Annotated in this window: 53 protein-coding genes and 4 pseudogenes (1 of these 57 cut by a window edge); 39 read left to right on the forward strand and 18 right to left on the reverse strand. The window is 59.3% G+C overall.

Annotation, left to right across the window (positions count from 1 at the left end; all coding sequences use genetic code 11):
• Window positions 1–319 precede the first annotated feature (319 nt).
• The gene (locus ACZ9BX_RS24665; RefSeq protein WP_027511051.1) at window positions 320–526 is read left to right on the forward strand and encodes a cold-shock protein; all 207 of its coding nucleotides are present in this window, start codon (window positions 320–322) and stop codon (window positions 524–526) included.
• A 115-nt stretch (window positions 527–641) separates the two neighbouring features.
• Window positions 642–891 (forward strand): annotated as a pseudogene (locus ACZ9BX_RS24670) (AbrB/MazE/SpoVT family DNA-binding domain-containing protein).
• Window positions 892–1,005: 114 nt separating this feature from the next.
• On the opposite strand, the gene ACZ9BX_RS24675 reads toward ACZ9BX_RS24670, so the two are convergent.
• Window positions 1,006–1,989 (reverse strand): MBL fold metallo-hydrolase, encoded by a 984-nt coding sequence (locus tag ACZ9BX_RS24675; protein ID WP_132558480.1) that lies wholly within the window; start codon window positions 1,987–1,989, stop codon window positions 1,006–1,008.
• A gap of 516 nt (window positions 1,990–2,505) precedes the next feature.
• On the opposite strand from ACZ9BX_RS24675, the gene ACZ9BX_RS24680 reads away from it, so the two are divergent.
• From ACZ9BX_RS24680 to ACZ9BX_RS24690, 3 genes are all read left to right on the forward strand, one after another.
• A complete protein-coding gene (locus ACZ9BX_RS24680; protein WP_132559013.1) occupies window positions 2,506–3,000 on the forward strand; it encodes a YciE/YciF ferroxidase family protein in 495 nt (164 codons plus the stop codon).
• Between the two features lie 87 nt (window positions 3,001–3,087).
• Entirely contained in the window at window positions 3,088–3,390 is a 303-nt protein-coding gene (locus tag ACZ9BX_RS24685) for a hypothetical protein (protein ID WP_476223028.1), read from the forward strand.
• A 174-nt stretch (window positions 3,391–3,564) separates the two neighbouring features.
• On the forward strand, window positions 3,565–3,732 hold the full coding sequence (locus ACZ9BX_RS24690) for a Thivi_2564 family membrane protein (RefSeq protein WP_022716243.1): 168 nt from the start codon (window positions 3,565–3,567) through the stop codon (window positions 3,730–3,732).
• Between the two features lie 107 nt (window positions 3,733–3,839).
• On the opposite strand, the gene ACZ9BX_RS24695 is transcribed toward ACZ9BX_RS24690, so the two are convergent.
• The 3 genes from ACZ9BX_RS24695 to ACZ9BX_RS24705 all read right to left on the reverse strand — a co-directional run bounded on the left by ACZ9BX_RS24695 (window position 3,840) and on the right by ACZ9BX_RS24705 (window position 4,826).
• Window positions 3,840–4,010, reverse strand: a complete 171-nt coding sequence (locus ACZ9BX_RS24695) for a hypothetical protein (RefSeq protein WP_165928078.1) — start codon at window positions 4,008–4,010, stop codon at window positions 3,840–3,842.
• Between the two features lie 109 nt (window positions 4,011–4,119).
• Window positions 4,120–4,329 (reverse strand): cold-shock protein, encoded by a 210-nt coding sequence (locus ACZ9BX_RS24700; protein WP_027513887.1) that lies wholly within the window; start codon window positions 4,327–4,329, stop codon window positions 4,120–4,122.
• Between the two features lie 257 nt (window positions 4,330–4,586).
• The gene (locus ACZ9BX_RS24705; RefSeq protein ID WP_476220707.1) at window positions 4,587–4,826 is read right to left on the reverse strand and encodes a hypothetical protein; all 240 of its coding nucleotides are present in this window, start codon (window positions 4,824–4,826) and stop codon (window positions 4,587–4,589) included.
• A 1,237-nt stretch (window positions 4,827–6,063) separates the two neighbouring features.
• On the opposite strand from ACZ9BX_RS24705, the gene ACZ9BX_RS24710 reads away from it, so the two are divergent.
• Both ACZ9BX_RS24710 and ACZ9BX_RS24715 read left to right on the forward strand, forming a co-directional pair.
• A complete protein-coding gene (locus ACZ9BX_RS24710) occupies window positions 6,064–6,960 on the forward strand; it encodes a hypothetical protein (protein ID WP_476220709.1) in 897 nt (298 codons plus the stop codon).
• A 51-nt stretch (window positions 6,961–7,011) separates the two neighbouring features.
• Window positions 7,012–7,512: a DUF4334 domain-containing protein gene (locus tag ACZ9BX_RS24715; RefSeq protein WP_476223029.1), complete on the forward strand. Its 501-nt coding sequence runs from the start codon at window positions 7,012–7,014 to the stop codon at window positions 7,510–7,512.
• Between the two features lie 591 nt (window positions 7,513–8,103).
• Here the strand turns inward: ACZ9BX_RS24715 and ACZ9BX_RS24720 are convergent.
• Window positions 8,104–8,757, reverse strand: a complete 654-nt coding sequence (locus ACZ9BX_RS24720; protein ID WP_476220711.1) for a TetR/AcrR family transcriptional regulator — start codon at window positions 8,755–8,757, stop codon at window positions 8,104–8,106.
• A gap of 285 nt (window positions 8,758–9,042) precedes the next feature.
• Between ACZ9BX_RS24720 and ACZ9BX_RS24725 the strand changes: the two genes are divergently transcribed.
• The 8 genes from ACZ9BX_RS24725 (at window position 9,043) to ACZ9BX_RS24760 (ending at window position 16,231) form a co-directional block, all read left to right on the forward strand.
• Window positions 9,043–9,606 carry a TRAP transporter small permease gene (locus tag ACZ9BX_RS24725; protein WP_087005112.1) on the forward strand — a complete coding sequence of 188 codons (564 nt, stop codon included), beginning with the start codon at window positions 9,043–9,045 and terminating at the stop codon, window positions 9,604–9,606.
• Window positions 9,607–9,616: 10 nt separating this feature from the next.
• Complete coding sequence (locus tag ACZ9BX_RS24730; RefSeq protein ID WP_476220713.1) at window positions 9,617–10,897, forward strand: TRAP transporter large permease subunit; 1,281 nt, start codon at window positions 9,617–9,619, stop codon at window positions 10,895–10,897.
• Between the two features lie 77 nt (window positions 10,898–10,974).
• The gene (locus ACZ9BX_RS24735) at window positions 10,975–11,991 is read left to right on the forward strand and encodes a TRAP transporter substrate-binding protein (protein WP_476220715.1); all 1,017 of its coding nucleotides are present in this window, start codon (window positions 10,975–10,977) and stop codon (window positions 11,989–11,991) included.
• Window positions 11,992–12,058: 67 nt separating this feature from the next.
• Window positions 12,059–12,919 carry a shikimate dehydrogenase gene (locus ACZ9BX_RS24740; RefSeq protein ID WP_476220716.1) on the forward strand — a complete coding sequence of 287 codons (861 nt, stop codon included), beginning with the start codon at window positions 12,059–12,061 and terminating at the stop codon, window positions 12,917–12,919.
• A gap of 31 nt (window positions 12,920–12,950) precedes the next feature.
• Complete coding sequence (locus tag ACZ9BX_RS24745; RefSeq protein ID WP_476220717.1) at window positions 12,951–14,840, forward strand: bifunctional sugar phosphate isomerase/epimerase/4-hydroxyphenylpyruvate dioxygenase family protein; 1,890 nt, start codon at window positions 12,951–12,953, stop codon at window positions 14,838–14,840.
• Window positions 14,841–14,958: 118 nt separating this feature from the next.
• Entirely contained in the window at window positions 14,959–15,204 is a 246-nt protein-coding gene (locus ACZ9BX_RS24750) for a type II toxin-antitoxin system VapB family antitoxin (protein ID WP_476220719.1), read from the forward strand.
• Window positions 15,201–15,632: a type II toxin-antitoxin system VapC family toxin gene (locus ACZ9BX_RS24755; protein WP_476220721.1), complete on the forward strand. Its 432-nt coding sequence runs from the start codon at window positions 15,201–15,203 to the stop codon at window positions 15,630–15,632. The genes ACZ9BX_RS24750 and ACZ9BX_RS24755 overlap by 4 nt, the downstream gene beginning before the upstream one ends.
• A 413-nt stretch (window positions 15,633–16,045) precedes the next feature.
• Complete coding sequence (locus tag ACZ9BX_RS24760; RefSeq protein WP_027513783.1) at window positions 16,046–16,231, forward strand: hypothetical protein; 186 nt, start codon at window positions 16,046–16,048, stop codon at window positions 16,229–16,231.
• An 80-nt stretch (window positions 16,232–16,311) separates the two neighbouring features.
• Here the strand turns inward: ACZ9BX_RS24760 and queE are convergent, their stop codons facing one another.
• The 3 genes from queE to queC are packed head-to-tail and all read right to left on the reverse strand — an operon-like array spanning window position 16,312 to window position 18,112.
• Entirely contained in the window at window positions 16,312–17,049 is a 738-nt protein-coding gene (queE, locus tag ACZ9BX_RS24765; protein ID WP_476220722.1) for a 7-carboxy-7-deazaguanine synthase QueE, read from the reverse strand.
• Window positions 17,046–17,402, reverse strand: a complete 357-nt coding sequence (gene queD, locus ACZ9BX_RS24770) for a 6-carboxytetrahydropterin synthase QueD (protein ID WP_087005130.1) — start codon at window positions 17,400–17,402, stop codon at window positions 17,046–17,048. The genes queE and queD overlap by 4 nt, the downstream gene beginning before the upstream one ends.
• A complete protein-coding gene (gene queC, locus ACZ9BX_RS24775; protein WP_476220724.1) occupies window positions 17,402–18,112 on the reverse strand; it encodes a 7-cyano-7-deazaguanine synthase QueC in 711 nt (236 codons plus the stop codon). Before queC ends, queD begins: the two co-directional genes overlap by 1 nt.
• Before the next feature lie 184 nt (window positions 18,113–18,296).
• On the opposite strand from queC, the gene ACZ9BX_RS24780 reads away from it, so the two are divergent.
• A complete protein-coding gene (locus tag ACZ9BX_RS24780) occupies window positions 18,297–19,739 on the forward strand; it encodes an FAD-binding oxidoreductase (RefSeq protein ID WP_476220726.1) in 1,443 nt (480 codons plus the stop codon).
• Window positions 19,740–20,017: 278 nt separating this feature from the next.
• Here the strand turns inward: ACZ9BX_RS24780 and ACZ9BX_RS24785 are convergent, their stop codons facing one another.
• Complete coding sequence (locus ACZ9BX_RS24785) at window positions 20,018–20,794, reverse strand: phosphodiester glycosidase family protein (protein WP_476223030.1); 777 nt, start codon at window positions 20,792–20,794, stop codon at window positions 20,018–20,020.
• A 671-nt stretch (window positions 20,795–21,465) separates the two neighbouring features.
• Between ACZ9BX_RS24785 and ACZ9BX_RS24790 the strand changes: the two genes are divergently transcribed.
• Entirely contained in the window at window positions 21,466–21,696 is a 231-nt protein-coding gene (locus ACZ9BX_RS24790) for a hypothetical protein (protein ID WP_027513777.1), read from the forward strand.
• Window positions 21,697–21,779: 83 nt separating this feature from the next.
• Here ACZ9BX_RS24790 and ACZ9BX_RS24795 read toward each other — a convergent pair whose 3' ends face one another.
• The 3 genes from ACZ9BX_RS24795 to ACZ9BX_RS24805 are packed head-to-tail and all read right to left on the reverse strand — an operon-like array spanning window position 21,780 to window position 25,776.
• Window positions 21,780–22,850, reverse strand: a complete 1,071-nt coding sequence (locus ACZ9BX_RS24795; RefSeq protein WP_476220728.1) for an alcohol dehydrogenase family protein — start codon at window positions 22,848–22,850, stop codon at window positions 21,780–21,782.
• 16 nt (window positions 22,851–22,866) lie between these two features.
• Window positions 22,867–24,246 carry an aminotransferase gene (locus ACZ9BX_RS24800; RefSeq protein WP_476220729.1) on the reverse strand — a complete coding sequence of 460 codons (1,380 nt, stop codon included), beginning with the start codon at window positions 24,244–24,246 and terminating at the stop codon, window positions 22,867–22,869.
• Window positions 24,247–24,279: 33 nt separating this feature from the next.
• Window positions 24,280–25,776, reverse strand: coding sequence for an NAD-dependent succinate-semialdehyde dehydrogenase (locus ACZ9BX_RS24805; protein ID WP_476220730.1), 1,497 nt, complete (start codon window positions 25,774–25,776; stop codon window positions 24,280–24,282).
• Between the two features lie 403 nt (window positions 25,777–26,179).
• Here ACZ9BX_RS24805 and ACZ9BX_RS24810 point away from each other — a divergent pair, with 403 nt between their 5' ends.
• Window positions 26,180–27,118 (forward strand): nucleotidyltransferase and HEPN domain-containing protein, encoded by a 939-nt coding sequence (locus ACZ9BX_RS24810; protein WP_476220731.1) that lies wholly within the window; start codon window positions 26,180–26,182, stop codon window positions 27,116–27,118.
• A gap of 569 nt (window positions 27,119–27,687) precedes the next feature.
• Here ACZ9BX_RS24810 and ACZ9BX_RS24815 read toward each other — a convergent pair.
• The 3 genes from ACZ9BX_RS24815 to ACZ9BX_RS24825 all read right to left on the reverse strand — a co-directional run bounded on the left by ACZ9BX_RS24815 (window position 27,688) and on the right by ACZ9BX_RS24825 (window position 30,131).
• Window positions 27,688–27,822 carry a hypothetical protein gene (locus ACZ9BX_RS24815; protein ID WP_260308537.1) on the reverse strand — a complete coding sequence of 45 codons (135 nt, stop codon included), beginning with the start codon at window positions 27,820–27,822 and terminating at the stop codon, window positions 27,688–27,690.
• Window positions 27,823–29,055: 1,233 nt separating this feature from the next.
• The gene (locus tag ACZ9BX_RS24820; protein ID WP_476220732.1) at window positions 29,056–29,283 is read right to left on the reverse strand and encodes a hypothetical protein; all 228 of its coding nucleotides are present in this window, start codon (window positions 29,281–29,283) and stop codon (window positions 29,056–29,058) included.
• A gap of 368 nt (window positions 29,284–29,651) precedes the next feature.
• On the reverse strand, window positions 29,652–30,131 hold the full coding sequence (locus tag ACZ9BX_RS24825) for an Lrp/AsnC family transcriptional regulator (protein WP_027513661.1): 480 nt from the start codon (window positions 30,129–30,131) through the stop codon (window positions 29,652–29,654).
• A 101-nt stretch (window positions 30,132–30,232) separates the two neighbouring features.
• Between ACZ9BX_RS24825 and ehuR the strand changes: the two genes are divergently transcribed.
• The 10 genes from ehuR to doeB all read left to right on the forward strand — a co-directional run bounded on the left by ehuR (window position 30,233) and on the right by doeB (window position 39,805).
• Window positions 30,233–31,618 carry a MocR-like ectoine utilization transcription factor EhuR gene (gene ehuR / locus ACZ9BX_RS24830; protein ID WP_476220734.1) on the forward strand — a complete coding sequence of 462 codons (1,386 nt, stop codon included), beginning with the start codon at window positions 30,233–30,235 and terminating at the stop codon, window positions 31,616–31,618.
• Between the two features lie 120 nt (window positions 31,619–31,738).
• A complete protein-coding gene (gene ehuA, locus ACZ9BX_RS24835; RefSeq protein ID WP_087000847.1) occupies window positions 31,739–32,524 on the forward strand; it encodes an ectoine/hydroxyectoine ABC transporter ATP-binding protein EhuA in 786 nt (261 codons plus the stop codon).
• 50 nt (window positions 32,525–32,574) lie between these two features.
• Window positions 32,575–33,414 (forward strand): ectoine/hydroxyectoine ABC transporter substrate-binding protein EhuB, encoded by an 840-nt coding sequence (ehuB, locus tag ACZ9BX_RS24840; protein ID WP_476220736.1) that lies wholly within the window; start codon window positions 32,575–32,577, stop codon window positions 33,412–33,414.
• A gap of 71 nt (window positions 33,415–33,485) precedes the next feature.
• Window positions 33,486–34,145, forward strand: a complete 660-nt coding sequence (gene ehuC / locus ACZ9BX_RS24845; protein ID WP_132558438.1) for an ectoine/hydroxyectoine ABC transporter permease subunit EhuC — start codon at window positions 33,486–33,488, stop codon at window positions 34,143–34,145.
• Window positions 34,146–34,149: 4 nt separating this feature from the next.
• The gene (ehuD, locus tag ACZ9BX_RS24850; protein WP_087000851.1) at window positions 34,150–34,809 is read left to right on the forward strand and encodes an ectoine/hydroxyectoine ABC transporter permease subunit EhuD; all 660 of its coding nucleotides are present in this window, start codon (window positions 34,150–34,152) and stop codon (window positions 34,807–34,809) included.
• 1 nt (window position 34,810) lies between these two features.
• A complete protein-coding gene (gene eutA, locus ACZ9BX_RS24855; RefSeq protein ID WP_476220737.1) occupies window positions 34,811–35,590 on the forward strand; it encodes an ectoine utilization protein EutA in 780 nt (259 codons plus the stop codon).
• Window positions 35,591–35,594: 4 nt separating this feature from the next.
• Entirely contained in the window at window positions 35,595–36,596 is a 1,002-nt protein-coding gene (gene eutB, locus ACZ9BX_RS24860) for a hydroxyectoine utilization dehydratase EutB (RefSeq protein ID WP_476220738.1), read from the forward strand.
• Window positions 36,593–37,585 (forward strand): ectoine utilization protein EutC, encoded by a 993-nt coding sequence (gene eutC, locus ACZ9BX_RS24865; protein ID WP_476220740.1) that lies wholly within the window; start codon window positions 36,593–36,595, stop codon window positions 37,583–37,585. Before eutB ends, eutC begins: the two co-directional genes overlap by 4 nt.
• Window positions 37,586–37,617: 32 nt before the next feature.
• A complete protein-coding gene (gene doeA, locus ACZ9BX_RS24870) occupies window positions 37,618–38,799 on the forward strand; it encodes an ectoine hydrolase DoeA (RefSeq protein ID WP_476220742.1) in 1,182 nt (393 codons plus the stop codon).
• Between the two features lie 4 nt (window positions 38,800–38,803).
• Window positions 38,804–39,805, forward strand: a complete 1,002-nt coding sequence (gene doeB, locus ACZ9BX_RS24875; RefSeq protein WP_476220744.1) for a N(2)-acetyl-L-2,4-diaminobutanoate deacetylase DoeB — start codon at window positions 38,804–38,806, stop codon at window positions 39,803–39,805.
• Window positions 39,806–39,928: 123 nt separating this feature from the next.
• Here doeB and ACZ9BX_RS24880 read toward each other — a convergent pair whose 3' ends face one another.
• Window positions 39,929–40,966, reverse strand: coding sequence for a class I SAM-dependent methyltransferase (locus tag ACZ9BX_RS24880; protein ID WP_476220745.1), 1,038 nt, complete (start codon window positions 40,964–40,966; stop codon window positions 39,929–39,931).
• Between the two features lie 266 nt (window positions 40,967–41,232).
• On the opposite strand from ACZ9BX_RS24880, the gene ACZ9BX_RS24885 reads away from it, so the two are divergent.
• Together ACZ9BX_RS24885 and ACZ9BX_RS24890 are read left to right on the forward strand one after the other, a co-directional pair.
• Window positions 41,233–43,239 carry a putative bifunctional diguanylate cyclase/phosphodiesterase gene (locus tag ACZ9BX_RS24885; protein WP_476220746.1) on the forward strand — a complete coding sequence of 669 codons (2,007 nt, stop codon included), beginning with the start codon at window positions 41,233–41,235 and terminating at the stop codon, window positions 43,237–43,239.
• Window positions 43,240–43,377: 138 nt separating this feature from the next.
• Window positions 43,378–43,662 carry a hypothetical protein gene (locus tag ACZ9BX_RS24890; RefSeq protein WP_037144090.1) on the forward strand — a complete coding sequence of 95 codons (285 nt, stop codon included), beginning with the start codon at window positions 43,378–43,380 and terminating at the stop codon, window positions 43,660–43,662.
• Between the two features lie 88 nt (window positions 43,663–43,750).
• On the opposite strand, the gene ACZ9BX_RS24895 is transcribed toward ACZ9BX_RS24890, so the two are convergent.
• Window positions 43,751–44,302 (reverse strand): NuoB/complex I 20 kDa subunit family protein, encoded by a 552-nt coding sequence (locus tag ACZ9BX_RS24895; protein WP_476223031.1) that lies wholly within the window; start codon window positions 44,300–44,302, stop codon window positions 43,751–43,753.
• A gap of 226 nt (window positions 44,303–44,528) precedes the next feature.
• On the opposite strand from ACZ9BX_RS24895, the gene ACZ9BX_RS24900 reads away from it, so the two are divergent.
• The 6 genes from ACZ9BX_RS24900 to ACZ9BX_RS24925 are packed head-to-tail and all read left to right on the forward strand — an operon-like array spanning window position 44,529 to window position 51,321.
• A complete protein-coding gene (locus tag ACZ9BX_RS24900; protein WP_027513603.1) occupies window positions 44,529–45,560 on the forward strand; it encodes a LacI family DNA-binding transcriptional regulator in 1,032 nt (343 codons plus the stop codon).
• Window positions 45,561–45,574: 14 nt separating this feature from the next.
• The gene (locus tag ACZ9BX_RS24905; RefSeq protein WP_476223032.1) at window positions 45,575–47,176 is read left to right on the forward strand and encodes an FAD-dependent oxidoreductase; all 1,602 of its coding nucleotides are present in this window, start codon (window positions 45,575–45,577) and stop codon (window positions 47,174–47,176) included.
• A 21-nt stretch (window positions 47,177–47,197) separates the two neighbouring features.
• On the forward strand, window positions 47,198–48,469 hold the full coding sequence (locus ACZ9BX_RS24910) for an ABC transporter substrate-binding protein (protein ID WP_476220749.1): 1,272 nt from the start codon (window positions 47,198–47,200) through the stop codon (window positions 48,467–48,469).
• A gap of 10 nt (window positions 48,470–48,479) precedes the next feature.
• Entirely contained in the window at window positions 48,480–49,418 is a 939-nt protein-coding gene (locus ACZ9BX_RS24915; RefSeq protein WP_132558412.1) for a carbohydrate ABC transporter permease, read from the forward strand.
• The gene (locus tag ACZ9BX_RS24920) at window positions 49,408–50,250 is read left to right on the forward strand and encodes a carbohydrate ABC transporter permease (RefSeq protein WP_100770409.1); all 843 of its coding nucleotides are present in this window, start codon (window positions 49,408–49,410) and stop codon (window positions 50,248–50,250) included. Before ACZ9BX_RS24915 ends, ACZ9BX_RS24920 begins: the two co-directional genes overlap by 11 nt.
• 18 nt (window positions 50,251–50,268) lie before the next feature.
• The gene (locus ACZ9BX_RS24925) at window positions 50,269–51,321 is read left to right on the forward strand and encodes an ABC transporter ATP-binding protein (protein WP_476220751.1); all 1,053 of its coding nucleotides are present in this window, start codon (window positions 50,269–50,271) and stop codon (window positions 51,319–51,321) included.
• A 51-nt stretch (window positions 51,322–51,372) separates the two neighbouring features.
• Here the strand turns inward: ACZ9BX_RS24925 and ACZ9BX_RS24930 are convergent.
• A pseudogene (locus ACZ9BX_RS24930) lies at window positions 51,373–51,551 on the reverse strand (IS3 family transposase); the annotation flags it as partial.
• Window positions 51,552–52,037: 486 nt separating this feature from the next.
• Between ACZ9BX_RS24930 and ACZ9BX_RS24935 the strand changes: the two are divergent.
• The 3 genes and pseudogenes from ACZ9BX_RS24935 to ACZ9BX_RS24945 form a co-directional block, all read left to right on the forward strand.
• Window positions 52,038–53,132 carry a branched-chain amino acid ABC transporter substrate-binding protein gene (locus tag ACZ9BX_RS24935; RefSeq protein ID WP_100770406.1) on the forward strand — a complete coding sequence of 365 codons (1,095 nt, stop codon included), beginning with the start codon at window positions 52,038–52,040 and terminating at the stop codon, window positions 53,130–53,132.
• An 87-nt stretch (window positions 53,133–53,219) separates the two neighbouring features.
• A pseudogene (locus ACZ9BX_RS24940) lies at window positions 53,220–55,088 on the forward strand (PAS-domain containing protein); the annotation flags it as partial.
• 162 nt (window positions 55,089–55,250) lie between these two features.
• A pseudogene (locus ACZ9BX_RS24945) lies at window positions 55,251–55,473 on the forward strand (response regulator) (its annotated part continues 965 nt past the right edge of the window); the annotation flags it as partial.

The following is a 55,473-nucleotide window of genomic DNA, read 5'->3' on the forward strand; positions in this document are numbered from 1 at the left end:
GCTCATTTTGGTTGCACGTGCTTTTTCGCTTAGGTTGCACATTCGTGAGACAATTCGGCTATAAACTCTGCCGGCGGCCATTTGGGGGATCGGACAGCCAAGGCGCGGCGTGGCGCGTTTTCACTCGGACGAATGCTGATGGCGCTGATGCGCCTGAAATGGGGGGAGGCTGGATAAAAAGGGCGTCGTGAGCATTGTCGCTACGCCGCCAGCCGGATTTTGCCTTTGCCTCATATTCAGAAACGTCTATTTATGTCGGCGCAAAACGCGATTTGCCGGACGAAAGTGCGGCAGGATTAAATGATCAAAGGAAGACGCTATGGCGACCGGTACGGTAAAATGGTTCAATGCAACGAAGGGCTTTGGTTTCATCCAGCCGGACGACGGAAGCGCTGACGTCTTCGTCCACATTTCCGCAGTCGAGCGGGCTGGCATGCGTGGCCTCAACGACGGCCAGAAGATTACCTATGAGCTGGTCAAGGATCGCAAGTCCGGCAAGATGTCGGCGGACAATCTGCAGGCCTGAGCCTGATTTCGATGCGACAGTCGGAAGGCCGGGTTCGCCCGGCCTTTTCCGTTGCCAATGTCTCGGGCACCGATGCCTTGTTGGTTTCGCTCTGGCAGAGTAACACCTCGCGAAAATCGGGCATTACCGAGGAACGCAATACGACCACAGTGACAACAAGCGGCAAGTTCCGAAACCTGTCCGCGATCTGCTGCGACTCATTCCCGGAAGTAAGGTTGATTTCCGCTCTGCCGCCGATGGCAGCATTGTCGTGGTGCGAGCGGACAAGAAGCAGCCTGTAGGCCGGTTTGCGCAGTTGCGCGGCCATGTGGGGTAAGGTGCCCGGCACCGACGCCATCATGGCCTTGACACGTGGCGACGCTTGACCCTCATCGATACCAATATCCTCTGAGACGTTGCCACCGATGGCCCGGAGTGGGTGGATTGGTCGATTGCACGACTTGAAGCGGTGAGAGAGACGGGGGAGCGTCCGGGCGCGTTCACTCGCCTCTGGCTGCTGTCTCGAACTCTGCTTGTAGCTCCGCTTCGCGCCCGAGATAGCGCGGAGAAAAATGCATCGGGATCCGGCGTGCCGCTTTTGCGGCAGCAGCGATCTGCCCAGCCTGGCGGGCTGTCAAATGCCGTTTGGACTCCGCGAGGAGCATGTCCTGTTCAAGAAAGACGCTTTCGATGAAGAGATAGTCCGCGTTTCTTGCAAGGCTTGCGATTTTATTCACATTCGCCGGTGTGAAGGCAAAGTCGGTGGCATAGACGACCCGCATTCCGGGCGCCGTGACAAGCGCTCCAGAGGCTAGCAAATCTGACAGGATAACTTGCCGTTCGCCGTCAATGGCGATGGCCGTTTGAGGATCAGCGCGCCCACGCACCAGCCGCTTGGCCTCCGTCAGCCATGGCCCGAGGGGCAGCCCGCACCTTTCCAGGTCTGCCTTATGAACATTGACACGGAGCCGTTCCTGAAACGCGAAGGCAAGGGATGGAATTCCGTGATCTAGACGCGCCGCTTCGACGTGAAAGTCAGGCTCGTCGTAAAGAATGTGCGAGGAGATTGGCAGATCGGAGGGAATGCCGGGCGCGAAACGCCAACGGGACTTGAAGCTTTGCTGTTTGACGGCATTGCCTGCGTTCCACTCGACAGCGCGGATCATGAAATCGGGCGAAGTTTCGTCGAGGAGGTTCCAAGTATAGGCCCGAAGCTTGGCTTGGACGGCATCGATGATGCCTAGTGGTCCGAAGATCGTCAAAGCGGCGTCGCGATGCAGAAACAGGCGTAGAAGATGGTCGAAGCCAATAAAATGATCCATGTGCATATGTGAGACGAAGACGTGCTGCACGCGCAAGATTTCTCGAGTTGACAGGCTGGTGAGATCACCGAGATCAAATAGAAGGGCACGCTTCCCGAAGCTGAAGTCGAGCAGCAGCCCGGGATCGCCGAACACGTCATTCACCAAACGCGGCTGCACCATCAGGACCAACTTCGTACCTTCATCTTGACCTCGTTACTCGCGTGCGTGTCTCCCGCACGCACCTTGCTTTGGCGTTTGCGAACTCGGTAGCCTCGGCGTCGTCTGATTTATGACTTTCGTCTGGACGCTGCCCATGGCTTTGAAACCGGCAACATCGACCCGAAAGGCTCCGAACCCGGCGGGACGGACCCAGCAATTCGGAGACGGTACCTGACTTGGTCCGTCCTCGCGGAGTCCGCTGTGGATTAGCGGGGCGACGAGGCGGCATTCTCTCGGTGATATCCGTAACCGCATCCATCAAGAAATGTTCCCTGATGAGATTGCAGGCATGCAGCGGAGCGTTCTCTGAAGCGGTTGACCCCGATCTCAATTTGGGGCCGGGCGAGCTTTCTCGGGGCGTCCGACTGGACGACCTTGGAGTGCGCACGTGCCTCGGAATTTTATCGGAACCTTCAGCCTTTGATGCGGTTTAAAGGGCTAAAACAATCCAGTCGGGCCGGCGAAAGGATCATCGCGATGCAGATCAGCAATTTCAAGGACATGTATCTTGCCGAACTTCAGGAACTTGTAAGCACCGAAGCGCAACTCGCCGAATCGTTGCTGCAGATGGCCGAGGTGGCGTCGCATCCGGCCTTGAAGGAGGCGCTCGTCCGCCACCGCGAACAAACAGAGGTCCAGAAAGAACGTCTCGTGTCGCTCCTGCAAAAACATGGAGCTGACCCGACGGCGCATACCGACCAGGCCATGCAGGCGCTGATCGGCGAAACCGGAAAAATGGTCACCATGCTGAAGGGCAACGACCTTCGTGACGCGGGTCTCATCGCCTCGGCTCAGAGGCTCGAACATTACGAGATCGCGGCATACGGTACGGCTGCGGCTCTCGCGGGGCAGTTGAACCTGCGCGACGATCAGCAAACGCTGCACACGAGCCTTGAAGAAGAGAAGCAGACGGACGTTCTCCTGACGCAATTGGCCAAACGCGAAATAAACCCGCACGCGGTGGCCGCCTGACCGAACCGCGCAGCAACCCGTCGACAAACGCCAAGGTCTGGGTCGTAGCCAACCTGCCTTGGAGCGATCCTGTTCATCTCTCCCTGGATTTTCGCCTTTGCGGCAGGCCCGCAATCGCTGAACGCTTTTGCCAGCGGCATCGTCATTGTCGTGTTTTCGATCGCTGCGCTTGCGGCATATGCCCGTCTGGGAGGAGTGGGTCAATCTCATCGTCGGACTGTAGGCTCTCGTCCTCCCTGGCTGCCCGGGTTTCAAGCGACCACAGCCATGACCGTGCATGTGATTATCGGTGTTCTCGTCGCCGTCTTGGCGGCAAATCGAACTCTGGTTGATGCATCAGAACCCGCCGACGCAGTCCGCGGCGTGAAGATCCCCAAGGTGTGCAACTGAGCGGGAGTGAGTTCCGCCTCCGGTCCGGATAAGAAATTGAAGTGTGCAGCCTGCTGTTGGTAGTCCTTCTTCGAAATGAGCCACACACATTTGCGGCCTCCAACTCTTTCCTTTGCGCCGCCGTCCCATAGTTAGACGCCGGTTGCCCAAAGGCTTTCAGAGGAGTGGGGATAGATGGGTGCTTCGGTCATAATCGGAATCTTGATCACATTTCTTGTAATCATTCTCGTCTTATACTTGGTTCAGCGGCTGCCGATCGATGCCCGCATGCGCCAGATCGTGCAGATAATTGTCATAATCATAGGCATTGTTTCGCTGCTGAAATATCTGGCTGTTTGGTAGCGCGGCTCCGCCCTAGCCGACAACCAAAGACATTGGCATTCGGCGTCCTGAAATGAAAAGGCCCACTGCGACAGCAGCGGGCCTTTGCGCATCCGGCGGATATCAACTTATCGCCCGTTGGTATTCCTGCGAACCTTATCGCTTTTCGCCTTCACCGAGGCCGTCTTCGCGTCATAGGCCTGTCCGAAATTAGTCCCGCCCAGATGCCCGCCGCCGCTCGTGTTGGCGACTTGGCGTTTGGCCCGCTGAAAAAGGTGATCTGCGTCCGTTTTCTTCATCTCATGGCTCCAAAACTGGAATATAAAAAGGCCGGGCAAACCCGGCCTCAACGTCGTGACGGACCAGTGCCGGTACATTCGCGGTCAACGGCCAATCTGACTGGATTGCTTACTCGGCGAGAAGGTTCTCGGCGGCATTCTTGCCGCTTTTGCTATCGCGCACGATGTCAAAGGTGACCTTCTGGCCTTCCCTTAGATCAGACATGCCGGAGCGCTCTACGGCAGAGATGTGGACGAAAACGTCCGTTGATCCATCGCTTGGCTGAATGAAGCCGAAGCCCTTGGCCGAATTAAAAAATTTAACGATTCCGCTTGTCATAACGATTTCCTTTCAATCGCATAGAACTAGTCGCTCGGCCACATTGCCGACGACGGATGATCGATTTTGAGAGGAAAGATCGCCTTGAGCGCAAAGGGCGCCAAAAACAAAGCTCAACAGGCAAGTTCGATATCGTCCACCTATGCGAGAACTGTGTTTGCATAAAGGCCATCATGGAAGCGCTATACCGGCCCCACCACGGCTGGGCGTGTTCATCTGAAACGAAGAGGTCCGCAGCTTGGGAAGCAACGTCACCTCTAAGCAGCATTTAGCTCGGCTATTTCGCCATACCTTGCAAGCAAGCGGGGCGACGTCATGTCGCCAGTCTCGTCATCGACCATCACGGCATAGGCAGCGACCCCGACGAAGCGAACAGCCATCGAGGCAGCAATCTTCTCAGCCGATTGACCGTTTGAAGCCTGGCGCATCTCCCCCGGCACGAGGTTCCCGCGTTTCTTCTTATAAGGCAGGATGATGAACTTCTCTGCAATTGACATGGTTGTGCCTCTCATTTTGTTCTTTAAATGTTCCCATTGGTGAATCGAGTCAAGCGATTCATTTACCGTTTGATCGGAGCGACCTAAATATCTCTGATGCTCTCTGCCTGCGGAGATGATATCCGGCCTCGCTTTCCTTGAGCACGCGCGTCGCCGGCATAGAGCGGCTTTGCCCGCTCGGCGAGATCGTCGATGCGACCGGACAAATCGATTACGCTGCGCCCGACGGCCGCGACGTCGATTTCCGACCGAAGCCGTTTTGGCGGTGCGAAGGTCTTGGGCGATCTGGCCGTGGAGCTTGGCGATGCACCGTTCAACGCGTTCCCGTTCTTCTTGCCTGCTCTAGGAAGTTGCCGGTCGCAAGCGTATTGGTGCTGAGATGCGCGATCAGCTCGGCCTTGTGGATCGTCACTCATTCTCGATCCGTTTTTTTCTCAATGTACGACTCGGAGCTGCCATTTTGGAGGCGTGCTTACGGCTGCTTTTGTGGAACCGCGTCCGGCGGGATTACCGGTGTGTCGCCGACCGGCGGCGCCGGCTTGACCAGATCTCTATCGCCGGTCAAAGGCGGCTTTAACACGCCGTTGCAATCAGACAATTTTCCCGCATCCGACCTATTCGCTGATCGCGAATTACCGTCGGTTGGCGCGCGGTCCTGGTTCTGCTGCTGATCCGGCGCTTGACACCGATCCGACTGATCAGGGGACGTTTGGGCAAAAGCCGGTCCACACAGAAGCGAAGCGGCACAAGCTATTGCGCCGATGCGTTTCGCACAATCGGCGACATTTGCTTGAATGGAGAGCATGTACCCTCCCTCGATTGCTTCTCATGAAAACACGTTGGAGTGGGGAATGTTCCAAATGCTTCGGCACCTGTCGGGCGTGATAGAAGCCCGGAAACGGCCCGAGCGCGCCGCGTCAGACAGCGCGGCAGTAGCTAGATTTCTTCCTTGGCGTCGTCAGGCAAAGAAGCGGTCCTTGGAGGAGACCTTATTTTCAACGAGGAGCTGACCAATAGAGCCTTTCTGGTCACGCTGGCCGACGACCTCATCACTTGGCCGTGTAGCGGCTCATTGATGGGGATGATATCGATGCCGCTGACCTGGACACAGGTGCGATGGCCCAGCGCCCGCTTGAACAGGCCATCAAAGCATCTCTGAGAATCAAGGCAGGGAGCGTGAATTCTCGGGGGGCGTGCGGCGAACGAACATGAGCTTGTATTCTTGCGTTATGAGACCATGGAAAAGGAACCGAACGATACCGCCCCCTCAAAACCGCCTGTCGGCGCCACGGCCGACCTGCCTCATGATCGCGTCACGGTGCAGCGTTTTCGCGAGTCTTTCCCACGCGCGCGCTGGAGCGACAGTCTGAAGGCTTGGTTCGTGCCCGGCCGCACTGCCGAAAGGCGCATCGGTCGTTGGCTGGCTGAGATGGAAGCAGAGGCCGACGCTTTTGCCGATGAAAAGGGCAGGGATGCTTTCGCATTCGATCCGATCGAAAGCCGCTATCTCGAAGCAGCGCCTTCGGCCTTTCAGGTCAGGACGCCATACTCGCGCACTGTCGTGAACGAAATTCGAGAGATCCCCTTTGCGCGCTGGGACGCGGATCGCCGACTTTGGACAGTGCCTTATCGAGCGTTCGACGAACTGCGCCGACGGTGGCCAGCGATCGAAGCGGCGGCTGAGCGTAACGAACCCGAGGTGAAGAAAGCGCGCCGTGAGGCAATGAAGGGCACCGATGAAGCGGAGGCATGGGAGGCGAAACTGAGGGAGCGCCGGCGAAAACGGTATCCTGTGCCTGCTGAAGATCTCCCGCCGTTCGAGCGCGCGATCGGCACGCATGCTGGTGTGGTTATCTTCACCGGCACGGACGGCGAGTTGGCAGATCCGGTGACTGTCAGCACGTTCTATTTTCCTGCAGCAGAGCGCGTACAGTATGTCTGGGTATCATCGCGACCGGGTTCGCTGGAAGAGCTGGTGACGACGTGGCCCGCACGAACGCCACCCGGAGATGAGGAGATCGCACGCGGCTGGTGGCTCCCGGACCTGGAGGAATTGCGGACCGCTCGGCGAAAGGCCAGATCAAAACGACGCACCAAGCAGCGCCGGGAAGAGGAGCGGAACGATACAGCGTAGATCGTGTCCAACGTCGCCGGGAGAGGAGCGTCCGGATTGAGTGAGCAGCAGATGCGGAGCGCGCTTGATGAGTTTCAACGCTTGCCGCCGATCGAGCCGCGCGAGATGATCGGGCTATGGACCGGTCGGAGCATTCCGTCCGACCACCCTTTCGACGGCGTGCTAGAAAATCTCGGCTGGTTCGGCAAGCGGTTCACGCCGGAATTGCGCGCGGATGCGCTTTTGTTTCGCTTCGGGGAGCGGAAGCTGATTCCTATTGATCCGGCAAGGATACCGCTCCGGCTGGCTCTGCGTATCCACAAAGTGGGGAAAACGCGCGCCGCGCGCAAACTGTTTTCGTATCTTCAGCGCAAACTTCGTGCAAAAGGCCCGGTGGCTTCCCTGAAAACAATGTCGTTCCAAGGCGTCGCGAGTGCCGCGATGATCTATGACGATCAGCCCATTGTCGACCACTTCCGTAGGATGGATGATCGAAACATGATAGGAGCGATGACGATCCAGGGAGACGATCGGATTTATTTCTTCAAACTCGAGCGGGTTGATGAGCCGTGAGCGCTGACTGGATGGGTAGGGCTTGAATTTCCGACAGGCAATTATCATCTGTTGCGCACTGCCCGTTTCGATGACCGCATTGTCGCAGCAGCTTGTCTGTCGTGCGCGGTTGTCCGGGTCTGATAGGGCGCTCCCCGCAAGGGTCGAGCGCCCTATTTTTGTCTAATGTGAAGCTCGCCCGCGCATACCAAAGACCGCGGCGTTATCCTGGACCTCACATAAGCCCTTATAGGATGCGCGATGCAAATTGCCGTCCTTGGTCCAGGAGAGCCGACAGTTTGAAGAGCGATACCACTGACCGTTGTCAACCTCGGCAGTATCGGCAAAATCCCGGTCGCGGTGCTCTCGGATAAGCGTTTCCTGATGTCGGTAGGCGCTCCCGACCCCATTTGCGAAGACGGCGCAGAAAGATCGCGCGGCAACGTTCATGAATAGCTCGCTATCCTTATCAGCCAAGCCTTTCGCACATGCTCAAATCCGGCAACTGACGGAAAGACACTGTTGCCGTGGCCTGATGGCGACGAGGTTAACTGTGCCGGTGCCAGCCAGCGCCGCCCAGGAACACCCGCGGTATGGCTGCTCTTTCAGAGCCTATAAAGGAGACGGGCAGGACTTGAGGTAGCTGACGACGGCATCCGCGATCATTCCGCGGTGTCGGTCGATCGTTTCGCTTTCGGAGAGATCACGCCTGAAAATCGTGCCGAAGGTATAGCGGTTCGAGACGCGGAAGAAGCAGAAGGCGCTGATCATCATGTGGACGTCGATCGGATCGGCCTTCCGGCGAAAAACGCCCTGTTCGAAACCGCGGTCTAGGATGCCGGCGATCGTCTCTATGACCGAGACGTTGAGGTCGCGGATGGCCTCCGAGCGCAGCATATGCGCCGCGTGGTGGATATTCTCGATACTCACCAGCCGGACGAAATCTGGGTTGGCCTCATCGTGGTCGAAGGTCGTTGCGATCAGAGTGCGTAGTGCTGCTTCCGGCTCAAGGTTCGAAAGCTGAAGATCGGCTTCCAGCGACCGGATCTTGCGGTAGGACTGCTCCAGCACGGCGAGATAGAGACCCTCCTTGCTGCCGAAATAATAATAGATCATCCGCTTCGAAGTGCGGGTCTTCTCCGCGATCGCGTCGACGCGCGCGCCGGCAAGGCCATGGGTCGCGAACTCCTTCGTCGCGACGACGAGAATATCCGCCTGCGTCCGCTGTGGATCGTTCTTCCGTCCGTTTTCGGCCCGCTCCGCCATCTCTTGCGACTATGCTCCCTAAACCGCTGTTTCAAATAGTCAAAGCGGCAGCTGTGAGCGCGGTTCTGCTATCGCATCCGTGCCCGAGAACCCAAGTCATATTCACCTTGCACGCCGGTTTCAATAGACTGCGGCTTGACATTCGAACTAGTTAGTACATTTTTGTAGCAAGACTACGGTCCTGGAGGAGGGACGTCGGAGAGATCTCGTCAGAACATGTTCCGCATGCCTGACGGACGACCAAAAGGGCCACTCGATCGGTGGCTTACGCTTTGGGAGGAGCGAATGACCCGCATCATCGATTTCTATTTTCTCGTGTTGAAGGTGACGATCGCGCTGCTGTTGGCAGGCATGGTCGTGCTCGTCTTCGGCAATGTCGTCCTTCGCTATGCCTTCAATCAGGGCATCACGTCCTCCGAAGAATTGTCGCGGATGTTCTTTGTCTGGCTGACCTTCCTCGGCGCTGTTGTCGCGATGCGCGAGCATGGCCATCTCGGCGTTGACTCAGTGCTTCGGCGTCTGCCTCCCGTCGGCGCCAAGATGGCGGCTCTTGCCGGCCACGCGCTGATGCTGCTGGCAACCTGGCTCTTGATCAGCGGCAGCTGGACGCAAACGCTGATCAATGTGCATGTGGCAGCGCCTGCGACCGGCATTTCCATGGCGTTCTTCTACGGCGCCGGGCTGGCGTTCGGCATTCCGGCATTTCTCATCCTCCTGTGGGATGCTTTCGCGATCGCTACCGGCCGTATCGATATCACGACGGTCGAGCTTGTCCGCGACAGCGAGGAGCAAGTCGCGCTCGAGGATCATGCCGATCCGCCACTTGCCAATCTCGTGACAAAGCATTGAGGGGCCGACAATGACTGTATCCATCTTCCTCGGCGCGCTTCTCGGACCCATGGCGCTTGGTGTGCCGATCGCCTTTGCCCTCATCATCAGCGGCGTCGCGCTGATGATGTATCTCGGCATGTTCGATCCGCAAATCGTGGCGCAGAATGTGCTCAACGGCGCCGACAGCTTTCCGCTGATGGCGGTGCCGTTCTTCATGCTGGCAGGCGAGGTGATGAATGCAGGCGGTCTCTCCCGGCGTATCATCAACCTGGCGATGGTGATGGTCGGCCATATTCGCGGCGGCCTCGGTTTCGTCGCGATCTTCGCCGCCTGCGTCATGGCAAGCCTCTCCGGCTCGGCGGTTGCCGATGCCGCGGCGCTCGGCGCACTGCTTCTGCCGATGATGTTGAAATCCGGCCATGACCCGGCGCGCGCCGGCGGCCTGCTCGCGTCGGCCTCGATCATCGGCCCGATCATTCCGCCGTCGATCGGCTTCATTCTTTACGGTGTCGTGGGCGGTGTCTCGATCACGAAACTCTTCCTCGCCGGCATCTTTCCTGGCCTTATGATCGGCGCAGCGCTCTGTATCACTTGGCTCATCGTTGCGCGCAAGGAACAGTTCCAGCTTCCTCCGAAAGCAAGCGGCGCGGTGCGGATGAAGGCATTCGTCGAGAGCATCTGGGCGCTTGCGCTGCCGCTCATCATCATCGTCGGTTTGAAGTTCGGCGTCTTCACACCGACTGAAGCGGGCGTTGTCGCCGCCGTCTATTCGCTCTTCGTGTCGATGGTCGTCTACCGCGAGCTGACGCCTGCAAAGGTCTTCCACGTCTTCGTGTCGGCGGCGAAGATCACCGCGATCGTCATGTTCCTGGTTGCTTGCGCTGCCGTTTCCGCCTGGCTGATCACGGTTGCGGACGTTCCCGGCGACCTTGCCGCCATGGTCGAGCCCTTGATGGACAATCAGACGCTGCTATTGCTCGCGATCATGGTCCTCGTCGTTGCCGTCGGCACGGCGATGGACATGACACCGACCATCCTCATCATGACGCCGGTGCTCATGCCGATCATCAAACAGGCGGGAATCGATCCTGTTTATTTTGGCGTGCTCTTCATCATCAACAATTCGATCGGCCTGATCACGCCGCCGGTCGGCACCGTGCTCAACGTCATCTGCGGCGTTTCTAAGCTTTCGATGGAGCAGCTGATGAAGGGTGTCATGCCCTTCCTCATCGCAGAACTGATCGTCCTGCTTCTGCTCGTCCTGTTTCCGCAACTGGTGACCGTCCCGGTTTCCTGGTTCGGGCACTGATCTTAGCTTCGCCGGCAACGGCGATGGAATTTCAACGCGGCCGGAGGGAGATGCCGGCCACAACCTGGGAGGAAAACATGCTGAATAAATTGACGAAGCTGGCGTTGGGATTGGCATTGCCGATCGCCCTGCTGGCAACCGGCCCCGCGATCGCCGAAATCCGCGAACACCAGCTGAAATTCGCCTCGGCGAACAACAAGGGCCATCCCCAGGTCATGGGCATGGAGAAGTTTGCCGAGCTCTTGAAGGAGAAGAGCGGCAGCAAGATCGAGGTCAAGCTCTTTCCGGGCGGCGTGCTTGGCGGCGATGTACAGACCGTTTCAGCGCTGCAGGGCGGCGTGATCGAAATGACCGTGCTCAATGCCGGCATTCTCGCAAGCAATGTCAAGCCGTTCGGCGCCGTCGACCTGCCCTTCCTCTTCAATAGCGGCGAGGAAGCAGACAAGGTGATGGACGGACCGTTCGGCTCCGGCCTGATGAAGCTTCTGCCGGATACCGGCCTCGTCGGACTTGCCTATTGGGAGCTCGGTTTCCGCAACCTTACGAACAACCGCCACGCAGTCACCAAGCTCGAGGATATCAAGGGCCTGAAGATCCGCACGATCCAGTCGCCGATCCCGATCGAGCTCTTCAACAGCCTCGGCGCCAATGCCGTGCCCTTGCCGTACACCGAACTCTATACGGCGCTTGAGACGGGCACTGTCGACGGCCAGGAAAATCCAGCCGCGAACATCATCAATGCCAAGTTCTTCGAAGTGCAGAAGTACATGACGGTGACCCGTCACCAGTACAATCCGCAGATCGTCCTCATCAGCAAGAAATTCTGGGACGGATTGAACGACGAGGAGAAGGCCCTCTTCCAATCCGCGGCAACGGAGGCCCGCGACTATCAGCGCAAGGTCTCGCGCGAGATGGACGCCAAGGCGATCGACGAGATCAAGAAGACCGGAATGGAAGTCAGCGAACTGAGCCCTGAGGAAACGCAGAAGCTGCGCGAAGCCGTCAAGCCGTTGATCGACAAATTCAGCGCCCAGATCGGCACAGACACCGTCGCCCAGCTCATGAAGGAGCTCCACACCGCGCGCGGACAATAAGCAAGGACCGGGCCCGCCCGAAACAGCGGGTCCGTTCTCCTGTCACTGGAAATCACGGAAAAGACGGATGCCCGAGACACTCATAAGACCACTGAGGGCCGGATTGATCGGTGCCGGGATCCAGGCTTCGCTGACGCCTGCCATGCATATGGAGGAGGGTGCTGCGCAGGGTCTGAACTATGAATACGAACTGATCGACCTCAATCAGATCGCCGCCGCACCAGCCGACCTGCCGAGGCTTCTAGCCGAAGCCGAAGCACAGGGTTTTGCAGGCCTCAACATCACCCATCCCTGCAAGCAGGTCATCATCCCCTATCTCGACGAGCTATCGGCCGAGGCGCGAGCGCTCGGGGCCGTCAATACGGTCGTCTTCAAAGACGGACGGCGATATGGCCACAATACCGATTGGTGGGGCTTTGCCGAAAGCTTTCGCCGCGGATTACCCGACGCCGATCTTTCTTCGGCCATTCAGCTTGGTGCTGGCGGCGCAGGCGTTGCGACCGCTTATGCGATGCTCTCGCTCGGCGTACAGAGATTGACAGTCTTCGATCGAGAACCGGAACGTGCCGTCACCCTGACCGAAGCGATGTCGCAGCGCTTTCCCGCTGCTTCGATCACGGTCGGAATGGACCTGGCATCGGCGATGCGGCAGGCATCCGGCCTCACACACGCAACGCCGACTGGAATGGCGAAATATCCGGGCATGCCTTTGGCGCCGGAACTGCTTGAGGAACGGCATTGGGTCGCCGAGATCGTCTACTTCCCCTTGGAGACTGAACTGCTGCGGCGAGCCAGGAAACGCGGCTGCCGGACGCTCGATGGCGGCGGCATGGCGGTCTTCCAGGCGGTTGGCGCCTTCCGTCTATTAACCGGGCGAACGCCGGATGCAGCCCGGATGCTTTCGCATTTCAAAGCCATGACCGAATGACCTTCCATTCGACACTGCAAGGAGCAGGCCGATGAAGACGTCTATAGCGACTGTATCGTTGAGCGGCGACCTCCGAGACAAGCTGGAAGCGATCGCGAAAGCCGGTTTCGATGGCGTCGAAATATTCGAAAACGACTTCCTCATCTTCGATGAGAGCCCGCGCCAGGTGGGCAAGATGGTGCGCGATCTCGGCATGGAGATCACGCTCTTCCAGCCCTTCCGGGATTTCGAAGGCATGCCGGAGCCGCTCCGTAGCCGCACATTCGACCGCGCCGAGCGCAAGTTCGACGTCATGCAGGAAATGGGGACGGATCTGGTGCTCGTCTGCTCCAACGTGTCGCCGGCATCGCTCGGCGGCCTCGACCGGGCAGCAGTCGACTTTCATGAGCTTGGCGAGCGCGCGGCAAAGCGCGGCCTGAAGGTGGGCTACGAGGCGCTGGCCTGGGGGAGGCACATTCACGATCACCGCGATGCCTGGGAGATCGTGCGCCGTGCGGACCACCCCAATATCGGCCTGATCCTCGACAGCTTCCATACGCTGTCGCGCAAGATCGACGTCAATTCGATCCGCTCGATCCCGAAGGAAAAGATCTTCATCATCCAGCTTGCCGACGCGCCTCTGATCGACATGGATCTGCTTTTCTGGAGTAGGCATTTCCGCAACATGCCGGGCGAGGGCGACCTCCCGGTCCTCGATTTCATGAAGGCGGTCGCGGCGACCGGATATGACGGATATCTGTCGCTGGAAATTTTCAACGATCAGTTCCGCGGCGGCTCGCCCGCTGCAATCGCAGTCGATGGCAGGCGCTCGTTGATCTATCTCGGCGATCAAGTGAAACGGCAGGACCCGGAGAGTTCCTTGCCCGTCCCTGCGATGCCGCCGCGTGCCTCCGTCGAAGGCGTCGCCTTCGTCGAGTTCACGGTCGACGAGGACGAAGCGCCGCAGCTCGAAACGCTGATTGCAAGCCTCGGTTTCCGGAAGGTTTCGAGGCACAAGACCAAGAGTGTTGCCGTCTTTCGCCAAGGGGGCATCAATCTCGTCGTCAATACCGAGCAGAAGGGCTTTGCCGGCGCATCCTATGCCGTCCATGGCACTTCGGCCTACGCCGCCGGCTTGATGGTCGCCGATGCGAAGGCCGCGGTCGAACGCGCTGTGGCTTTAGGCGCTGAGCGTTTCCGGCAGCCGATTGATCCCGGCGAGATCGAGATGCCGGCGGTGCGCGGTGTCGGCGGCGGTATCCTATACTTCCTCGACCGCAAGACGAAGCTTGGCCGCATATGGGAGATCGAGTTCGATCCGGTCGAAGACACGGCAGCCCCGCAGCCTGCAGGGCTGCAATCGATCGATCACATCGCCCAGACCGTGAAATATGAGGAATTGCTCACTTGGCTGCTGTTCTACACATCGATCCTCGATGCTCATAAGACGCCGATGGTCGACATCATCGATCCGTCGGGCATAGTGAGAAGCCAGGCCATAGAAAATGCCGACGGGTCGCTGCGCATCACCATGAACGGTGCCGAAAACCGCAACACGCTTGCCGGCCACTTCATCGCCGAAACCTTCGGCTCCGGCATCCAGCACCTTGCCTTCAAGACTGAGGATATCTTCGCCACCGCTACGGCCCTTGCCGCAAACGGCTTCGTATCCCTTGCGATCTCGCCGAACTATTATGACGATCTGGAAGCCCGCTTCGGTCTGGACGCGGAATTTGCGGAGCGATTGAAGGCGAACAACATCCTTTATGACCGGGACGAGCACGGCGAATATTTCCAGCTCTACAGTCCCACCTACGGCGAGGGTCTGTTCTTCGAGATTGTCGAAAGGCGCGCCTATCGTGGCTATGGCGCGGCAAATGCCATTTTCCGCATCGCTGCGCTCAGAAAACATCTGCGGCCGGTGGGCGTTCCGCGTGCCTGACTGCAGGCTAACTGATCATTATCGGAAATATTGGTCTGTCTCCACTCGGCAAGCGGGCTTTTTGCTGGCAGAATATCCATCTCTGTGATGTTTGGATATTCACAAAGGAGATATCCAAATGCCGCTCTACGTCCGCGATAATGATGTGCTCGCGCTCGCCGTCGAGCTGCAAATGCTCATGAAAGCACCCAGCAAGACCGAGGCCGTGAGGATCGCTCTCCGCCATGAGATCGAGCGCACACGCAAAAATATGCCTATGCGCGAGCGCCTGGCAACGGCGTGCGCTAAAGCGCGGGAAATCGGTACCGGCGATCCGGATTTCGACATGAAGAAGTATACCGATGAAATGTGGGGCGACATGTGATGTTCATCGATGCCTCCGCGATCGTCGCAATTCTCAAGCCGGAACCGGACGCCGACGAACTGATGGACCGGCTCGAAAAGGCCGGAGGGCCTTTCTTCGTCTCCCCGCTTGTGCGCTACGAAGCGACAATCTCGCTTGCCCGGGCCCAAGCACAGCAGATCAAGAAGAATACCGCCGCTACACCCGAAATGGTGGCGATCGCCCGTGAGGCGGTTGACTATTTCGTGCAGGACCTAGAGGCATGTGAGCTCTCGATTTCGAGCGACATCGGCAGGCTTGCGCTCGATGCGGCGATGACCTACGGAAAAGCCATCAGTCATCCAGCTGACCTGAATTTCGGCGACTGCTGTGCCTATGCCTGCGCTAAGGCGTATCGCCTTAAGCTCCTCTATAAGGGCGACGACTTCGCGCGAACCGATTTGGCATAGGCCGGAGAGGACCAGAAGACGTTGCGGTGATCGCCGTCGTCGGGACAATCCTTATCGTCTCGATGCAGTTGAACATGCACTGCGCCGGCACGTTCTGGCATTTGTTCCTGTCGATGGGCTTGGACTTGTAACCAGCTTGACTGGGGACCATACCTCGTGGCCGTGAACCGCTCCCCCCGGAAGAGAGGGCTGGCAACGAGCCCTGCGCGCCGGACCTACCCTTAATAGGGGACGCTGATGTGCCGAAAGGCTAGCTAACGGCAAGCACTAACTTCTGCAAAAATAGCCATCACTCAGGTGAAAGCAGATTCTCTGGGGTTGGTGGCAGGCGGCAATACAACGACCTAGCTTTAGAAATGTCTTGTGAACGATCTGCGATCATCAGGCGTTATCCTCGCAAGGAGGAAATGATCATGAAGAATATGAACAACCGGCAGGTCCATGTCCCCGGCCCTCACGAGCGCGACGTTGCCGATCACTGCAAGAAACTTGGGGTTGATCCGGCAGAGGAGCGTAAGCTCCTGCGGCTGCTTGGCAAGCATGCACCGCTTCATGAAATCCGGGCGAATGCGCCGCCGAAACAACCGCGTTTCCGTTGAACGATCTCGTATTTGCCGGGTAGCCAACGAAGCGCTGACCTTCACATTGCCTTCGTCCCAAATAGCGCCGAAGGAAATCGTCAGACGCCGCGTTTGTTGCCCCAAAGCAGCACGTGCAGTTGCGGCAGCACGCGCGCCTCGAACCACCGATCTTCGGTCACCTTGTCGATCAGCCAGAGCATCCGGTCCATGATGCCGTCGATATCGACCTTTGCATCGTCATCCGCAGGTGGGGGCGGCGTGTGGTTGCCGGGTTGGAGATAAACCGGAAGCCTGGGATAGCGCGCCGCCGCCGCTCGAGCATAGAGGTAGTCGCGGTCGTCGAAGATAACGATCTTCAGTGCAAGCTGCGGCTTTTTCCCAGCCATTCTCAGGCAGGCGCCGAATGCGCTCCAGTCCGTCTCCATGCCGCTCGACGGCGGCTTCGGGCTGAGCACGAGGACGTCGAGATCGGCAAACCAGTCCTTGGCGACGCTGCCTTGGGTCTCCAGCGCGAAACGATAGCCGTCCTCATGCCCGCGCTCAAGCAGCGGGCGAAGCGGCTGGATCGCCGGGTTGCCGCCCGACAGCGACACCGTCAGCGGTTTGTTGCCCGAAAGCCGCACGACCTCCTGCCAGATATCGTCGACCGACATCGGATGCCATTGATCGCGATAATCGCTGTCGACCGCATGCAGCGTATCGCACCACGAACAGCGATAGTCGCAGCCCCCCGTCCTGACGAAGACCGTCGGAAGTCCGATCAGGATGCCTTCTCCCTGGATAGTCGGCCCGAAGATTTCGCTGACACGGATGTGCGTTTCTCGCGCGGCGCTCATGGCCGGTATTCCGCCCAGGTTTTCGGCGTTTCACTGACGCGCACGGCCGAAGTTTCCGGCAGGCGCTCCTTGCACCAATCGTAAAAATGCTTCGCCAGACATTCCGCCGTCACCTGATCATGACCGAGGACCTCGTTCAGATGACGATGGTCGAAGCACTCATCGATGTAGCGCTTCAGCGGCGCGAGTTCGTGGTAATCGCGGACAAATCCGTGGCTGTTGAGTGCTACTGCCGCAAGTTCCACCTCGACGACGTAATTGTGTCCGTGGAGGCGGGCGCATTGATGATCGGTGGGCAGGCTTGTGAGCTGATGAGAGGCGGAGAAATGGAATTCCTTGGTGATGCGAAACATCATTTCACCTCTTCGGCCAAAAAGCCCGCGGTTGCAGCCGCCCAGAAGTCCGGGTCTTCGTAATCTGTCGGATCCTCTATACCGGCCAGATGAAACGCCTCGCGCCGTTCGACGCAGGTGCCGCAGCGGCCACAGTGGCGCGCGCCGCCCTTGTAGCACGACCAGGTCTCAGCGAACGGAGTGCCGTTCCTGGCACCATCGGTCACGATGTCTGCCTTTGAGACGGTGACGTAAGGTGCAAAGAGGGAAACGCTGGCATAGCCGTCGAGCGCCTGCTTCTGCATCTCCTGGAACGCCTGGATGAAGCCCGGCCGGCAGTCCGGATAGATGAAGTGGTCCCCGCCATGCACGGCGACTGCAACCGCGTCGGCCTTTTGTGCCGCGGCAAGCCCGAAGGCGATAGAAAGCATGATGGCGTTGCGATTCGGGACGACCGTCGCCTTCATCGTCTCTTCGGCATAGTGTCCGTCCGGAACATCGATGTCGTCGGTCAGGGCCGATCCGGTGAGATGACTGCCTATATTCCTTATGTCGATGATCTGGTGGGGCACGCCTAGTCTTTTGGCGCAGGCGGCGGCGAAGTCCAGTTCCTTGCGATGCCGCTGTCCGTAGTCGAAGGAAAGAAGGCCGGTGAGTTCGTGTTCCGCGGCAACCTTGTGCGCGAGCGAAACGGAGTCCAATCCGCCGGAGCAGATGACGATGGTTTTCATGATGGATCCCTTGTTTTGACCGGGTGGGCTGCGACCGGATTACGGGAGCGCTTCTAAAGCAATCGAACCGGCTTGTGAAGGGTGCTGGCCGGAATATCCATTAGCATTTCCTTGCATAAGAAGTGCACGAAGCGCAAAATGCCGCCACGGCGGAACGGGGCTCTGCCGCCTTGGGGAGGAAATCATGGACAACTTGAACCTTACGACCCTGCACAAGGGCCAAACCGCCGTGCCGAACGTCGCGATCGATGCCTTCGCCGCAGGTTTGCGCGGCAGATTGCTCACGGAGAAGGATGCCGACTACGACGAGGCACGGGCCATATGGAACGGCATGGTCGACCGGCGCCCGGGTCTCATCGTGCGCTGCGCTGGTGCCGCCGACGTCATGAGAGCAGTCCGGTTCGCGCGTGAAAACAATCTTCTGCTGGCAGTGCGTGGCGGCGGGCATAACATCGCCGGCAACGCAATCTGTGAAGGCGGCCTGGTCATTGATCTATCGCCGATGAAATCGGTAAGGGTCGACCCGGGGACAAGGCGCTTGCGGGTCGAGCCGGGTGCAACGCTTGCAGACGTCGATAACGAAACGCAGGCTTTCGGGCTGGCCTTGCCGACAGGGATCAATTCCACGACCGGCATTGCCGGGCTCACGCTCGGCGGCGGCTTCGGCTGGCTCACGCGCAAATTCGGTCTGACGATTGATAATCTCATTTCGATGGAGGTGGTGACTGCTGACGGCAAGCTGGTGCGCGCAAGCGAGAAGGAAGAGCCGGATCTGTTTTGGGCGCTGCGCGGCGGCGGTGGCAACTTCGGGGTGGTAACCTCCTTTGAATTCCGGCTCCACGACCTGCCGGGCGAGGTTCTGGCGGGTCTGGTCGTCCATCCTTTTGCCGACGCCGAAATGGTGCTCAGAGAATATAGACAGGTGCTCGAAACGGCGCCGGACGAACTCACATGCTGGGTGGTCATGCGTCAGGCACCGCCGCTGCCTTTCCTGCCTGCCGAGTGGCATGGCAAGGAAATCCTTGTGCTCGCCATGTGCCATTGCGGCGACATCGAAGCGGGCAAGGTGGCTGCCGCGGGGCTTCGTGCCATCGGCAATCCGATCGCCGACGTCGTCGGCCCGGCGCCCTTTGCCGCCTGGCAACAGGCATTCGATCCGCTGCTGACGCCGGGCGCCCGCAACTATTGGAAGAGCCAGGATTTCGCAGAACTTTCGAATGCGGCGATCGCGGTTCTCCTCGATGCCGTTCGCAAGCTTCCGGGGCCAGAATGCGAGATATTCATCGGCCATGTGGGCGGTGCGGCGGGCCGCATCGCAGTAGAGGCGACCGCTTTTCCGCAGCGCAACTCTCATTTCGTCATGAACGTACATGCGCGTTGGCGCGAGAAATCGATGGATGGCGCCTGCATGGCTTGGGCACGCGAGCTTTTCGAAGCAACGAAGGAGCACGCCATCGGCACGGCTTACATCAACTTCATGCCCGAGGACGAAACCGATCGTGTTGAGACGGCCTATGGTGGCAATTATCAGCGCCTGACCGAGATCAAACTGCGTTACGATCCGCAGAATCTTTTCCGCATGAACCAGAATGTGACGCCACAGGCGGAAATGCGGGCCGCCAGCTGACCGGTCAGCAACACAACGGATGACACGTCAAGTGCCGCCGCAACGCTTATCATCGGCGGCACGCGTGAATGAAACCAGACGCCGCGGTTCGAGTGCGGCGCGGATCGCGTTCTTCGGCGCTGATGGCTCCGGGCGGCTATCAGACGTGCGAGGCGGAAGGACCAGGCGGTTTTGTATGTGCCGGATCTCTTGTCGAAGGTGATCCTCCGCAGGTCGCAGTGACCAACCTCCAGCCGACTTTTAGGGTCACCAAAGGTGTTGCGTCGCCGTTCGTGGCGTTATTGTACAACTCCAAAGATCGGGCCAAACCCGCCATGCCAGGATCTGTCATTGCGGCCCATGGCAGGGTTGTAAATTCCCACACCTCGCCCACCGTCGAGAAACAGTGCATTGGGGCATTTGAAATGGTCGCGGAACAGGCGCGCGAATTCATGGAAATTCACCGTGTCGTCGCTTGCGGCAAAGCGAACCGTGCCACCGCCGCAGACTCCCACACCGCTCCGACGGGTTCGGTCTGTCGAGCCTAAAATAAAGGCCGGATGCAGCTTGTTCTGCATGACAAGCAATGGACCAGACTGGGTGGCGAACCGCACCTTGGGCCGAAGTTTCAAAAATTGATCCGTCGGGAGTATTCCAGCGCCTGCGTCGTCAAGAAAGAACACGCCGTTCGGCTTCTTATAGAAATTTGGTAGCAGACCGGCTGAGCCTTCACCTCCGGCCGTATTGGCGGGTCGTAATTCTCGGCCGTTCTCGACATAAAGTCCTATCGGCGAAAAATCGGCACGGTACATCCCTGCGTTCATCGCGAATGTCAGAGCTCGTCCCTCTTTTCCCACGGCTTCGGCCACGCGCGAGAAATAGCGGTAAGGCTCGCCATTAACGTCCTTCCAGAACAATCGCAGGTCAGCTTTCCCCGGTTCCAGCGTGCAAACGATGTATCTCGCCTCCTTAAACGTTTCTTGCCCACAATCCTGGGCAAGAGCCGGTGGCAAGAGCGATATCAATGCAACCAGCATCATGGCTGCGATTAGCACACCATTTTTCAGATATGTCATCGCTGCCGATACCCTTATTTCAAGTTCTAATGGACCGCTCTTGTCTGCAATCACATGACATGGTTTGCTTGCCTTTCGAATGTGACGGCTTGCGAAAGTGGTGGCCACTATGGATAATCCCAGCAGTTCGAGGGAGACAGGGGCCAAGTTAGGAATCTTCATATCCCCATGTTCGTCAAGGCAATCAAAATCTCAGGATAGACGCGCCAGTACCGAAGAGCAGTTCTACACCGTAGGCCTGCTTCGTCGCGAGGTGCCAATTCGTAGCCGAAGACGTGTACGATCCCGCGCGACGTCTTGCTGTCGACGGAGCGCTACCGAGCGAGACAGATTCGAAGCGCATGCCTTGAGGCGATTTTCGCGGAAGAGCTGAAGGGATCGAGGGTTCATCGAGCTTCAATATGTCTGTGTTGGGGGGGGTGTAACGATGGCATCCTTCGACCACGACATCCTCATCATTGACGGCGGTGGAGCGGTACGTCCTTGCTTCGTAGAGGCGCATCCGCGGCGGTTTATGCTATCTTGAACAAATGTCGCTTGCCGACGCCCCAAGGGTGTCCGCCAAATCCCGTCCGGGCGGTGGAAGGCTTCGTTCTGCGGGACGTATCGCAAAAGGCAGAACGGAACCAGGTTCATCCGGCCGCGGTTAAACGGAAAAGGAGGGTTCCATCATGGTGCCGAACGAAATGGATGTTGTACTCGCCACTCTTCCGCTGCGGGTCGGCACTTATGTGCCGGACGATCTGCTTGAGGACTGGTTTGCTCCTGATACAGGCATGAATCCGGTCAGCGACCAATGCCTGAAGGCTGCGAAAGCTTACGGACGGAAGTTTGAGTGCGAGTTCAAGTATTATACGGATCGCCAGGAAGGAGTCTTTTGGAAATTCGTCCCAGCTATGTGACACGCTGCGGCCAAACCATAATTGGAGACAGCCGGCGCCGGAAGATAGAGTTGCGGCGCCGAAGTCCATCCGCCGAATCTCACTTAGTCGGGCACGACGACGAGTTTTCCGATGAAGTTCTTGGCCATGAAATCCGTCTGAGCCCGATGAAAATCCGATAGCGGATAGACGCCGCCGACGAGTGGCTTGATCTTTTTTTCCTCGATATAGCGGACGAGCCGACGGAAGTCGGCCCGCGTACCTTGGCTCGATCCATGCAGCTCCAATTGCTTCAGATACATCGTTCGAAGATCGAGTTGGACGACCGGCCCGCCGATTGCGCCGGCTGTCGTATATCGCCCTTCGGGGCGAAGGATTTTCAGGAGATCATTGAACATCGGCCCGGCAACAAGATCGGCCACGACGTCAACCGGTTCCCCGCCCGCCGCCTGATGGACGGCTTCGAGGAGGTCGCCCGCACCGCGCGTGATGACTGCTTCCGCGCCGATATCGAGCACCGCGTGCTCCTTGCCGGGACCGGCGATCGCGATCGGGATCGCGCCGCGCGCTCTTGCGAGCTGAATGATGGCCGAACCGACGCCGCCCGATGCGCCCGTCACCAGCACGCGCTCGCCTGCGGCGAGCCGCGCCCGTTCAAGCATCCGTTCTCCAGTCAGATAGGCACAGCAGAAGGTTGCAAGTTCGATGTCTGTGAGGTCGGTGTCGACGACATGGGCGTTTTCGGCGGGCAGTGCCATATATTGGGCATAGCCGCCGTCCCGGCCGTGGCCCATGTAGTCGATGTCGGCGAGGCTGTCGTCTTCGCGATTGTAGATCGAGAAATCGACCATCACGCGTTCGCCGATCCGGTTGGCGTCGATGCCGGCGCCGACCGCGACGATGTGACCGACGGCATCCGTCCCCTGGATGCGGGGGAACGTCAGCGTATTGCCCTTTCTGCGCCACGTAGAAACCGCCGACGGGTCGTCTTCGGTGCCATAGGCGCCCTGACGAACCCAGACATCGGTGTTGTTCATGCCGCAGGCCGTGACCTTGATGAGCACTTCACCCGCTGCCGGCGCCGGGACAGGGGTAGACTCGTTATAGACCAGCTTGTCGAGCCCGCCATGACCAACGAGCTGGACAGCAGCCATCGTCTTCGGAATAACGGTCATGTCACACACTCCCCCTTCAGATGGACTTGAAGACGCTGTCGATCGCCTCGGCCGCAGCCTTGACGACGATGTCGGCCTCGCCGCGCGTCAAGCAAAGCGGCGGCGCAAAGCCAAGGATGTCACCCTGCGGCATGGCGCGGCCGATGACGCCGCGTTCGAGCAATGCTGCTGAAACCTGCGGGCCGATCTTTTGCGAGGCATCGAAGAATTTGCGATCGTCCCGATCTGCAACGAACTCGACTGCCGCCATCATCCCGTCGCCACGTACTTCGCCAACGTTCTTGTGCCCGCCGACGGTCTTTGCCAGTTCCGAGCGGAAATAGGCGCCCGTGTCGCCGGCGTTCTTTACGAGATCAAGCTCATCGATCAGTTCCAGGTTGGCAATTCCAGCAGCGGCGCAGATCGGGTGCGCAGAGTAGGTCCAGCCATGACCGATCGCCCCCATCTGGTCGGAGCCCTGGACGAGAACCTGCCAGACTTTATCGGAAACGATAGTCCCGGAAAGCGGCGCATAGGCCGAGGTGAGACCTTTGGCGATGGTAATCAGGTCCGGCTTCATGCCGTAATGGTCCGAGCCGAACGTCGTGCCCAGACGCCCAAATCCGGTCACCACTTCGTCCGCAATGAGCAGGATATCGTATTTCTGCAGCACGGCCTGGATCTTCTGCCAGTATCCCCTGGGCGGCGGAACGATGCCGCCTGTTCCAAGGATCGGCTCGCCGATGAAGGCGGCGACGGTTTCGGGACCTTCGGTAAGTATCATCTCCTCAAGCTTGTCGGCGCAATGTTGCGAGAACTGCTCTTCGTCCATCGAGCGGTCGGAGCGGCGGAAATAATAGGGAGCTTCCGTGTGGAGGATGGGCGCGCGCGGCAGGTCGAAAGCCTTATGGAAAAGTTCAAGCCCCGTCAGCGAACCCGTCATGACGCCCGAGCCGTGATAACCCCGCCAGCGCGAGATGATCTTCTTCTTGTCCGCACGGCCGAGGATGTTGTTGTAATACCAGATGAGCTTGATGTTCGTCTCGTTCGCATCCGAACCTGAAAGACCGAAGTAGACGCGGCTCATGCCTTCCGGCGCGCGGTCGATGATCATCTTCGACAGCGTTATCGATGCTTCCGTGCCATGGCCAACATAGGCGTGATAATAGGCTAGGTTCTTAGCCTGTTCGGCGATCGCATCGGCGATCTTTTGCCGGCCATAGCCGACATTGACGCAGTAAAGTCCAGCAAAGGCATCGAGGCTCGTGCGGCCGCCCGTATCCGTGATGTAGACACCCTCGCCGCTGCCGATCACCCGCGTCGGCGTCTCGCCGCGTGCATGCGAGCCCATATGGGTGGAGGGGTGGAAGAAATGATCCCGGTCCCAGGCGTTGAGTTCGTTGCTTCTTTCCAGCATGGCGTTGTCCTTGATGTTAAAGAGTAAGAGGCCTCATGCGGCCGTGTCGATGCAAAGGTATTTGAGCTCGGTGAAGGCTTCGATTCCATGCCTTGAGCCCTCGCGCCCAAGTCCGGACTGTTTCCAGCCGCCGAAAGGAATGGGGCCGCCGGTGATCTTCACCCGGTTGATCGCCACCATGCCGTATTCGAGCGCCCGTCCAAGACGCAGCTGCCGGGCGCCATTTTCCGTGACGACATAGGCGACGAGACCGTATTCGGTAGCGTTCGCCCTTGCGATCACTTCGTCTTCCGTGTCGAAGATGCTAACGCCCGCGACAGGGCCGAAAGTCTCCTCGCGCATGATGAGGGCATCGTCAGGAACGTCTGTGAGCAGCGTCGGTTCGAAGAACAGTCTGCCGGCGGTATGACGTTTGCCGCCGGTTACCAGTCTTGCTCCGCCCTTCAACGCATCGGCAACCTGTTCCTCGACTTTGACGACGGCACGTTCGTGCATCAGTGGGCCGATATCGGCGTCCGCCGAAAGACCGTCTGCAACCTTGAGCGCTTCGATGCGTCGTGCAATTGCCTCAGCGAAACGATCGGCAATGGAGCGGTGCACGAAGATGCGATTGGCTGCCAGGCAATCCTGGCCCGATGTGGCGAACTTGGCGTCGATGGCAATTTTGGCAGCACGCTCGACGTCGGCATCGTCGAATATGATAAGCGGCGCGTGTCCGCCAAGCTCCATCACCAGTCTTTTCATGGTCGGCGCGCATTGAGCGGCAATGAGCTTGCCGATGCCGGTCGAGCCGGTGAAGCTCATTGCCCGGACGCGCTCGTCCTCGCACATGCGGCCGACGATGGCTGCCGCATCACCGGTGACGACATTGAATACGCCCGCCGGAATGCCGGCGCGCTCGCCGAGCTCTGCAAGTGCGAGTGCAGAAAGCGGGGTCTCGGATGAAGGATGAGAAACGACGGTGCAGCCCGCAGCAAGTGCTGCCGCCGCTTTGCGTGTTATCATGGCGGATGGAAAATTCCACGGCGTGACGATGCCGACGACACCAAGCGCCTCGCGGCGGACGATCATCTCTGCATCCGGCAGATGGCTGGTGACGTTTTCGGCGTTCAGCCGCTTGCCTTCCTCAGCGTACCACTCGACGAACGAGGCGGCATATTCGATCTCGCCCAGGGATTCCGAAAGCGGCTTGCCCTGCTCGAGCGTCATGATCAAGGCGAGATCGTGCTTTGATGCGAGCATGAGGTCGTGCCAGTTGCGCAGGATTTTTGCCCGGTGCTGCGGCAGCATGGCCCGCCAGGCAGGCATCGCCAGCGCCGCCGCGTCGATCGCCGCTGCGGTCTCGTCCGCGCCGAGGCTTGCTACCCAGGCAACGGTTGTGCCTGAAGCAGGATCGGTGACCTCGAAGCTCTTGCCGGCGTTACCCGCCGACCAGCGTCCGCCGACATAGGCGAGATTGCGCAGGAGATGCCTGTCCTTCAGGCGCGAAAGCGCATTATGAAATTCGGGGCGCGCAAAAACCGCGGTCATGATTTGTCTCCTCATTGCCGACAGCGAAGTCTCTCACAGGAGGAGACGAGAAATTGTCTGTTGCCGGGGGTCTGACGAGAGAGATTGACTAAGGCCACGGCCAATCGTGGCTGATCTGTCTACGAGCCGGATTGCGTTTCGAGGCATCGCGATCAAACGTTCTTCAAAACTATACCTTCTATACGCCAGACTCCCAGCGGCTCGGCGACGTGTCGTCGTCATCGATATATCCTGGGATCAATGCAGTCGGGACAGGAAGCCTCAGGCTAAATCCGCTTCTGTGTCGAGCTTTGCAGATCATCGATTCATTGGCACCGGAAAATCAATCCGCTGTTTTTCATGCCGCAGTTCCTACAGTTTCCAGTAGTGGACGGCGAATCGTCTTTGGCCTATCGATGAACCCATGCGATCGTCCCTGGAACATCTGCCGGAAGAAAAGCAGCGCGAGCTTGCCCGCGTCGTTGCGATCATCCATGAGGAGTTCGCCGATGCGCTGTCAGGGACGTCGGCCGCCTTCAAGAAGCGCGGCCGGATCTTAAAGATTCTGCTCTTCGGCTCCTACGCCCGCGGCAGTTGGGTCGACGAGCCGCACACGATGAAGGGCTACCGCTCCGACTACGACATCCTGGTGCTGGTCAATTCCAAGCAGCTGGCGGAACCGCAGTACTGGGACAAAACGACCGACCGGCTGATGTGGGACAAAGGCGTGAAGACGCCGGTCGGGCTGATCGTCCATGGCGCCAGGGAGGTGAACAACTTTCTGGCCGACGGCCAGTATTTCTTCGTCGACATCCTGCGCGAGGGCATCGTGCTCTACGAGCTCGACGACCGGCCGTTGGCCGAACCTAAGCCACTCTCACCTGCCGATGCACTGAGAGTGGCCAAGGAGCATTTCGAGAGGCGCTACCCCGAAGCCCAGTTAACGCTTAGGACCGCGCAATGGCAGGCCAGCCAAATTGGTGAATCGACCGAATGGGCGCGTCTGGCAGCGTTTAGCCTGCACCAAGCAAACGAACATGCTTTTGCGACCGCGCTCTTGACGCTGACCAACTACAGCCCGCCGTCGCACAATCTGAAATTCCTGCGGGGGTTGGCCGAAGATCAGGACCGCAGGCTCATCGACGCCTGGCCGCGCGATCAGCACCGCTACACCGCCTGGTACAACATTCTCAACGAAGCCTATGTAAAGGCGCGATACTCGAAACACTTCGAGATCACCGAAGAAGGGCTTGCCTGGCTGCTTGAGCGAACGGAGCATCTACATCAGATTGTTGCAGCCATCTGCAAGGAGCGCTTGGCCGAACTGGAGCGGCAAGCGGCGACGACTGAAGACGGCGCCTAAAATGCGGCATGCCCGCAACGGCATGGGGGGTCCAAATCCCTACTCCGCTACATCAGAACGGTTGCTCGGGCCCGGAGGTATAGATTATTCGACACGGGTATGTCCGGTGACAATTCGACGTATTCCCTCAACACAGATCGGGAAACGACGAGAGCTAATAGCCGTTAATACCGCTGCCGCGAACTGGGCCTATCCCTTGCGGCTGTGCATAGGTTGTGTTGTCTGAGCCGGTGGTTGTACACCCTGAAAGGGTCAAAAGTGCTATTGCTGCGGCGGCCAAAAGATATTTCAGAGGCATGGGATTATCCTACCATGGAAGACTGCCCAGGCCCCAGGGGCCAGAGCCCGGATACTCCCTTAAATCATCTGCAATGGCAAGCGGACGGAGGTAACCGAGGAAGTGCCTCCACGGTATCGGGCGGCGGTGATCGTCAGTCGAGGCGGACAACCTTATTGTGGGAAGCATACATCACGCATCGCATGTCGCACGTGTTCGGTATTCCCCATTCCTAGAATCACACCTCGCCAAGCATCGATGGGCTGCACGCACGACGGAACAGGGCGGTTCCTCAAAGCAGATACAAAAGCTCGACGATCGCCGCAACTGTGTCGAGGATTGGCAATGCCAAACCAGCCAGGGCCAAAGAGATGATAGGCCAATTTGATTGGGCTTGGGCGGGTTTGTTGTTCCTGTCAACATCCATAATCGCGCCTCCATGTGAATTGATATAGGATACCCGCATTAAGATGGAAGCCACGCCACCGCCCTTTCATCTTGTGGTCCCTACCCGAGCCGCCGTCTTCTTAGCCGGGAAGGTGAGGGGCACCCCTGCGGCACTGGGATCATGCGCGTGCGCATGAGAAGGAAAAGTTCACGGTGAAAAAAGGAAACAGCCCCGCCCCATGGGAGTGGAGGGCGAGGCTGAACTGGGAGGAGTAAATCACCGCCGTAAACTGGCGGCTCACCAGAAACTAGGGCAAGCTCTCAGTTTCCCAGGCGGTCAAATCGTCGCAGGCCGCGATAGTTCGATGGCTGATACTTCCGGCAATACCAGCGAGTGATCGTTAGATGCGGGACTGGAAGAATTATTTCACGGCGCCATTTACTGAATTCTAAGGAACATGGCTCGGTGAGGTCCGCGTTTTATCAGCCCGATGGACGTCGACATCGAAGGCAACGGCGATATCCACGCGCTGATACAGTCGAGGACCTCGCCGGTCATGCGCCCAAGCAGCAAGTATCCGAGTGCCGAAGCTAGTTTGCGTGTCCAGCCAGACCAAGCCTGGTGATGACGCGCTGGGAAAAGAAGCCCCGCAAGGGGACGGGGCTCAAGAAATGATGAGCAGCGCCCTAGAGCGGGCGACGTCGGAAAGTACGCTTCATAGCTCGCATCTTCAAGATGCACGCACTAAGGTTTCAGGCCGCGCCCATGGCCAAGTCTCATCGTTCGAAGCCACTCTAGGCGACTGACGGACGATTGATCATCGTGCGAGAGAGGCTGGTGAGGCGAGCCGTCTGCTTGATGCTGAGAACGTGCCAAGGCTGTCAGCCTAGGGCGAGCGCCCCGCTGCAAGGGCTGCCTCGATATCTTTTCGCCGCCAGCCCACTTCGGGATCGGGCGGCTGAGCGAAGCGGACGTAGGCGAGGGCGGCTTGTCGACAATCGATTTGTTCATAGCCCACCACGGGCTTGTCACCGACGTTGCCGGCGGCACAAATGCCGAGAGCCTTTTGTTCGTGGTAATGGGCAGTCAAACGGTGATGAGCCGCAAACTCAGTTGTTTTAGAATGGCAACGGAGGTCAAGAGCAGAACGGCCACGTGATCTCGTGGCAGCGGCGTGACGTCAATCTGCCGCCCGACCCCATTCTCAAGTTAATGGCGGTCGCGTCCTGCCGCAGCGTCTACATCATCTGGTCGTTTACGCAAGGCGATCGATCAATCGCCCTTTTCTCTCGTCGCCCCCGCCAACAGCTTTAGCTGTTCTGGTTCACGCACGCCTTGCCGATACAATTCGATGATGATCGATGCCAGGTGATCGACTACTGATCTGTCGTTGGCCAGCTGAAATTCAGCGCACAGTTCGTCCAGAACCATGTCGCAGATCGCGAGGTCTTCAGACGTAAGCGGGACGTCGCGGAGGCGGGGCTGGTGCGTGTCGGTCATGGTTGTGGCTCCCCCATCTGCTCTTAGCGTTCTTGCGACGATCTTTCCACATTTCCAGATTTTCCTTCCAATCAGGCGCCGCAACCGAGAAGGCTGCGGCAATCCCGAAGTAGCTATCATAGAAGCGCTTAGCCGGCGGCGCTGGACGACCACTCAACTAGATACTCAGTTCCGAATTCAGCAGTCGGTATCCGCCACGTTGCCGAATCGAAGCTATCCGGGCAAGGAATATTGAGTTTTTCCGCCAATGCCCAGCAGCGATGCAACGCCTTTGGCAAGCGGAAACGAAAAGTCCGGCCTGGCAAGCAGCGGCATAATCCAACGGCTCGAACAGACTTGCACGACTCCGGTAGTGGGATCCAGATTGCTCACGGTGAACCAATCAAAGATGCGATGGGAAGGACCGTTTCGTCCTTGACCGTCTTCGTAACGATATAAGTGAAGTAGCGTTCGATGCCGAGTTCGCGGTCGAGCAGGTCGTCGATCAGCCGCTGATAGGCATCGATGTCGGGTGCTGCGATTTTCAGAAAATAGTCGATCCCGCCGCCGACCGACCAGCAGCCGACGATTTCGGGAATGGTCGCGATCACCCGTTCGAAGCGCTCGAAGTCGCTCTGGCGATGATTGGCAAGCGTCAGCTCCACCATGACGCTGGCGACCGGTGCGATCCGGCGGAGTGCGATGCGGGCATGGTAGCCAGTGACGATACCCGCTTTTTCCAGTTTTCTCAGCCGCATCCAGCAAGGTGTCGGCGAAAGCCCGGCCTTTTCGGCAAGCGCCAACTTGGTGATGCGCCCGTCACGCTGAATGGCGTCGAGGATACGCAGATCGATGGCGTCGAGTTTCATGGCATTTCCGGGTGCGCGAAATCATTCCAAAGATGAGGAAAAGACAATGGGAGCGCATTTTGCCATTGTCAATTGAACTGATTTTCACCAGTGTCTAAATCATGACAAATTGGCGCCCTGATCCTTCTCAGCTTCGCCGGCCGGCCTATCTTTCGCTTGCCGAACAGATTGCCCGTGCAATTACCGACGGGAAGCTTTCCGACGGTGTCCGGCTGCCGCCGCATCGAAAAATGGCCGATGACCTGCAGCTTTCCGTGCAGACAGTGAGCCGGGCCTATGACGAACTGATTCGGCGCGGCCTGATATCCGGCGAGATCGGCCGTGGCAGTTTCGTGCAGACCCAGCCGCGCGAGCCCGAACCCCCTTACCTGCCGGAGCGGCTTGGTGAGGTGATCGACCTTTCGATCTTAAAGCCCGTTTGCGAGCAGTTGCATCTTGAAAAAATGCGCCAGGCGTTTGGCTGGCTTTCGGAGAATCTTCCATCAAGTTCGGCCCTGTCTTTCAGGCCGAACATGGTCTTCCCGCGTCACCGCGCCATTGCGGCGGACTGGCTGTCCCGCTGTGGCCTGGACGTCTCTCCGTTGAATATCTGCCTTACGAATGGCGCAACGTCCGGCATGACCGTCGCGCTGATGAGCGTTGCGCCGCCTGGCTCCACCGTTGCGACCGAAGCGATCAGCCATCATACGCTCGTGCCGCTTTCCACCTATCTCGGCCTTCATCTCGAAGGTCTGGCGATCGACGAGGAGGGCATGATCCCCGAAGCGCTCGACGAGGCTTGCCGCAAGGGTCCGATCCGCGCGGTCTTTCTGCAGCCGTCCGTCATCAATCCGATGGCGGCGCTGATGAGCGCCAAGCGCCGGCAGCAGCTCGCCGATGTCGCGGCGCGCCACGACATCGCCATCATCGAAAACGACATCCTCGGGCCGCTGGTGGAAGATCGCGCGCCGCCGATTGCCGCTTTTGCGCCGGAGCGCACGCTCTACGTCACGAGCTTCACGAAGATCACTGTACCGGGCCTACGCATCGGCTATCTCGCAGCCCCCGACCGCTATGTCGCCGCTGTTGCGAACCGCCATCTCGTTTCGAGCTGGATGGCGACACCGGCGATTGCCGAAATCGCCACCCGATGGGTAAGCGACGGCACGGCTCTTGAACTTGTCAAATGGCAGCGCGAGGCGCTGAAGGGCCGGCATGCCATCGCGGCGGAGGCCCTGGCGGGGCTTGCCTATCGCGCCCATCCGCAGAGCCTTCACGTCTGGCTGCCGCTTTCGGGCGACCACCTGGAAGATTCCTTCGTATCGCAGGCCCGCCTGCGCGGCGTTGCGATTGCGCCCGGCACCTCTTTCAGAACTGCGGACCAAGGGTGGACGCCCGCTGTGCGCATTTCACTCGGCTCGACCACGGAAAACGAATTGCGCACCGGCCTTGGGGTTGTCGCATCTCTGGCGCAAGGAAATCCCGAGGCGCTGCTGCTTGCGATTTGACGCTGCTGCCCACGGAATGTGCAGTGCCAGAATAATTGTCATGATATTATTTTGCGAATTGACATGATTTCGATTGGCCGTCATCGTTAGCGCATTGCCTGTCTCAACAGGGGGACATGAATGACGGCGCCCATCATCCGCATCGACAACATCGTCAAGAAATACGGTCCGCTGACCGTGCTCGATGGTCTGTCGATGAATGTCATGCCGGGCGAGAAGCTGGCGCTGATCGGGCCGTCCGGATCGGGAAAAACGACGATCCTGCGCATCCTGATGACGCTTGAATCGATCAACGGTGGCCATATCGAGGTCGACGGCGAGCAGCTCTACCACATGCCCCGAGGCAAGGAGCTGGTCCCGGCAGACGAGCGCCATCTGCATCGCATGCGCGAGAAGATCGGCATGGTCTTCCAGCACTTCAATCTGTTTCCACACAAATGTGTTCTCGACAACGTGACGCTTGCGCCGATGCTGACGAAAGGCCTCAAGCGGGCCGATGCGGAAAAGCGCGCGATGGCGCTCCTGGATATGGTCGGCATGGCCGACAAGGCCAAGAGCGTTCCCGCCCAACTGTCTGGCGGTCAGAAGCAGCGCGTCGCAATCGCAAGAGCCCTCGCGCTGTCGCCGAAGATCATGCTCTTCGACGAGGTGACATCGGCGCTTGATCCGGAACTCGTCGAGGAGGTCTTGAGCGTCATGAAGCACCTCGCGTCGGAAACCGACATGACGATGCTTCTCGTCACGCACGAAATGGGCTTCGCTCACGATTTTGCCGATCGCGTGCTGTTTTTCGACCGCGGCAAGATCGTCGAGGAAGGCAAACCCAACGACATTTTCCGCAATCCGACGCAGGAGCGGACGCAAACCTTCCTGCGCAAGATCATCGCGGCGGGACATCGCATCTGACCGCTGTACATCCTCAAGTAATAATCCAAGGAAAACCAGGAGCAGGGAACATGAAAAAGACGATTCTTCTAAGTGCAGCCGCATTTTCCGCACTTCTTTCGGTGGCGATTGCGCCAGCGCAGGCGGTCGATCTCGATCAGCTGAAGGAGCAGGGCTTTGCCCGCATCGCCATCGCAAACGAGCCGCCGTTCACGTCGGTCGGCGCGGACGGAAAGGTATCGGGCGCCGCTCCCGACGTTGCACGGGTGATTTTCGAGCGCCTCGGCGTCAAGGAAGTGGTTGCCTCGATCTCCGAATACGGTGCGATGATCCCGGGCCTGCAGGCGGGCCGCCACGATGCGATCACCGCCGGTCTCTTCATGAAGCCCGAGCGTTGCGCTGCCGTCGCCTACTCGGAGCCGATGCTCTGCGACGCGGAGGCCTTCGCCGTCAAGAAGGGCAATCCGTTGAAGCTCAAGAGCTTTAAGGACATCGCCGACAATTCGGATGCGAGGATCGGTGCTCCCGGCGGCGGCACGGAAGAAAAGCTCGCGCTTGAGGCCGGCGTGCCGCGTGACCGGGTCATCGTCGTTCCGGACGGCCAGAGCGGCATCAAGATGCTGCAGGATGGCCGCATCGATGCCTATTCCCTGCCGGTTCTGTCGATCCACGACCTGATGGCCAAGGCGAATGATGCAAACCTCGAGACAGTCGCACCGGTCGTTGGCGCTCCCGTCTATTGCGATGGCGCCGCCTTCCGCAAGCAGGATGTTGCACTTCGTGACGCCTATGACGTCGAGCTCAAGAAGCTGAAGGAATCCGGCGAGTTCGCGAAGATCATCGAGCCCTACGGTTTCTCGGCGGCGGCCGCGATGTCGACCAGCCGCGACAAGCTCTGCGCGGCAAAATAGTCCAGCGGACTTCCGGCTCCGCCCTGAAATGCGGAGCCGGATCCTCAATCCTCTGAAAGGGACCCGTCCAGATGTCGGTATGGTCCGGCTACCTCACATTGATCCTTGAAGGCGCGCTTGTAACCATCAAGCTCACTCTCATGGGATCGGCACTGGCGCTCGTCATGGCATTCGCCGCCGGGCTCGCGCGGCTTTCGCGCTTGTTCGCCATCCGGGCGCTTGCGACGGCCTATATCGAATTCTTTCGCGGCACCTCGATTTTCGTCCAGCTGTTTTGGGTCTATTTCGTGCTGCCCTTTGCCGGGCTCACTCTGACGCCGCTCCAGGCGGGCGTTCTTGCGCTCGGGCTGAATGTCGGCGCCTACGCGGCCGAAGTCGTTCGCGGCGCTGTAAAGGCGATCGGGCGCGAACAGAGCGAAGCCTGCGTCGCGCTCAACCTGTCGCGCTACCAGCGCATGCGCTACATCATCCTGCCGCAGGCACTCCCTTTGATGCTGCCGACCTTCTGCAACAATGCGATTGAGCTGCTGAAGGGCACCGCCGTCGTCTCGCTGATTTCGCTGACGGATCTGACCTTCCAGGCACAGGTCGTGCGGGCGCAGACGGGCAATACGCTGATACCGTTTGCGACCATTCTCGTTCTCTACTTCCTGATGGCCTGGGCAATTTCGACTGCGATGCGCTGGCTTGAGCGGCGCATGACCCGCGGTCTCGACGGAATGAGGGTCTAGGGCGATGGAGTGGGATTGGGATTTCGTCTGGCAGATTATGCCGACGCTCATCGAAGGCTTCAAGATCACCATCCTTGCGACGGTGCTCGGCGCGGCAGTGGCGGCAGTCTTGGGCCTTGCTATCGCGCTGGTGCGCCGTTCGCCAATCAACGCTGTATCGCGCGGCGTGGGCTTCATTTCCGAGTTCATCCGTGGCACGCCGCTGCTCGTGCAGCTCTATTTCATATTCTACGTGCTGCCGGATATCGGCATCAGGCTTTCGCCGCTCGTCGCCGGCGTCATCGGCCTCGGCCTGCATTATGCAACCTACACCGCAGAGGTCTATCGCGCCGGCATCGAGAACGTGCCGCGTGGCCAGTGGGAAGCGGCAAAGGCGACGAATCTGACGACGCGCCAAGCATGGATCCATATCATCCTGCCGCAGGCGATCCCGCCGATGATCCCGGCGCTCGCCAACTACTTCATCGCGATGTTCAAGGAGACGCCGCTGCTCTCCGCCATCACCGTGCTAGAACTGATGAACCAGGCAAAGAGCATCGCCAACAGCAACTACCGCTATATCGAGCCGATGACGCTGGTCGGTATCTTCTTCCTGGCGATCAGCCTGATCTCGGTGATCGGACTGCGCTGGCTGGAAGAGCGTTATGCTCGGACGGAAGATTAAGATGACGGCAACGATCGATATCATGACGGCAAGCCGCCGTCCGCGGCTGGACGAGCGGCCCTTGGAAAAGCGCGTGGGCCTGGTGATCCTTGCAACCGATCATACGACGGAAGTCGACTTCCATCGGATGGTCGCCAGCGATTGCATCGGAGTTTACGTGAGCCGCATCCACTACGCTAATCCGACGACGCCGGAAAATCTCCTGAAGATGCAGCCTTCGTTGACGATGGGAGCAGGGCTAATCCTGCCGGGCGAACCGCTCGATGCGATCATGTATTCATGCACGTCGGCGTCGGTCGTCATCGGCGACGACAAGGTCGAGGCGGCGATCGCCGCGGCAAAGCCCGGCATGCCGGTCGTTACGCCGACGGCTGCTGCGGTGAAGGCGCTGCGCGCCTTCACCGCGAAAAGAATATCGATCCTGACGCCCTACACCGTCGAAACGAGCCGGCCGATGGCGAATTATTTCGCCGCGCTCGGTTTCGAAATAGATCGCTTCACCTGCCTCGGTTTCACGGACGACCGGGAGATGGCACGGATCGCGCCAGAGGAGATTGAGGCGCTTGCGCTCGATGCCACTGCGCCGGGCTCCGATGCGCTCTTCATCTCCTGCACGGCGCTGCGTGCCGCCCAGGTCGCGGGCAGGATCGAACGGAAGATCGGAAAGCCGGTGGTCACCAGCAATCTCGCGACAGCCTGGGCCTGCCTGAGGCATTGCGGCGACGACAGGCCGCGGCCGGAGATCGCCCGGCTCATGACAATGCCCTATCCGGGAGATTGATGTCATGACCAGATCCTTGCCAGTCAGTCTTCGGGACATCATCCTCGCGTCCGAGCGCATTTCGGGCCGGGTACGGCAAACGCCAATCGTGAGATCGGATGCGCTCAGCGAACGTGTTGGCGCAGCCGTCTACCTCAAGCTCGAGCACCAGCAGATTACCGGCAGTTTCAAGTTGCGTGGCGCAACCAATGCCGTGCTTTCGCTGTCGGCTGCACAGAAGGCGCGCGGCGTCGTGGCGGCCTCGACCGGTAATCACGGGCGCGCGCTTGCGTATGCGGCGAAGGCTGAGGGCTCCAGCGCGACGATCTGCATGTCCCGGCTGGTTCCGGAAAACAAGGTAGCGGAGATCCGCCGGCTCGGCGCAAATGTCCGGATCATCGGACGCTCGCAGGATGACGCCCAGTTGGAGGTCGACCGTCTTGTGCAAGACGATGGGATGATCGCGGTGCCGCCCTTCGACGATGCCAGGGTGATCGCGGGTCAAGGCTCGCTCGGGCTGGAGATCTTCAAGGATTGCCCGGAGGCCGCGACAGTTCTCGTGCCGCTCTCCGGCGGCGGCCTTGCGGCAGGTGTCGCTGCGGCGCTGAAGGCGATCAATCCGGGAATTCGCCTGATCGGCCTGACTATGGAGCGGGGTGCCGCCATGAAGGCAAGTCTCGACGCAGGGCATCCGGTTGCGGTCGAGGAGGAGGAAAGCCTCGCCGATTCCCTGGGTGGCGGGATCGGTCTCGATAACCGGCTTACTTTTTCGATGTGCCGCGACCTGCTTGATGACGTCGTCCTTCTGAGCGAGCCGGAGATCGCCGCGGGCATGCATCACGCCTATTGCATGGAACGCGAGGTGGTTGAGGGAGCGGGTGCTGTCGGCATCGCGGCGCTGCTTGCCGGCAAGATCGACATCACCGGACCGGTCGTTGCGATCCTGTCCGGCCGGAATGTCGACATGGAACAGCACCGAAGTGTGATCAACGGCGCAACGGCATCTACCGGCAAGGACACGGCATGAGCTCCATGATCATTCTGACGGAAGCAGACCTCCGGAAGATCGTCAGCCTTGATCTCGATGCGGTCGGCTGCGTCGAGGACGCCTTCAAAGCGCTGGCGACGAAATCAGTCTCCATGCCGCCGATCCTCAGGCTCGACGTTCCGGAACATCGTGGTGAAGTCGATGTGAAGACGGCCTATGTCCCAGGTATCGAAAGCTTCGCCATCAAGATCAGTCCCGGCTTTTTCGACAATCCCAAGATCGGACTTCCGAGCACCAACGGAATGATGGTGCTGCTCTCCAGCAGGACCGGCCTTGTTCAAGCGCTGCTCCTCGATAACGGCTATCTGACCGACGTCAGAACGGCAGCTGCGGGAGCCGTCGCAGCAAAGCATCTGTCCCGCGAGGACTCAAAAGTTGCTGCGGTCTTCGGGGCCGGCATGCAGGCGAAATTGCAGCTTGAGGCGCTGATGCTCGTCCGTCCGATCACCTCCGCCCGGATCTGGGCGCGGGATGGTTCCAAGGCAGAGGCTACTGCTGCGGAATTGTCTGCAAAGCTTGGAATAGATGTCCTTGCGAAAGCCGACCCGCGAGAGGCGATGAGGGGAGCGGATGTCATCGTGACGACGACGCCTGCCGAGACGCCGATCGTGAGCGCTGGCTGGCTGGAGCCTGGCCAGCATCTGACGGCCATGGGTTCCGATGCCGAGCACAAGAACGAAATCGATCCCGTCGCGATCACGCAAGCCGATCTCTATGTCGCCGACAGCCTGAAGCAGACACGCCGGCTGGGCGAGCTCCACCATGCGATCGCAGCCGGCACGATCGCCGCCACCGCTGAATTTCCGGAGCTCGGACAGATTGCCGCCGGTCAACGTCAAGGCCGTTTGGACGCGAAACAGATCACCATCGCGGACCTGACGGGCACCGGCATTCAGGACACCGCCATCGCCACGCTTGCCTTTGCGCGGGCCAAGGCCGCCAACGCCGGAACGACATTTGAAAGCTGACCGGTGCGGCACCGGTCAAGGAGGGAAGGAATATGACAAAGCCCAATCTCAAATTTTCGCGCGAGGAATACAGCGCGCGCCTCGTCAAGACCCGAAAGGCAATGGAAGCCAAGGGCATCGAGCTCTTGATCGTCAGCGATCCGTCCAACATGGCCTGGCTGACCGGCTATGACGGCTGGTCCTTCTATGTGCATCAGGCCGTGATCGTACCGCCGTCCGGCGAACCGATCTGGTTCGGCCGCGGGCAGGACGCCAACGGTGCGAAGCTGACCGCCTATCTGAAGCACGAAAACATCATCGGCTATCCGGACCATTACGTGCAGTCCACCGAGCGGCATCCGATGGATTTTCTCTCCGGCATCCTGACCGACCGCGGCTTCGATAAACTGTCGATCGGCGTCGAGATGGACAATTACTGGTTCTCGGCCGCCGCCTTTGCTTCACTGCAGAAGCACCTGCCGAACGCCCGCTTTGTCGATGCGACGGCGCTGGTCAACTGGCAGCGCGCCGTCAAGAGCGAGACGGAGATCAAATATATGCGCAATGCCGCCCGCATCGTCGAAGCCATGCATCAGCGCATCTTCGACAAGATCGAAGTCGGCATGCGCAAATGCGACCTCGTTGCGGAAATTTATGATGCCGGGACAAGAGGTGTCGACGGGATCGGTGGCGATTACCCGGCGATCGTGCCTCTGCTGCCGTCGGGCGTCGAGGCCTCTGCACCGCACCTTACCTGGGACGACCGGCCGATGAAGCGGGGCGAGGGCACCTTCTTCGAGATCGCCGGCTGCTACAATCGCTACCATCTTCCGCTGTCGCGAACCGTTTTCCTAGGCAAGCCGACGCAGGCTTTTCTTGATGCCGAAAAAGCAACGCTCGAAGGTATGGAAGCCGGCCTTGCCGTGGCAAAGCCCGGCAATACGTGCGAGGACATCGCCAACGCCTTCTTTGGGGTGCTGAAGAAGTACGGGATCGTGAAAGACAACCGCACCGGTTATCCGATCGGGCTCTCCTATCCGCCGGATTGGGGCGAGCGGACCATGAGCTTGCGTCCTGGCGACAAGACGGAACTGAAGCCCGGAATGACGTTCCATTTCATGACCGGGCTCTGGCTTGAAGACATGGGCTTCGAGACGACCGAAAGTATCCTGATCACGGAGACTGGCGTCGAGTGCCTCGCTAATGTGCCGCGCAAGCTGATGGTCAAGGACTGACAGAATGACGAGCAACACAATCCTGCGCCCATCGCCGATCAGCGCCACGGTCGATTTCGCTGCGGACGGCGTCCAGCACGGCTTTCTGCGGCTGCCGTACAGCCGCGACGATTCCGCATGGGGGTCGGTCATGATCCCGATCAGCGTCATACGGAACGGGTTCGGCCCGACTGCATTGTTGACCGGCGGCAATCACGGCGACGAATATGAAGGGCCGATCGCGCTCTTCGATCTTGCCCGGGCGCTTCAGGCAGAAGACGTCAAAGGTCGCGTCATCATCGTGCCCGCCATGAACTACCCGGCGTTCCTGTCGGGGGCCAGAACCTCGCCAATCGACAAGGGTAATATGAACCGCAGCTTTCCGGGCAGACCGGACGGCACGGTTACGCAGAAGATCGCGGATTATTTCCAGCGGACGCTCCTGCCGCTTGCCGATATCGTGCTCGACTTCCATTCTGGCGGCAGGACGCTCGATTTTCTGCCGTTTTGCGCCGCCCATATCCTGCCCGACAAGGATCAGGAGGCAAAGGGCTTTGAGTTCGTCGAGGCGTTCGGCGCGCCCTACTCGATGAAGATGCTGGAGATCGACACTGTCGGAATGTACGACACGGCCGCCGAGGAGATGGGCAAGATATTCATCACCACGGAACTCGGCGGCGGCGGAACGGCGACAGCGAAAAGCGCGACGATTGCCAAACGCGGCGTGATGAACGTCCTCAAGCATGCCGGTATCGTCGATGGTATCGTTGAGCCACAAGCGACCCGATGGCTCGATATGCCGGACGACGACTGCTTCCTGTTCAGCGAAGATGCCGGGCTCGCAGAATTTGTAGCCGACCTGGGCGAGACCGTGAATAAAGGGGAGGTTGTCGCGCGGATCCATCCGGTCGGGAGAACCGGCGGCGTTCCGGTCGAGCTTCGGTCAAAGATGACGGGCATCCTCACCGCGCGGCACTTTCCGGGGCTAATAAAGCCTGGCGATTGCGCCGCCGTCCTGGCGATTTGACCTATGGAGGCAATTGTCGCGCCGCGCCCAGGCGCGGCGTTACTGCCATTTCCGGCTTCCGACCAATCATTGCCTTTCCGGCAGAGGCCGGAAAGGCGGTTTATACGGTTCAGCCGGCCTGCATCAGGTCTGCAGGATCGCGTAGACGACGTTCCTGTTCTCGCCGAACTCCACCTTTGCCTCAAACCGATCCTGATTTGGCAAGTCTCTGATGATCGACCACATTTCCGATTCAGAGCGCCATAGAAGCTCCCAGTTCATGAACGTTTCCATATATCCCTCGACGCTGATGTCGCGCGCGAAGTTGGCGAAGAGAAATTGGCCGCCGGGCTTCAGCATCTGCAGGCAACGTTCAGTAAGTTTCACCGCCACATTGTGCGCAAGATAGTCGTAAAGACCGGCGGCGTAGATAAAGTCAAATCGTCCCAGTTGCTGGGCACGGGACAAAAGCGTGCGCACGGAGCCGTTGACGGCCTCGACGGCGCTTCCGGCAAAGTCACGCGCCACCAATCCGACACTGAGCGGGTCCTGGTCGAGCGCCACCCAGCGGCTGATCGCGCCGTCTTGCAATGCACGCGAGCGGTCCGCTTCCCTCAGATGTCCGGCGGCTATCGTCAGAATTTCGCTGTCGCCTGGCCGCTCGGATGCGATGGCGTCCACTTTTGTGGTCAGCAGATCCCGTCTTTCGCGGACAGCGACAGATGATGACGCTTGCTTCGTATATGCATAGAGATCCCGCCCCAGGACGGATGACTGCTCGATCGCGGGGCGCATGCTCGGGTGCTCGTAAATGAAGTCCAAGAGCTGAGCGTCACCCGAGTAGCCGCGGGGTTTTTCGAAAGACCAGCGGGTCAGGGGGTCTTCAAGGAGATAGGCGGCGACGGGATGTTCGCGCGCAATCGGAGCGAGGCGCTGCCAGACGGAGGAAGGCAGCTTCTGTCTCAGGACGCTCAGCCGCGCTGTAAGACCGTGGACGATATCTGCCGCCGGCAGGCGGTTCTGGAATTGCTGCTCGCTCAGGGCAAGCAAAATGGCCAGCTCCGCCCGCCCTTCGATGAATTGCTGTTGCAGATACCCGCTGTCGGGTGACTCTGAATTGGCCGCGATGAGATCGGGGGTGACGAGGCTAAAGCCATCGAGGGCTGTCTGAAATTGGTTCACTTTTTGAGTTTCCGTTAATACTAAGCTTACTATAGAAAAAGAATCTCCTTCGCGCTAGAGTTTAATAAATAGCGGAGTTGCTGGGAATTTGTGACGTATTGTCACGCGGTATCCTTGTGGCGATATAAGGCTTAACTAAAATTTCATCGGCAATATCTATGGTCGCGATGACGTTGGCTGCACCATCTGCGATGACAGCAAATAGTTTCGACGTCGCTGAAGCGGACGGAACCCTTCAACTTTCGATGAGCTCGGGTGAACCGTGCATGAGGCACACGCTGGCAGAAGTCGAGACAACGCTCTTTGCGCCGCAAGAGGCTCATCAGGCCTGCGAGATGCGAGCGCTCTATCTCAAACATGGGGATCAACGTCGCAGAACATCAGCGCGCGCGGGCCTGTGGTTGGCCGTCACGGTCTATCTGATGTTCTTCGTGACCGACCTGCTCCTTGTTCCCGACGTGGCGATCTTCACCATAATCGCGCGCGTGATCGTCGCGCTCGGCGTCTTGATGGTGCTTGAAGTTCAAGTTTGGCGAGGCGTGGGAACCAACGTCCTTGATTTGACGTGCGCGGCTGCTTTGGTCGTGGGGTATGCAGGCTGGCTCGTTCCGACGATGACCACGGCATACGTTGAAAATCTCTCCTACTATATGGTGTTCGGCGCGATCTTCATGATGGGCGCAAACCTCTTTTTCAGCTTTCGCTTTGCGTTGTCGATTATCGCATCCGGCCTGATATTGGCGATCTTCCTCTTATCGCTTGCCGTCTTCAGTCCCGGCCCTTCCTATTATCTTTCTTTCGTGACGTTCTACGTGTCGTGTTTCACATTCACGTCCTATGTGAATTGGAAGCTCAATAAGGAGCGGTTCAATGTCTTCCTCAACGCGCATGAGGCGGACCTCCAGCACCAGGAAGCTACAGAGCGGGGGAAAGCGCTTCATAGGCTGGCGAATACCGACCCATTGACCGGATTGGAAAATCGAAGGGCCGTTGACCAGCGCTTGCGTGACTGCTGGGAGGAATGGCAGACGCAGGGGCTCGAATTTGCGACATTTCTGATCGATGTCGATTTCTTCAAGAGATATAATGACTTCTACGGCCATCAGGAGGGTGACAGATGCCTCATCGCCGTGGCAACGGCTCTCGAGGACGCTGTGGCGGCTATCGGCGCGACAATCGGGCGTTACGGCGGCGAGGAATTTATCGTCATCTCGCGTCAAAAGGGCGATGAGGAGGCTGCGCATTTAGCTGAAAAACTCTGCCGAACGGTCGAGAATCTCAAAATCGCGCACGGGCAGCGCCGTGACGGAGTGCCGGTGGTGACAGTCAGCGTTGGCGCAGCAGTGACAAGACCAGGGGCGGGCTCGAAGCTTGAGAAAATTATCAACGAAGCAGATCGCGCTCTCTATTCGGCGAAAGCGAGCGGCCGGAATTGCGCGAAACTCTTCGATCCGAACGATCCTCAGAGCGGCGACGAGACGGAGCATATAGCTGCGCTTTTGAAGATTGCCGTGCCTCAGAAACTCGTTTCCCTCGTTTACCAGCCGATTCAAGACGTCAGCAGCGGCAGCGTTCATGCCGTTGAGGCTCTGATGCGGCTTAAGATGCTTGATGGCACGTCAGTGCCGCCGAGCCTCTTCATTCCCGTGGCCGAGCGAACCGGTGCTGTGATGGAACTGGGCTATTGGGCTCTCCGTACCGTGTGCCGTGAACTGCTGACCGCAGATCATGTGGAACTTGTGAGCGTGAATGTGTCCCCGATCCAGTTGAGAGCGCCCGGCTTTGCGTCGTCCGTTGCCGCCGTCCTTTTCGAGACTGGGGTGACGGGATCAAAACTCGCCTTCGAAATTACCGAGGGGCTTGAAATGGAAATGCATTCGGACCTTATCCGCTGCATCAGCGACCTGAAAGCGCTTGGCATCAAAATCTGGCTGGACGACTTTGGCACAGGCTTCGCGGGCCTATCCTGGCTTCGCCTGATCGACTTCGATACCGTGAAGATCGATCGGTCCTTTCTTCACGACAGTGATACCGCGCGCGGAAGATCCATGCTGCGCGATATCGTCCGGCTCATCCGCAATCGTGGGCATCGTATTCTTGTGGAAGGGGTCGAAACGGTAGAGCAGCTCGAGCTGATGCGAGAATTCCGAATTGACGATGTTCAGGGTTTCCATGTGGGGCGGCCCGCGCCGGCCTCGGAATTCACGCGCCAGCCCACGGACGTTGCGACCACGTCCGATGGCGACTTGGCCTACACCGCGAAAGCCTCATGATTTGAGATTCCGGCCTGCAGGTCTTCGGGACAGAGATCTGCCGCAGATAGATTGCTCGGCTTCAGTGAACTGCTTTGATCTCGGCGGCGTCGTCACTACATTAATTCCATCAGGAAATGCTAAAAATGCAGTGCATCCATGACACAGCAGGAATACCAGCCGAAATATCGATGGCGGAAGACTTGGCCGGGAAAACACGACCAGGATTACAGCGCCTGGGACGGCAACATCGAGTTTGGGAGAATTTTCTTTGAGCGTGCGGGAGCGATGAAAGGCCGTTGGTGCTGGGCAGGCGGTTACGATCCGCGCATCAAGATGATCGTCAAGCCACGTTCGGGTTGGAGCGAGACGGCAGGCAGAGCAACCCAGAAGGTGGAAGAACACTACGAGGCATGCCTTCGTCTGAATGGCCTGTTAGCATGAGCCATTGCTTTGCCACCACTTCGAACGCCGTAGCCGATGGCCACGCCAGGAGCGGAGCCCCGCCTTCGGCCATTTTCATTCTGACCTTCTATCGTTCGATCGTGCCGGTCCGGCGGATCTTCTTTTGCAGAAGCATGACGCCATAGAGCAGCGCCTCTGCAGTCGGGGGACACCCTGGGACGTAGATATCGACAGGTACGACCCTGTCGCAGCCGCGAACGACTGAATAGGAATAATGATAGTAGCCGCCGCCATTGGCGCAGGATCCCATCGATATGACGTAGCGCGGTTCCGGCATCTGGTCGTAGACCTTGCGAAGAGCAGGGGCCATTTTGTTGCAGAGCGTGCCGGCGACGATCATGAGGTCGGATTGCCTCGGGCTTGCGCGCGGAGCGACGCCGAACCTTTCCATGTCATAGCGTGGCATCGCCACCTGCATCATTTCGATCGCGCAGCACGCGAGGCCGAAAGTCATCCACATGAGCGAGCCGCTGCGCGCCCAGGTGATGAGATCATCCGTTGATGTAACGAGGAAACCACGGTCCGCCAGTTCCGAGCTGAAATCCTCGAAGGAACGTCGTGGCAAGGTGGAAGCTGGGTCCGGGTTCTGCATGTCGGCCTCCTGTCCTGTCAATCCCAACACACAGGCCCTCGTGAAGTTCCCGCTGCGAGCAAAAGTTAGGGAAGATGAATTCTCCTTCGGCAAATATGAGATCTCACCCTGGGATGCTTGGGCCGGCGCGCAACAGCACCGCTAACATTTTCCTCGACCGAACCTCATCATGCTTCCTCTTGACAAGAGTGTTCACGATCGTGTTTATACGTATAAGCAGCTAATACGTATTAGCAATGAGAGGGGAGAAGGAGTGGCAGGATCAAAGCGTCTGACGCAGCACGATATTGCAAAACTGGCTGGCGTCAGTCAGGCGACCGTCTCTCTCGTGCTGAACGGGACCGACACGGCTCTTGACCGCATCCCTCAAGATACGCGCGAACGTGTGCAGAAGGTCATTCGCGATACCGGCTATGTGGCCGATCCGATCGCCCGGCGCATGGTAAAGGGGGTCAATCGCATTCTTGGCGTCTTTACCTATGAGCCTGCCTTTCCGAGTGCGCAGGCAGACTTTTTTGCGCCATTCCTGCTCGGTATCGAGGAAGAGGCGCAGGCGCAAAGCTACGATCTTCTGCTTTTTACCGGTGCCGGCGTCGGCGGCAGGCGCAAAATCTTCGCGGACGGCAATCGCCTGCGGATTGCCGACGGCTGCCTGGTGCTTGGCCGCGAATTCGACCGCTCCGAACTCAAGCAACTCGTCGCCGGCGATTTCCCATTCGTTGCCGTCGGGCGGCGCGAAGATGCCGGCGGGCCGGTCCCTTATGTCGGCGGTGATTATGCTGAGGCGACGCGCGTGCTCGTCGAAAAGGCAAGGCTTTTGGGTCATCGCAAGCTCGCCTATATCGGCCCGAAAGGCTCGGCGGAATCGACTGCAGATCGCTGGAAGGGTTTCAGCGAAGCGCTCAAAGACAAGCTCGACCTTTCATTGCATATCCCGGCAGTGAACGCACCTGCCGGCGAGACCTTGGATGCCCTGCTTTCGAGCGGCGCTACGGCCGCCTTCTTCATCGAGCTTGCCGACGCCATCAGACTTGAGGCTGCGGCGCACGAACGCGGATTGTCCTTGCCCGCGGATCTCTCGGTCGTCGTGATTGGAAGCCATATCCGCCCCGAGCGCAGCCGCACGCAATTTACCTCGTTTCATATCCCCCGTGAGGAAATGGCCCGCCAGGCGACGGCGATGCTGGTGCGGCGGGTGGAAAATGCCGAACCCGTACAGCAGATCCTGCTGCCGTGTGAACCCGTCGAGGGCGAGACCCTCGGCCCTGCAATGAGACGGAAATGACGATCGTGAGAGAGATGCAAACAGATATCCTGGTGGTCGGCGGCGGTCTTGGCGGCGTGGCAGCAGCCCTCGGCGCGCTTCGGGCGGGCCGGAGTGTCATCATGAGCGAGGAGTATGACTGGATCGGCGGCCAGCTGACCAGTCAGGCGGTGCCGCCCGATGAGCATAGCTGGGTGGAACATTTCGGCGTCACTCGCAGCTACCGCCAGCTTCGAAACGGCATCCGCCAGTATTACCGCGATCATTTTCCGCTGACGGAGGCCAGCCGCGCCTGGGGCGATCTCAATCCTGGTGCCGGGTGGGTCAGCCGTGTCTGCGCCGAGCCGCGTGTCGGTCTGGCCGTTCTCGAAGCCATGCTGATGCCCTATCGCGGTGGCGGCAAGCTGAAGGTGCTGCAGCCCTATCGTCCGGTTGCGGCCGATGTCGAAGGCGATAGCGTCCGCACGGTGACCCTTCGCCACCGCGACACGGAAGCCGAGATCACTGTCTCGGCCACCTATGTCATCGATGCGACGGAGCTTGGCGACCTGCTGCCGTTGACCCGCACGGAATATGCCATCGGCTTCGAAAGCCGGAGCGACACCGGCGAGCCGAATGCGCCAGAGAATGCGCAACCGGAAAATGTCCAGGCCGTCTCGATCTGCTTTGCGATCGACCATGTCGATGGCGATCAGACGATCGACAAGCCGGAAAACTACGATTTCTGGCGAAGCTACGAACCCTCCTTCTGGGGCGGCCCGCTGCTCGGTTTCAAGGCCCCGCATCCGCGCACGCTCGAAACGACAACCCGCTCCTTCACGCCCAATCCGGACGACGATCCGTTGCTCGTCGACGCCGATCAGCGAAAGGGCGGCGGCGACGAGAACCTCTGGACCTTCCGGCGCATTGCCGCTCGGCGCAATTTCGTGCCGGGCGCCTACCAGTCGGATATCTGCCTCGTGAACTGGCCGATGATCGACTACATGGAAGGCTCGATCCTCGACGTCTCCGAAGAGAAAAAGGCCCGACACCTGAAGGCGGCGGCCGAACTTTCCTATTCCGTTTTCTACTGGCTCCAGACCGAAGCGCCGAGGGTGGACGGCGGGCAGGGGTTCAAGGGACTGAGGCTGCGCGGCGACATCACCGGAACCGAGCACGGCCTTGCCATGGCGCCGTATATCCGCGAAAGCCGCCGCATCAAGCCGGTGACGCGCATTGTCGAGCAGGATCTTTCCTACGCCGTTCGCGGTGAAAAGGGAGCGGTCAACTATCGCGACAGTATCGGCGTTGGCATGTACCGTATCGACCTCCATCCCTCGACCGGCGGTGACAATTATATCGATGTCCCGTCCTGCCCATTCGAGATTCCCTTGGGCGCGCTTCTGCCGCAGCGGGTGAAGAACCTTCTGCCAGCCGGCAAGAACATCGGCACGACGCACATCACAAACGGCTGCTATCGCCTGCATCCGGTCGAGTGGAATGTCGGCGAAGTGGCCGGCATGCTCGCCGCCCATTGCCTGAACAAGGGGCTGACGCCGCACCAGGTTCAGGAAAACGACGTTCATCTCGCCAACTTCCAGTCGCAGATTTCCCGGGAGGGGATCGAAATCCGCTGGCCGGACGTGCGCGCCTACTAACCGACAAAAGGAGGAGGAACCATGTCGAACCGTCTGAGAATGAAATATGCCGCCATCATGGGGAGCGCCGTGCTCTCGCTGGGCCTTGCCAGCAGCGCAATGGCACAAGACGCCGTCAAGTTGCGCATGACGATCTGGAGCGCCAATGAGGCGCATTTGAAGCTCTTCAACGACATCGCTGCAGGCTTCAATAAGGCGCATCCGAACGCCACGGTGACTTTCGAATCCCTGCCGTTCGAAACCTACACGACGGCGCTGACGACGCAGATCGCCGGTAGCAACGCGCCCGACATGGCTTGGATATTCGAGACCACGGCCTACGACTTCGTCAATTCGGGCGCCCTTTATCCGTTGACCGAAAAACTGGCCGACACCGAAGGCTACAATCTCGCTGAGGTCAGCCCGGGTGCTGTCGAACGCTGGTCGAAAGACGGCACGCTCTATGCCTATCCCTTCTCGACTTCGCCATTTGGGATGTTCGTCAACAACGACCTCATCAAGAAAGTTGGCGCCAAGACGCCCGCCGAGCTGATCTCGGCCGGCCAATGGACCTGGGACAATGCAATCGCGACAGCCTCTGCCGTCGGCCAGACGGGCAAGGGCGGCCTGATCGTCCGCGACTTCAACTATCAGGCCTGGCAGAACCTCGCCTCAATCTGGACCGGTTGGGGCGCGTCGCCGTGGAGCGAGGACGGCAAGACCTGCACGCTTGCGGAAAAGCCGATGACGGACGCGCTGACCTTCATCCATGACGCAGTCTTCACCAAGAAAGCGATGCCGGGGCCTGGCGAGAACGTCGACTTTTTCGCCGGAGATGCGGCCATGACCATAACCCAGATCAGCCGCGCGTCGCTGCTGCCGAAGCAGAACGGCTTCGCCTGGGATCTCGTGCCGCTGCCGAAGGGGCCGGCCGGGGAGTACGCACTTATCGGCCAGGCCGGTATCGGCGTCATGCAGTCGAGCAAGAATGCCGAGACCGCCGCCGAATTCGTAGCCTATATGACCAATCCGGAAAACTCCGCGAAACTTGCCCAGTTCTTTCCGTCGGCCCGCAAATCTTTGCTTAATGCCGAGGTCCTGAAGAAGACCAATCCGCTGCTGTCGACCGAACAGCTGGACAAGGTCGTCATCTCCGGTATTGCGACCGGCAAGGTTATTCCGGGCCACACCGGTTTTGCCCAGATCCAGCAGGTCGTGCGCGCCGGCCTCGACAACATCTGGACGCCGAATGCCGATATTCCGGCCGCCATGCAATCAATCTGCGGCCAGATCGGGCCGTTGCTGCAGCGTTGAGGAGAGCCGTATGGCTGCCGCAGAACCCTATGCGTCCAATCCGAGCCTGTCGGCGGCGAAGCCGTCCTTCTGGACGGTGGAGCGACGTGACAGCCTCGCCGGTTTCCTCTTCATTGCGCCGCAGCTGGTCGGCATCATCATCTTCGTGATGGTGCCGCTCGGCCTCGTCTTCTGGTATTCACTGCATGAGTGGAACGTACTGGCAAATACCTTCACTTACACCGGTGCGCAGAACTACACTCAGCTCCTGAGCGACCCTTCCCTGCCTTCCGTTCTAGGCTCAACGGCGATCTTTTCGGCCGGGCTTGTGGTGTTCAATATGAGTCTCGCATTGCTGCTTGCCGTCCTGTTGAACCAAAAGCTTGCCGGAATCACCATTTTCCGCACGCTGTTTTTCTCGCCCGTCGTCGTCTCACTTGTTGCATGGACGATCGTTTGGAGCTTCCTGCTGCAGAAGAACGGCGGCATCAACGGGGTGCTGATGATGTTCGGCCTCGAAGGCCCGAACTGGCTACGCCAGCCAACGACGGCAATGATTTCGGTCATCGCGGTTCAGGTTTTCAAGAATGTCGGCCTCAACATGATCCTGTTCCTGGCGGCCCTTCAAGGCGTGCCGAACGAGCTCTATGAAGCAGCCCGCATCGACGGCGCGCCGCGCTTCAAACAGTTTCGCCGGATCACTTTGCCGCTGATCAGCCCGACGGTTCTGCTGACCTCGATCATAACGATCGTCGGCTCGCTGCAGGTCTTTGCACAGATTGCGGTACTCACGCAGGGCGGCCCTGGCCTCTCGACGACGGTGCTCGTCTACTATCTCTACCAGCAGGCCTTTCAGTTCCATTTCTTCGGTTACGGTTCGACGCTTTCCATCCTGCTGTTCATGATCGTCGCCGTTCTCACCTTCGCCCAGTGGCAGTTGCGCAAGAGGGTCGTCTTTTATGAAAACTGACCTGTCCCCGCGCATGAAGGTCTTCGTCTATGGGCTGATGTGCGTGCTGCTCATCCCCTTCGTCTTTCCGACCTGGTGGATGGTTACCTCGTCTGTAAAGCCGGTTAGCGATATCTTCGCCTTCCCGCCCAAATTCATCCCGACCTCGTACGACTGGACGACCTATTCGCAGGTATTCAAGCTGCAGCCCTTCGTCCATCAGTATTGGAACTCCGCCTACATCGCAGCGATCGTCACCGTCGGCACGATGGCAGTGTCGTCGATGGCGGGCTACGCTTTCGCGCGCATCCGCTTTCCTTTCGCCAATACGATCTTCATGATCGTATTGCTGGGGCTCCTGATCCCATCTGAGGTGACGATCGTGCCGCTCTTCCAGATGTTTCTGAAGATGGGCATGGTCAACACGCACTGGCCGCTGATCCTTGTCCCGATCTTCGGCGCGCCGAGCGTCTTCGCCACCTTCGTCATGCGCCAGTTTTTCATCTCGCTGCCGATCGAACTGGAGGAGGCGGCGCGGGTCGATGGCCTCGGGCGTTTCAAGATATTTCGCAAGATCGCGCTTCCCTTGGCGCGACCGGCGCTTGCCTCGGTCGCAATCTTCACCTTCCTGCATAGTTGGAACCTCTACCTGGAACCGATCGTCTTCCTCTCCAGCGCCGAGAAATTCACGCTACCCCAGGCGCTGACGCAATTCACCGACGCCTATGGCGGGCCGATGTGGAACATCCAGCTCGCCGCCGCGACGCTGACTGCGCTGCCGGTGCTCATCGTCTTCATCATCGCGCAAAAGCAGTTCGTCGAAGGGCTCGCGCATACCGGCCTCAAGGGCTGAAGAACCGGATATCGATCTATGGCTGAAGTTGCACTCTCGAACGTTCGCAAGGCTTATGGCAGCCACGCCGTCATCCACGGCGTCGATCTCGACATCGCCGACGGCGAATTCGTCGTGCTCGTCGGTCCGTCGGGCTGCGGCAAGTCCACATTGCTGCGCATGGTAGCGGGTCTTGAGACCATAACCAGCGGTGAGGTTTCCATCGGTTCGCGCATCGTCAACAATCTCGATCCGAAAGATCGCGACATCGCCATGGTCTTTCAGAACTACGCGCTCTATCCGCATATGACAGTCGCCGCAAACATGGGTTTTTCGCTAGAGCACCGCGGTGGCAGCAAGGCGGAAATCGCCGAGCGCGTCAAATGGGCGGCAGACATTCTCGGCCTCGCGCATCTGCTTGACCGCTATCCGCGCCAGCTTTCCGGTGGCCAGCGCCAGCGCGTCGCCATGGGCCGCGCAATCGTGCGCGACCCGCAGGTCTTTCTCTTCGACGAGCCTCTTTCCAATCTCGATGCCAAGCTGCGCGTCGTCATGCGCGGCGAGATCAAGAGCCTGCATCAGAAGCTGAAGACAACGACGATCTACGTCACCCATGACCAGGTCGAAGCCATGACCATGGCCGACAAGATCGTCGTCTTGAATGGCGGCCGCGTCGAACAAATCGGTGCGCCGCTCGACCTCTATGATCGGCCGGTCAACCAATTCGTCGCCGGCTTCATAGGGTCGCCCTCGATGAATTTCATTCCGGGAGAGATCACCTCCGAAGGTTTTGCGGCAGCCGGCGCGATGCTACCGCTGCCCGAGGCGGCGCATCATCACGACGGCAAAAAGGCGATCTACGGCGTGCGCCCGGAAAACTTTCACCTGGCTGAAGGCGGCATCTCTGTCGAGGTTGTGCTTGTCGAGCCTATGGGATCAGAGACGCAGGTGACGATGCGGCTCGGACCCATAGAGCTCAACGGTATCTTTCGTGAACGCGTCTTGCCCAGGCCCGGGGAAACGATCACTGTCGAACCCGATATAAGCGCAATTCATCTCTTCTCAGCTGACGACGGCGTGAGATTGAATTAGAGCCTCATATCACGTTTCGAAACCGCAGGGACGCTGCCCTGCCAGGAACTTTCATCCAGCAGCAACCAGAGCCCGACGGTTTTGAATACGCCAAGCGGCGCGGTGTGAGCAACCGGCGGAAACGCGATGCTTTCATCTTGCGCAGCGTTGGAGCCGGTTGCGGCGATGGTCCCGGCATAGCTTGCCGGGGTCTGATATCGGAGTGATGAATGGGGCCGGAAATGGCTATATAACACGGCGACCACCCCATGGGACGAAGGTACGCGAGCTTTTATAACCCTGGTATCCCTGGTGCGGGCGACCGGTTCATATCCATGAGGTGGTCTCAAAGGGAGACGCTGTTTTCCGTTGCAGCCTTTCCGGCGCTTCCTCTGGTCGGACTCTGGAAGTTCCAGCATGGATGTTCGACCGGTCTCTGAGTACGACTTGGCGCGCCACGCCGTTTCGCTCGGCAAGCCCCGCTGCCGGCCCTCTTCGCGACGGAGCCGCTCATGTGCTCGCCATGAACGTGCCCCGCTCGGCGCCATCGATACCAAAGGGCATATCACTCCTCAGCGCCGCATGGTATATTTGAGGCATGGCGACTAGGCGCCGCTGGAATAGCAGATTGCTGATCGCGGCAGGTCGCGAGTGCCACATCATGACAGAGGCGCCCCGCTGCGCAGTTGCGGCACCGCTCTCGTGCACAAGATGGTATCAAGGCGGAAGGCTGTTTCATGCACCGCATCGCCGTCGCAGTTTTCGCGCTCGCAGCCGTGGTCAGTTTTTCCGCGCACGCTGAGGTACTGATCGGCGTTTCAGCCGCGATGACCGGACGGCTCGCGTGGATCGGCGAACAGGGGCAGCGTGGCGCAGAGATGGCCGTGGCCGATATCAATGCGGCGGGCGGCGTTCTAGGCCAGCAGGTGCGGCTCATCGCGGTCGACGACTTCTGCGATCCAGAGCAAGCGGTGGCCGTCGCCAAAAAACTCGTGGCTGACGGCGTGGTTCTCGTCGTCGGGCACTACTGCTCTGGAGCCTCGATCCCGGCATCAGAGGTGTATGAGGCGGCGGGCGTTCTGCAGATTTCACCGGGGTCGACCAATCCGCTGCTGACCGAGCAGGGCCGTGCCAACGTGTTCCGCGTCATTGGTCGCGACGATGCGCAAGGCGTCGTCGCCGGCAACTATCTGGCCGATCATTGGGGCAACAAGAAAATTGCGATCCTTCACGATGGTACCACCTATGGCAGGGGCCTTGCCGATGAGACCAAAAAGCAGTTGAACAAGCGGGGCGTGACCGACACGACCTACGAGGCGTACAGTCCTGCGAAGAACGACTATTCGGTTGAAATCGCTGCACTAAAGGCTTCAAAAGTCGCGGTGGTATATGTCGGAGGATATCATGCTGAAGTTGCGCTGATGGTTCGCGCTGCACACGACCAAGGCTACGCGGTTCAGTTCATCTCAGGCGATGCCCTGGCGACCGAGGAATTTGCCCTGATCGCCGGTCCAGCCGCTGAGGGAACCCTCTTCACGTTCTCCGCGGACGCACGGCGAACCCCCAAAGCGGCCCCGGTGGTGGAGCGGTTCCGTGCAGAAAACTTCGAGCCCGCAGGCTATACGCTGCTGAGCTACGGCGCAGTTCAGGCCTGGGCGCAGGCGGTCAAGGAAGCTGGTTCGCTGGAGTTGCGCGAGGTGATTGCTTCATTGCGCGCCCACTTGTTTGATACTGTATTGGGCCGTATCGACTTTGACGACAAGGGCGACCTCACGGTTCAGAGCTGGGTATGGTATATCTGGAAGGGTGGCGAATACGTGCCACTGGAATAACGCAACGCTGATCACTGCGGATCGCGTTCGAGAAAAAAGCTGTGCGGGCCATGTTGACCACATCAGCCGGATGCATGGGTCCCCGCGATGTTTGAACGTCTCGGCATACGTGGCCGCTTACTCTTCGCTTTCTTTGGTGTCAGCACCTTCGCGGTGCTCGCAACCGCTGCAGCCGTGTATGCCTTCTTGCAAGTGGGCGCGGTCGTCGAGAGGGTCACGGAGCGCCGGGTCCCGTCGGCGCTTGCATCGCTCGAGCTGTCCCGCCAAGCTGAGCGGGTCGCCGCCACTGCGCCGGCCGTACTTGCTACGACCAGTACGGTTCAGCACAACGAGGTCTCGGCTGCAATCGGCGTGGAGATGTCGCGCCTCGAAGGGTTGCTTGCCGCGCTCAAAGGCACCGCTGCAAGCACGGCGGCGGTGGCTGAGATCGAAACCGCAGTGATTGGCCTGAGGCGCAATCTCAACGCCCTCAACGATCTTGTCGCCGCTCGCCTCGGTGTGGTTGCACGCAAAGAGGAACTGCTGGGCCGTTTGTCGGCTACGACAATCGCAAGCGAGCGTCTTGTGGCAGCCGGCATCCTCGTGATGAACTCCAAGATCCCCCAGTGGCGCGTAACCGTAGCGGATGCCACCGTACCACCCGAAGCACGCGCCGCGGCTACGACAGAGCTTGCGCAGGCAATTTCCGCCTACATCCCGCAACAGAAGGCTCAACGGGAGATTTCCGCGATCAACGAAGCGCTGCTCAAAACGGCGGTTGCACCGACCCCCGGCGACCTAGCGCTGATGTCGTTTCCGCTGCGCCGCTCGGTCGAGTGGCTTGCGGCGGTGACATCGGAGATCGATGAGAAGCTGCGGACGCGGTTCCGCCAGCGCGTTGACGAGTTCGAGGGGCTGATCGACGGCCCGAAGAGCATTGCTCAAGCGCGTGAGGACGAGCTCGCATTACTCGCAAACGGCGGGAAGCTGTTGGTCGAGAACACTCAGCTTTCGCGTAATCTGACCGTTGCCGTGGATCGCCTGGTAGCTGCGGCTAACCGTGACATCACCGAGGCTGGTCATGAAGCTGCGACTGTCCAGCGCTACGGTACCGGTGTTGTTCTTGGCTCAGCCGTTCTGAGCCTCCTGAGTTCAGTTCTGATCGTATGGTTGTATGTCGACCGCAATCTTCTTGCCCGCTTGTCGGGGCTGAGCCAAAGCATGCTTGCCATCGCCGGCGGCAATCTTCGGGCACCATTGCCTGCCACGGGCCGCGACGAGATCGGCCGCATGGCCAAGGCGCTTCTGCTGTTCCGTGACACTGCGGTCGAGGTCGAAGAAAAAAACCTGCGTGAGGTCGCCGAAGCGCGCCAGCGACTCGTCGATGCAATCGAGAGCATCTCCGAGGGCTTCGCCCTTTACGATGCTGAGGACCGGCTTGTTCTGTGTAACAGCCGCTACAGGGAAATCCTCTATCCCGGCATAGCCGATGCCGTCGCGCCTGGTGCGCAATTTGAGACGATTGTCCGTAAGGCAGTGGAACGGGGCCTCGTCGAGGATGCGAAAGGTCGGGAGGAGGAATGGCTCGCCGCGCGGCTTGAGGCACACTGCAACCCTAAGCAGACGCTGGTTCAACATCGCAGCCATGACCACTGGGTTCAAGTAAATGAGCGGCGCATTACCGGCGGCGGCACGGTCGCGGTCTACACCGATATCAGCAAGCTTAAGAGGCATGAAACAGAGCTCGAGATCGCCCGCGACGCGGCCATGGCGGCGACCCAGGCCAAGAGCAAGTTCCTTGCCAGCATGAGCCACGAGTTGCGCACGCCGCTGAACGCCATCCTGGGCATTACCGAAATGCTGCAGGAAGATGCCAGCGAAGCCGGCCAGGACGAACTGATCGAACCGCTTCAGCGGGTCGCGCGCGCCGGCAAGCATCTGCTCAAGCTCATTAATGAGGTCCTCGATCTGTCAAAGATCGAGGCCGGCCGCCTGGAATTGCATATCGAGGAGTTCGATATCGCGGGAATGGTTCAAGATGCTGCCACAACCGCGCAGCCCCTTGCGCAGAAAAACTGCAACCGGATCATCATCCGCTGCCCAGATGACATTGGCAGCATGCGCGCCGATCAGCTTCGCGTGCGCCAGATCCTCCTCAACCTCTTGAGTAACGCCTGCAAGTTCACGGAGAACGGCCAAGTGACGATTGGGGCGACCTGCGCGAAGCATGATGGAGGCGGTGGCGTGATATTTACCGTCGCCGACACTGGCATCGGTATAACGCCGCAGCAGATGACGAACCTGTTCCAGGAGTTTAGTCAGGCCGACAGTTCCACCACCCGCAAGTACGGTGGCACTGGGC

The sequence above is a fragment of the Rhizobium sp. USDA 3886 genome, assembly GCF_056279785.1.

What these genes read in the sequence shown, in the direction of transcription:
- ACZ9BX_RS24665 (WP_027511051.1), top strand. Translation starts at nt 320, where the DNA reads ATGGCGACCGGTACGGTAAAATGGTTCAATGCAACGAAGGGCTTTGGT.
- ACZ9BX_RS24675 (WP_132558480.1), bottom strand. Translation starts at nt 1,989, where the DNA reads ATGGTGCAGCCGCGTTTGGTGAATGACGTGTTCGGCGATCCCGGGCTG.
- ACZ9BX_RS24680 (WP_132559013.1), top strand. Translation starts at nt 2,506, where the DNA reads ATGCAGATCAGCAATTTCAAGGACATGTATCTTGCCGAACTTCAGGAA.
- ACZ9BX_RS24690 (WP_022716243.1), top strand. Translation starts at nt 3,565, where the DNA reads ATGGGTGCTTCGGTCATAATCGGAATCTTGATCACATTTCTTGTAATC.
- ACZ9BX_RS24695 (WP_165928078.1), bottom strand. Translation starts at nt 4,010, where the DNA reads ATGAAGAAAACGGACGCAGATCACCTTTTTCAGCGGGCCAAACGCCAA.
- ACZ9BX_RS24700 (WP_027513887.1), bottom strand. Translation starts at nt 4,329, where the DNA reads ATGACAAGCGGAATCGTTAAATTTTTTAATTCGGCCAAGGGCTTCGGC.
- ACZ9BX_RS24705 (WP_476220707.1), bottom strand. Translation starts at nt 4,826, where the DNA reads ATGTCAATTGCAGAGAAGTTCATCATCCTGCCTTATAAGAAGAAACGC.
- ACZ9BX_RS24710 (WP_476220709.1), top strand. Translation starts at nt 6,064, where the DNA reads ATGGAAAAGGAACCGAACGATACCGCCCCCTCAAAACCGCCTGTCGGC.
- ACZ9BX_RS24715 (WP_476223029.1), top strand. Translation starts at nt 7,012, where the DNA reads ATGCGGAGCGCGCTTGATGAGTTTCAACGCTTGCCGCCGATCGAGCCG.
- ACZ9BX_RS24720 (WP_476220711.1), bottom strand. Translation starts at nt 8,757, where the DNA reads ATGGCGGAGCGGGCCGAAAACGGACGGAAGAACGATCCACAGCGGACG.
- ACZ9BX_RS24725 (WP_087005112.1), top strand. Translation starts at nt 9,043, where the DNA reads ATGACCCGCATCATCGATTTCTATTTTCTCGTGTTGAAGGTGACGATC.
- ACZ9BX_RS24730 (WP_476220713.1), top strand. Translation starts at nt 9,617, where the DNA reads ATGACTGTATCCATCTTCCTCGGCGCGCTTCTCGGACCCATGGCGCTT.
- ACZ9BX_RS24735 (WP_476220715.1), top strand. Translation starts at nt 10,975, where the DNA reads ATGCTGAATAAATTGACGAAGCTGGCGTTGGGATTGGCATTGCCGATC.
- ACZ9BX_RS24740 (WP_476220716.1), top strand. Translation starts at nt 12,059, where the DNA reads ATGCCCGAGACACTCATAAGACCACTGAGGGCCGGATTGATCGGTGCC.
- ACZ9BX_RS24745 (WP_476220717.1), top strand. Translation starts at nt 12,951, where the DNA reads ATGAAGACGTCTATAGCGACTGTATCGTTGAGCGGCGACCTCCGAGAC.
- ACZ9BX_RS24750 (WP_476220719.1), top strand. Translation starts at nt 14,959, where the DNA reads ATGCCGCTCTACGTCCGCGATAATGATGTGCTCGCGCTCGCCGTCGAG.
- ACZ9BX_RS24760 (WP_027513783.1), top strand. Translation starts at nt 16,046, where the DNA reads ATGAAGAATATGAACAACCGGCAGGTCCATGTCCCCGGCCCTCACGAG.
- queE (WP_476220722.1), bottom strand. Translation starts at nt 17,049, where the DNA reads ATGAGCGCCGCGCGAGAAACGCACATCCGTGTCAGCGAAATCTTCGGG.
- queD (WP_087005130.1), bottom strand. Translation starts at nt 17,402, where the DNA reads ATGTTTCGCATCACCAAGGAATTCCATTTCTCCGCCTCTCATCAGCTC.
- queC (WP_476220724.1), bottom strand. Translation starts at nt 18,112, where the DNA reads ATGAAAACCATCGTCATCTGCTCCGGCGGATTGGACTCCGTTTCGCTC.
- ACZ9BX_RS24780 (WP_476220726.1), top strand. Translation starts at nt 18,297, where the DNA reads ATGGACAACTTGAACCTTACGACCCTGCACAAGGGCCAAACCGCCGTG.
- ACZ9BX_RS24785 (WP_476223030.1), bottom strand. Translation starts at nt 20,794, where the DNA reads ATGACATATCTGAAAAATGGTGTGCTAATCGCAGCCATGATGCTGGTT.
- ACZ9BX_RS24790 (WP_027513777.1), top strand. Translation starts at nt 21,466, where the DNA reads ATGGTGCCGAACGAAATGGATGTTGTACTCGCCACTCTTCCGCTGCGG.
- ACZ9BX_RS24795 (WP_476220728.1), bottom strand. Translation starts at nt 22,850, where the DNA reads ATGACCGTTATTCCGAAGACGATGGCTGCTGTCCAGCTCGTTGGTCAT.
- ACZ9BX_RS24800 (WP_476220729.1), bottom strand. Translation starts at nt 24,246, where the DNA reads ATGCTGGAAAGAAGCAACGAACTCAACGCCTGGGACCGGGATCATTTC.
- ACZ9BX_RS24805 (WP_476220730.1), bottom strand. Translation starts at nt 25,776, where the DNA reads ATGACCGCGGTTTTTGCGCGCCCCGAATTTCATAATGCGCTTTCGCGC.
- ACZ9BX_RS24810 (WP_476220731.1), top strand. Translation starts at nt 26,180, where the DNA reads ATGCGATCGTCCCTGGAACATCTGCCGGAAGAAAAGCAGCGCGAGCTT.
- ACZ9BX_RS24815 (WP_260308537.1), bottom strand. Translation starts at nt 27,822, where the DNA reads ATGGATGTTGACAGGAACAACAAACCCGCCCAAGCCCAATCAAATTGG.
- ACZ9BX_RS24820 (WP_476220732.1), bottom strand. Translation starts at nt 29,283, where the DNA reads ATGACCGACACGCACCAGCCCCGCCTCCGCGACGTCCCGCTTACGTCT.
- ACZ9BX_RS24825 (WP_027513661.1), bottom strand. Translation starts at nt 30,131, where the DNA reads ATGAAACTCGACGCCATCGATCTGCGTATCCTCGACGCCATTCAGCGT.
- ehuR (WP_476220734.1), top strand. Translation starts at nt 30,233, where the DNA reads ATGACAAATTGGCGCCCTGATCCTTCTCAGCTTCGCCGGCCGGCCTAT.
- ehuA (WP_087000847.1), top strand. Translation starts at nt 31,739, where the DNA reads ATGACGGCGCCCATCATCCGCATCGACAACATCGTCAAGAAATACGGT.
- ehuB (WP_476220736.1), top strand. Translation starts at nt 32,575, where the DNA reads ATGAAAAAGACGATTCTTCTAAGTGCAGCCGCATTTTCCGCACTTCTT.
- ehuC (WP_132558438.1), top strand. Translation starts at nt 33,486, where the DNA reads ATGTCGGTATGGTCCGGCTACCTCACATTGATCCTTGAAGGCGCGCTT.
- ehuD (WP_087000851.1), top strand. Translation starts at nt 34,150, where the DNA reads ATGGAGTGGGATTGGGATTTCGTCTGGCAGATTATGCCGACGCTCATC.
- eutA (WP_476220737.1), top strand. Translation starts at nt 34,811, where the DNA reads ATGACGGCAACGATCGATATCATGACGGCAAGCCGCCGTCCGCGGCTG.
- eutB (WP_476220738.1), top strand. Translation starts at nt 35,595, where the DNA reads ATGACCAGATCCTTGCCAGTCAGTCTTCGGGACATCATCCTCGCGTCC.
- eutC (WP_476220740.1), top strand. Translation starts at nt 36,593, where the DNA reads ATGAGCTCCATGATCATTCTGACGGAAGCAGACCTCCGGAAGATCGTC.
- doeA (WP_476220742.1), top strand. Translation starts at nt 37,618, where the DNA reads ATGACAAAGCCCAATCTCAAATTTTCGCGCGAGGAATACAGCGCGCGC.
- doeB (WP_476220744.1), top strand. Translation starts at nt 38,804, where the DNA reads ATGACGAGCAACACAATCCTGCGCCCATCGCCGATCAGCGCCACGGTC.
- ACZ9BX_RS24885 (WP_476220746.1), top strand. Translation starts at nt 41,233, where the DNA reads ATGAGGCACACGCTGGCAGAAGTCGAGACAACGCTCTTTGCGCCGCAA.
- ACZ9BX_RS24890 (WP_037144090.1), top strand. Translation starts at nt 43,378, where the DNA reads ATGACACAGCAGGAATACCAGCCGAAATATCGATGGCGGAAGACTTGG.
- ACZ9BX_RS24905 (WP_476223032.1), top strand. Translation starts at nt 45,575, where the DNA reads ATGCAAACAGATATCCTGGTGGTCGGCGGCGGTCTTGGCGGCGTGGCA.
- ACZ9BX_RS24910 (WP_476220749.1), top strand. Translation starts at nt 47,198, where the DNA reads ATGTCGAACCGTCTGAGAATGAAATATGCCGCCATCATGGGGAGCGCC.
- ACZ9BX_RS24915 (WP_132558412.1), top strand. Translation starts at nt 48,480, where the DNA reads ATGGCTGCCGCAGAACCCTATGCGTCCAATCCGAGCCTGTCGGCGGCG.
- ACZ9BX_RS24920 (WP_100770409.1), top strand. Translation starts at nt 49,408, where the DNA reads ATGAAAACTGACCTGTCCCCGCGCATGAAGGTCTTCGTCTATGGGCTG.
- ACZ9BX_RS24925 (WP_476220751.1), top strand. Translation starts at nt 50,269, where the DNA reads ATGGCTGAAGTTGCACTCTCGAACGTTCGCAAGGCTTATGGCAGCCAC.
- ACZ9BX_RS24935 (WP_100770406.1), top strand. Translation starts at nt 52,038, where the DNA reads ATGCACCGCATCGCCGTCGCAGTTTTCGCGCTCGCAGCCGTGGTCAGT.